This window comes from Vibrio sp. 5S239 (assembly GCF_041439575.1).
Taxonomy (GTDB): Bacteria; Pseudomonadota; Gammaproteobacteria; order Enterobacterales; family Vibrionaceae; genus Vibrio; species Vibrio kanaloae.
On sequence record NZ_JBGOOM010000011.1, the window covers coordinates 1 to 57,671 of the forward strand.

General features: G+C 43.9%; 54 protein-coding genes, 1 pseudogene, 1 riboswitch and 1 other annotated feature (1 of these 57 running past the window's edge). Of the genes and pseudogenes, 16 read left to right on the forward strand and 39 right to left on the reverse strand.

Annotated elements, in window-relative coordinates; all coding sequences use genetic code 11:
* Both ACED48_RS10625 and ACED48_RS10630 read left to right on the forward strand, forming a co-directional pair.
* Window positions 1–532 (forward strand): annotated as a pseudogene (locus ACED48_RS10625) (SDR family NAD(P)-dependent oxidoreductase); the annotation flags it as partial.
* Window positions 525–1,190, forward strand: a complete 666-nt coding sequence (locus ACED48_RS10630; RefSeq protein ID WP_017057079.1) for a YdcF family protein — start codon at window positions 525–527, stop codon at window positions 1,188–1,190. The pseudogene ACED48_RS10625 and the gene ACED48_RS10630, both read left to right, overlap by 8 nt.
* A 182-nt stretch (window positions 1,191–1,372) precedes the next feature.
* On the opposite strand, the gene ACED48_RS10635 is transcribed toward ACED48_RS10630, so the two are convergent.
* Together ACED48_RS10635 and cysS are read right to left on the reverse strand one after the other, a co-directional pair.
* Window positions 1,373–1,951 (reverse strand): thymidine kinase, encoded by a 579-nt coding sequence (locus ACED48_RS10635; protein ID WP_017057078.1) that lies wholly within the window; start codon window positions 1,949–1,951, stop codon window positions 1,373–1,375.
* Window positions 1,952–2,036: 85 nt separating this feature from the next.
* Window positions 2,037–3,422: a cysteine--tRNA ligase gene (gene cysS, locus ACED48_RS10640; RefSeq protein WP_017057077.1), complete on the reverse strand. Its 1,386-nt coding sequence runs from the start codon at window positions 3,420–3,422 to the stop codon at window positions 2,037–2,039.
* Window positions 3,423–3,613: 191 nt separating this feature from the next.
* Between cysS and ACED48_RS10645 the strand changes: the two genes are divergently transcribed.
* From ACED48_RS10645 to ACED48_RS10660, 4 genes are all read left to right on the forward strand, one after another.
* Window positions 3,614–4,108 (forward strand): peptidylprolyl isomerase, encoded by a 495-nt coding sequence (locus ACED48_RS10645; RefSeq protein ID WP_017057076.1) that lies wholly within the window; start codon window positions 3,614–3,616, stop codon window positions 4,106–4,108.
* Window positions 4,109–4,242: 134 nt separating this feature from the next.
* Window positions 4,243–4,989 carry a UDP-2,3-diacylglucosamine diphosphatase gene (gene lpxH / locus ACED48_RS10650; RefSeq protein ID WP_017057075.1) on the forward strand — a complete coding sequence of 249 codons (747 nt, stop codon included), beginning with the start codon at window positions 4,243–4,245 and terminating at the stop codon, window positions 4,987–4,989.
* Window positions 4,990–5,100: 111 nt separating this feature from the next.
* On the forward strand, window positions 5,101–6,318 hold the full coding sequence (locus tag ACED48_RS10655; protein WP_029627081.1) for an EAL and HDOD domain-containing protein: 1,218 nt from the start codon (window positions 5,101–5,103) through the stop codon (window positions 6,316–6,318).
* Between the two features lie 115 nt (window positions 6,319–6,433).
* The gene (locus tag ACED48_RS10660; protein ID WP_017057073.1) at window positions 6,434–6,946 is read left to right on the forward strand and encodes a YchJ family protein; all 513 of its coding nucleotides are present in this window, start codon (window positions 6,434–6,436) and stop codon (window positions 6,944–6,946) included.
* A 147-nt stretch (window positions 6,947–7,093) separates the two neighbouring features.
* Here the strand turns inward: ACED48_RS10660 and hisIE are convergent, their stop codons facing one another.
* From hisIE to ACED48_RS10705, 9 genes are all read right to left on the reverse strand, one after another.
* Window positions 7,094–7,744 (reverse strand): bifunctional phosphoribosyl-AMP cyclohydrolase/phosphoribosyl-ATP diphosphatase HisIE, encoded by a 651-nt coding sequence (gene hisIE / locus ACED48_RS10665; protein WP_017057072.1) that lies wholly within the window; start codon window positions 7,742–7,744, stop codon window positions 7,094–7,096.
* Entirely contained in the window at window positions 7,741–8,514 is a 774-nt protein-coding gene (hisF, locus tag ACED48_RS10670) for an imidazole glycerol phosphate synthase subunit HisF (RefSeq protein ID WP_017057071.1), read from the reverse strand. Before hisF ends, hisIE begins: the two co-directional genes overlap by 4 nt.
* Complete coding sequence (hisA, locus tag ACED48_RS10675; RefSeq protein ID WP_017057070.1) at window positions 8,496–9,233, reverse strand: 1-(5-phosphoribosyl)-5-[(5-phosphoribosylamino)methylideneamino]imidazole-4-carboxamide isomerase; 738 nt, start codon at window positions 9,231–9,233, stop codon at window positions 8,496–8,498. Before hisA ends, hisF begins: the two co-directional genes overlap by 19 nt.
* A 43-nt stretch (window positions 9,234–9,276) precedes the next feature.
* Entirely contained in the window at window positions 9,277–9,891 is a 615-nt protein-coding gene (hisH, locus tag ACED48_RS10680) for an imidazole glycerol phosphate synthase subunit HisH (protein WP_017057069.1), read from the reverse strand.
* Between the two features lie 24 nt (window positions 9,892–9,915).
* Complete coding sequence (gene hisB / locus ACED48_RS10685; RefSeq protein ID WP_017057068.1) at window positions 9,916–11,004, reverse strand: bifunctional histidinol-phosphatase/imidazoleglycerol-phosphate dehydratase HisB; 1,089 nt, start codon at window positions 11,002–11,004, stop codon at window positions 9,916–9,918.
* A 127-nt stretch (window positions 11,005–11,131) separates the two neighbouring features.
* Window positions 11,132–12,172, reverse strand: a complete 1,041-nt coding sequence (hisC, locus tag ACED48_RS10690; RefSeq protein ID WP_017057067.1) for a histidinol-phosphate transaminase — start codon at window positions 12,170–12,172, stop codon at window positions 11,132–11,134.
* Between the two features lie 9 nt (window positions 12,173–12,181).
* Window positions 12,182–13,483: a histidinol dehydrogenase gene (hisD, locus tag ACED48_RS10695; protein WP_029627080.1), complete on the reverse strand. Its 1,302-nt coding sequence runs from the start codon at window positions 13,481–13,483 to the stop codon at window positions 12,182–12,184.
* Window positions 13,483–14,379: an ATP phosphoribosyltransferase gene (gene hisG / locus ACED48_RS10700; protein ID WP_017057065.1), complete on the reverse strand. Its 897-nt coding sequence runs from the start codon at window positions 14,377–14,379 to the stop codon at window positions 13,483–13,485. Before hisG ends, hisD begins: the two co-directional genes overlap by 1 nt.
* Before the next feature lie 52 nt (window positions 14,380–14,431).
* Window positions 14,432–14,567 (reverse strand) — a sequence feature (His leader region).
* 189 nt (window positions 14,568–14,756) lie between these two features.
* On the reverse strand, window positions 14,757–16,349 hold the full coding sequence (locus tag ACED48_RS10705) for a Na+/H+ antiporter NhaC family protein (protein WP_017057064.1): 1,593 nt from the start codon (window positions 16,347–16,349) through the stop codon (window positions 14,757–14,759).
* Between the two features lie 112 nt (window positions 16,350–16,461).
* Window positions 16,462–16,639, reverse strand: a riboswitch (Lysine riboswitch).
* A gap of 362 nt (window positions 16,640–17,001) precedes the next feature.
* Between ACED48_RS10705 and ACED48_RS10710 the strand changes: the two genes are divergently transcribed.
* Complete coding sequence (locus ACED48_RS10710; protein ID WP_017057063.1) at window positions 17,002–17,412, forward strand: H-NS family nucleoid-associated regulatory protein; 411 nt, start codon at window positions 17,002–17,004, stop codon at window positions 17,410–17,412.
* Between the two features lie 171 nt (window positions 17,413–17,583).
* Here ACED48_RS10710 and ACED48_RS10715 read toward each other — a convergent pair whose 3' ends face one another.
* Both ACED48_RS10715 and ACED48_RS10720 read right to left on the reverse strand, forming a co-directional pair.
* Window positions 17,584–18,888: an inosine/guanosine kinase gene (locus ACED48_RS10715; RefSeq protein WP_017057062.1), complete on the reverse strand. Its 1,305-nt coding sequence runs from the start codon at window positions 18,886–18,888 to the stop codon at window positions 17,584–17,586.
* A 102-nt stretch (window positions 18,889–18,990) separates the two neighbouring features.
* The gene (locus tag ACED48_RS10720; RefSeq protein ID WP_010439986.1) at window positions 18,991–19,260 is read right to left on the reverse strand and encodes a hypothetical protein; all 270 of its coding nucleotides are present in this window, start codon (window positions 19,258–19,260) and stop codon (window positions 18,991–18,993) included.
* Window positions 19,261–19,464: 204 nt separating this feature from the next.
* Here ACED48_RS10720 and mnmA point away from each other — a divergent pair, with 204 nt between their 5' ends.
* The 3 genes from mnmA to purB all read left to right on the forward strand — a co-directional run bounded on the left by mnmA (window position 19,465) and on the right by purB (window position 22,776).
* Window positions 19,465–20,601, forward strand: coding sequence for a tRNA 2-thiouridine(34) synthase MnmA (mnmA, locus tag ACED48_RS10725; RefSeq protein ID WP_017057061.1), 1,137 nt, complete (start codon window positions 19,465–19,467; stop codon window positions 20,599–20,601).
* 43 nt (window positions 20,602–20,644) lie between these two features.
* Complete coding sequence (gene hflD / locus ACED48_RS10730) at window positions 20,645–21,262, forward strand: high frequency lysogenization protein HflD (protein ID WP_017057060.1); 618 nt, start codon at window positions 20,645–20,647, stop codon at window positions 21,260–21,262.
* A 143-nt stretch (window positions 21,263–21,405) separates the two neighbouring features.
* On the forward strand, window positions 21,406–22,776 hold the full coding sequence (purB, locus tag ACED48_RS10735) for an adenylosuccinate lyase (protein ID WP_017057059.1): 1,371 nt from the start codon (window positions 21,406–21,408) through the stop codon (window positions 22,774–22,776).
* A 331-nt stretch (window positions 22,777–23,107) separates the two neighbouring features.
* On the opposite strand, the gene htpX is transcribed toward purB, so the two are convergent.
* Window positions 23,108–23,971, reverse strand: a complete 864-nt coding sequence (gene htpX, locus ACED48_RS10740; protein ID WP_029627079.1) for a protease HtpX — start codon at window positions 23,969–23,971, stop codon at window positions 23,108–23,110.
* 278 nt (window positions 23,972–24,249) lie between these two features.
* Here htpX and ACED48_RS10745 point away from each other — a divergent pair, with 278 nt between their 5' ends.
* A complete protein-coding gene (locus ACED48_RS10745; protein ID WP_017057057.1) occupies window positions 24,250–24,417 on the forward strand; it encodes a hypothetical protein in 168 nt (55 codons plus the stop codon).
* A gap of 84 nt (window positions 24,418–24,501) precedes the next feature.
* Here the strand turns inward: ACED48_RS10745 and bioD are convergent, their stop codons facing one another.
* Genes bioD through bioB form a run of 4 tightly spaced genes read right to left on the reverse strand, consistent with a single transcriptional unit; the run spans window position 24,502 to window position 28,236 of the window.
* Window positions 24,502–25,185, reverse strand: coding sequence for a dethiobiotin synthase (bioD, locus tag ACED48_RS10750; RefSeq protein WP_017057056.1), 684 nt, complete (start codon window positions 25,183–25,185; stop codon window positions 24,502–24,504).
* Window positions 25,182–25,985: a malonyl-ACP O-methyltransferase BioC gene (gene bioC, locus ACED48_RS10755; RefSeq protein ID WP_017057055.1), complete on the reverse strand. Its 804-nt coding sequence runs from the start codon at window positions 25,983–25,985 to the stop codon at window positions 25,182–25,184. Before bioC ends, bioD begins: the two co-directional genes overlap by 4 nt.
* Window positions 25,986–27,197, reverse strand: a complete 1,212-nt coding sequence (gene bioF / locus ACED48_RS10760; protein WP_017057054.1) for an 8-amino-7-oxononanoate synthase — start codon at window positions 27,195–27,197, stop codon at window positions 25,986–25,988. It lies immediately after the preceding gene.
* Complete coding sequence (gene bioB, locus ACED48_RS10765) at window positions 27,184–28,236, reverse strand: biotin synthase BioB (protein WP_016792500.1); 1,053 nt, start codon at window positions 28,234–28,236, stop codon at window positions 27,184–27,186. The genes bioF and bioB overlap by 14 nt, the downstream gene beginning before the upstream one ends.
* Window positions 28,237–28,395: 159 nt before the next feature.
* On the opposite strand from bioB, the gene bioA reads away from it, so the two are divergent.
* The gene (gene bioA, locus ACED48_RS10770; protein WP_017057053.1) at window positions 28,396–29,673 is read left to right on the forward strand and encodes an adenosylmethionine--8-amino-7-oxononanoate transaminase; all 1,278 of its coding nucleotides are present in this window, start codon (window positions 28,396–28,398) and stop codon (window positions 29,671–29,673) included.
* 101 nt (window positions 29,674–29,774) lie between these two features.
* Here bioA and serS read toward each other — a convergent pair whose 3' ends face one another.
* From serS to lrp, 5 genes are all read right to left on the reverse strand, one after another.
* Window positions 29,775–31,082 (reverse strand): serine--tRNA ligase, encoded by a 1,308-nt coding sequence (gene serS, locus ACED48_RS10775; protein WP_017057052.1) that lies wholly within the window; start codon window positions 31,080–31,082, stop codon window positions 29,775–29,777.
* A 142-nt stretch (window positions 31,083–31,224) separates the two neighbouring features.
* Window positions 31,225–32,580, reverse strand: a complete 1,356-nt coding sequence (locus ACED48_RS10780) for a replication-associated recombination protein A (protein ID WP_029627077.1) — start codon at window positions 32,578–32,580, stop codon at window positions 31,225–31,227.
* Between the two features lie 63 nt (window positions 32,581–32,643).
* Window positions 32,644–33,240 carry an outer membrane lipoprotein chaperone LolA gene (lolA, locus tag ACED48_RS10785; RefSeq protein WP_017057050.1) on the reverse strand — a complete coding sequence of 199 codons (597 nt, stop codon included), beginning with the start codon at window positions 33,238–33,240 and terminating at the stop codon, window positions 32,644–32,646.
* Window positions 33,241–33,315: 75 nt separating this feature from the next.
* Window positions 33,316–36,375, reverse strand: coding sequence for a DNA translocase FtsK (locus ACED48_RS10790; RefSeq protein WP_017057049.1), 3,060 nt, complete (start codon window positions 36,373–36,375; stop codon window positions 33,316–33,318).
* A gap of 163 nt (window positions 36,376–36,538) precedes the next feature.
* Entirely contained in the window at window positions 36,539–37,033 is a 495-nt protein-coding gene (gene lrp, locus ACED48_RS10795; RefSeq protein WP_017057048.1) for a leucine-responsive transcriptional regulator Lrp, read from the reverse strand.
* Window positions 37,034–37,189: 156 nt separating this feature from the next.
* Here lrp and ald point away from each other — a divergent pair, with 156 nt between their 5' ends.
* The gene (gene ald, locus ACED48_RS10800; protein ID WP_017057047.1) at window positions 37,190–38,314 is read left to right on the forward strand and encodes an alanine dehydrogenase; all 1,125 of its coding nucleotides are present in this window, start codon (window positions 37,190–37,192) and stop codon (window positions 38,312–38,314) included.
* A gap of 157 nt (window positions 38,315–38,471) precedes the next feature.
* Here ald and ACED48_RS10805 read toward each other — a convergent pair whose 3' ends face one another.
* Entirely contained in the window at window positions 38,472–39,674 is a 1,203-nt protein-coding gene (locus ACED48_RS10805; RefSeq protein ID WP_017057046.1) for a methyltransferase, read from the reverse strand.
* A gap of 149 nt (window positions 39,675–39,823) precedes the next feature.
* Window positions 39,824–40,798 (reverse strand): HTH-type transcriptional regulator CysB, encoded by a 975-nt coding sequence (cysB, locus tag ACED48_RS10810; protein WP_017057044.1) that lies wholly within the window; start codon window positions 40,796–40,798, stop codon window positions 39,824–39,826.
* 322 nt (window positions 40,799–41,120) lie between these two features.
* Here cysB and ACED48_RS10815 point away from each other — a divergent pair, with 322 nt between their 5' ends.
* Entirely contained in the window at window positions 41,121–41,885 is a 765-nt protein-coding gene (locus ACED48_RS10815) for a hypothetical protein (protein WP_017057043.1), read from the forward strand.
* 143 nt (window positions 41,886–42,028) lie between these two features.
* Complete coding sequence (locus tag ACED48_RS10820) at window positions 42,029–42,784, forward strand: tRNA-(ms[2]io[6]A)-hydroxylase (protein ID WP_017057042.1); 756 nt, start codon at window positions 42,029–42,031, stop codon at window positions 42,782–42,784.
* Window positions 42,785–42,891: 107 nt separating this feature from the next.
* Here ACED48_RS10820 and pyrF read toward each other — a convergent pair whose 3' ends face one another.
* From pyrF to ACED48_RS10875, 11 genes are all read right to left on the reverse strand, one after another.
* Window positions 42,892–43,587, reverse strand: a complete 696-nt coding sequence (gene pyrF / locus ACED48_RS10825; RefSeq protein ID WP_017057041.1) for an orotidine-5'-phosphate decarboxylase — start codon at window positions 43,585–43,587, stop codon at window positions 42,892–42,894.
* Between the two features lie 130 nt (window positions 43,588–43,717).
* Window positions 43,718–44,893, reverse strand: a complete 1,176-nt coding sequence (gene lapB, locus ACED48_RS10830) for a lipopolysaccharide assembly protein LapB (RefSeq protein WP_017057040.1) — start codon at window positions 44,891–44,893, stop codon at window positions 43,718–43,720.
* 11 nt (window positions 44,894–44,904) lie between these two features.
* Window positions 44,905–45,177, reverse strand: coding sequence for a LapA family protein (locus ACED48_RS10835; RefSeq protein ID WP_017057039.1), 273 nt, complete (start codon window positions 45,175–45,177; stop codon window positions 44,905–44,907).
* Window positions 45,178–45,306: 129 nt separating this feature from the next.
* A complete protein-coding gene (ihfB, locus tag ACED48_RS10840; RefSeq protein WP_010439923.1) occupies window positions 45,307–45,591 on the reverse strand; it encodes an integration host factor subunit beta in 285 nt (94 codons plus the stop codon).
* A gap of 121 nt (window positions 45,592–45,712) precedes the next feature.
* The gene (gene rpsA / locus ACED48_RS10845) at window positions 45,713–47,383 is read right to left on the reverse strand and encodes a 30S ribosomal protein S1 (RefSeq protein ID WP_017057038.1); all 1,671 of its coding nucleotides are present in this window, start codon (window positions 47,381–47,383) and stop codon (window positions 45,713–45,715) included.
* 106 nt (window positions 47,384–47,489) lie between these two features.
* Window positions 47,490–48,170: a (d)CMP kinase gene (cmk, locus tag ACED48_RS10850; RefSeq protein WP_017057037.1), complete on the reverse strand. Its 681-nt coding sequence runs from the start codon at window positions 48,168–48,170 to the stop codon at window positions 47,490–47,492.
* A 275-nt stretch (window positions 48,171–48,445) separates the two neighbouring features.
* Window positions 48,446–49,192 (reverse strand): 3-deoxy-manno-octulosonate cytidylyltransferase, encoded by a 747-nt coding sequence (kdsB, locus tag ACED48_RS10855; protein ID WP_017057036.1) that lies wholly within the window; start codon window positions 49,190–49,192, stop codon window positions 48,446–48,448.
* A complete protein-coding gene (locus ACED48_RS10860; RefSeq protein WP_004736429.1) occupies window positions 49,192–49,371 on the reverse strand; it encodes a Trm112 family protein in 180 nt (59 codons plus the stop codon). The genes kdsB and ACED48_RS10860 overlap by 1 nt, the downstream gene beginning before the upstream one ends.
* Window positions 49,352–50,359: a tetraacyldisaccharide 4'-kinase gene (gene lpxK, locus ACED48_RS10865; protein WP_017057035.1), complete on the reverse strand. Its 1,008-nt coding sequence runs from the start codon at window positions 50,357–50,359 to the stop codon at window positions 49,352–49,354. The genes ACED48_RS10860 and lpxK overlap by 20 nt, the downstream gene beginning before the upstream one ends.
* A gap of 15 nt (window positions 50,360–50,374) precedes the next feature.
* Window positions 50,375–52,123, reverse strand: a complete 1,749-nt coding sequence (gene msbA / locus ACED48_RS10870) for a lipid A ABC transporter ATP-binding protein/permease MsbA (RefSeq protein ID WP_017057034.1) — start codon at window positions 52,121–52,123, stop codon at window positions 50,375–50,377.
* Window positions 52,124–52,154: 31 nt separating this feature from the next.
* On the reverse strand, window positions 52,155–54,269 hold the full coding sequence (locus ACED48_RS10875; RefSeq protein WP_017057033.1) for a DNA internalization-related competence protein ComEC/Rec2: 2,115 nt from the start codon (window positions 54,267–54,269) through the stop codon (window positions 52,155–52,157).
* 215 nt (window positions 54,270–54,484) lie between these two features.
* Here ACED48_RS10875 and ACED48_RS10880 point away from each other — a divergent pair, with 215 nt between their 5' ends.
* Window positions 54,485–54,997, forward strand: a complete 513-nt coding sequence (locus ACED48_RS10880; protein ID WP_029627076.1) for a DUF2062 domain-containing protein — start codon at window positions 54,485–54,487, stop codon at window positions 54,995–54,997.
* Between the two features lie 190 nt (window positions 54,998–55,187).
* Here the strand turns inward: ACED48_RS10880 and lolE are convergent, their stop codons facing one another.
* The 3 genes in view from lolE to lolC are tightly spaced (each overlapping or abutting the next) and all read right to left on the reverse strand, a layout consistent with a single transcriptional unit that may run on beyond the window.
* Window positions 55,188–56,432, reverse strand: a complete 1,245-nt coding sequence (gene lolE / locus ACED48_RS10885) for a lipoprotein-releasing ABC transporter permease subunit LolE (protein WP_017057030.1) — start codon at window positions 56,430–56,432, stop codon at window positions 55,188–55,190.
* Complete coding sequence (gene lolD / locus ACED48_RS10890) at window positions 56,433–57,125, reverse strand: lipoprotein-releasing ABC transporter ATP-binding protein LolD (protein ID WP_017057029.1); 693 nt, start codon at window positions 57,123–57,125, stop codon at window positions 56,433–56,435.
* Window positions 57,118–57,671, reverse strand: partial view of a lipoprotein-releasing ABC transporter permease subunit LolC gene (lolC, locus tag ACED48_RS10895; protein WP_017057028.1) — the end only. It continues 655 nt past the right edge of the window; the window shows 554 of its 1,209 coding nt (coding positions 656–1,209); its start codon lies beyond the right edge, outside the window; the stop codon is at window positions 57,118–57,120. The genes lolD and lolC overlap by 8 nt, the downstream gene beginning before the upstream one ends.

Here is a 57,671-nt window from a genome sequence, read left to right on the forward strand (position 1 = left end):
GCACGCTGGGTTCTTAGGGAGACGGCACTTGGTAACAAGTGTCGTCCACCCGACATTAAAAGAGGAAGATGCCTCACTCACCCTTGCCATTTCAGACGACGAACAAACGTATTCGTTTTCCGATAACGCACGAGTTATGCTGCAAGCGGAACAATTGGTGATAGATTCCAGGATCGACTACACCATTTTACGTTTTAGTGGGTTGATTGGGCCTAGTCGTCATCCATCAAGGTTTGCAAGTAAACTGAAACAGGTCAGTACCCAAGCCCCAGCCAATATGCTTCACCTTGACGATGCTATCGGTGCTATCGACTTCGCCATTAACCACCTACACAATGAAGTTGTTAATGTGACCACCCCAAATACTGTAAGTAAGGCGGAGTTTTATGCCGCGGCACTGAAAAGCGCCAACAGCAGCGAGCCTCTACCACCAGTTGTCGATACACCCGACAAGCTGATCTCATCGAAAAAGATTCTCGACTTAGGTTATTCGTTTAAATTCGAATCCACATTGGACGCACTTCATGACTGAACTATCTACAGCGAAGAAAGATCCCAGCATTAAACTACACCGCGCGATCGACACCCTTTGGAATTTTATGTCTATGGGTCACAAGGTAAAGCCTTCTGACTGTATTTTTGTTTTGTGCAGTAATGATACTCGTGTGGCTGAATACGCATCTGAGCTTTATCACAAAAAAATAGCACCTTATATCGTTTTTTCTGGTGGTGTGGGACGCTTTACCGAAGAGGTTTTTGATCTCTCAGAAGCCGAAACATTTGCGGCTATCGCAAGAGATTGTGGCGTACCCGACTCAGATATTATTATTGAAAAGTACGCAACCAATACGGGTGAGAATGTACGCTTTACTTACGAGTTGCTCAAACAACGCGGGCTATCACCGAAGCGACTTACCTTGGTACAGAAACCCTTTATGGAGAAACGTACTTACGCTACTTTCAGTAAACAATGGCCTGACGAAGCTTCGGAACTCACTGTGACTTCACAATGGAGAAATTGGGACGATTATTATAATGAAGAGCTGCCATTAGATATGGTGTTAGGCGCGTTAATTGCCGATTTTGAGAGAATAAAATTATACCCAATCCAGGGATTTCAGATTGAGATGCCTATTCCCAACGATGTTGACCACGCCTATCAAGCATTGAAGAAATTGGGCTTCGAATAATACCAATCACACTAAGTGATCATAAATAGCGCAGGAGCAAAGCTGACATTTTCGAGTGTTTAGCAAGCTAGAGTGACCAGTTATTTACGACGATTGATATAAAGCAGAATTAGTAGTTCAATAAGTAAAACGGTGGCTCTTGGCCACCGTTTTTAGTTTTAACCACACCGATTAAAGAGCCGCTATTTTCCTAACGCTTCTTTATAATGCTGACGGCAAGCAGAAACATATTGGTCATTACCACCAATGGAAACTTGGTCACCTTCAGCAATAGCCACCCCGTGCTCATCAGTACGAATCACCATGTTCGCTTTACGGCCACAGTGGCAAATCGTTTTTAGTTCTACGAGTTTATCGGCCCAAGATAATAAGTAACGGCTACCTTCAAATAACTCCCCCAGAAAGTCAGTACGTAAACCGTAGCAAAGCACTGGGATATGCAGTTTATCGACCACTTCAGTTAATTGGTACACCTGCTCTTTCGATAAAAACTGACACTCATCGATCAATACACAGTGGCGTTTTTCTATTTCGTTTAGCTCTTGAACCGCATTAAACAAATTCGTGTCATTCATAAAAAGTTGAGCTTCAGATTGCAGACCAATTCGCGAGCTCACTTTACCAATGCCATAGCGGTCATCTAACGCTGCAGTAAAGATCACAGGCGTCATACCGCGCTCTTGATAGTTGAATGAAGATTGAAGAAGCGTTGTTGATTTACCCGCATTCATTGCCGAGTAATAAAAATACATCTGAGCCACAGAAATATTCCTGTTAGATAAAGGAGAAATAAAAGAGTTTTTGCTTAAAAAAAAGGGCTGACAATCAGCCCTCTCTATATAGAATTTACTTACGACGCCATGTCGTCCCTTCTGGACCATCTTCCAGAACAATACCCAACTCGTTCAATTTATCACGTGCAAGGTCGGCGTTCGCCCAATCCTTGGAAGCACGGGAATCATTACGCAGTTTGATTAATGCTTCGATTTCAGCGACTTCCTCATCATTATCCACTGCATTACCTTTTAGGAAAGCTTCTGGGTCTTGGTGAAGAATACCAATGATGTCCGCTAATTCACGCATCAACGCACCAAGAGCGCTGGCTTTCTCGATACTTTCAGTCTTAATACGGTTAATGTCGCGAGCCATTTCGAACAATACTGAATACGCTTCAGGAGTGTTGAAATCATCGTTCATCGCTGTCGAGAAGCGAGTTACATACTCTTCACCACCAGCAGGAGCAGCCGTTAAATCTAAGCCACGAAGTGACGTATATAAACGCTCTAGTGAAGCTCGCGCTTGGTTCAGATTATCTTCACTGTAGTTGAGTTGGCTACGATAGTGACCAGACATTAAGAAGTAACGGACCGTTTCAGCATCGTAATGTGCCAATACATCACGAATAGTGAAGAAGTTACCTAACGACTTAGACATCTTTTCTTTGTCTACCATCACCATACCACTGTGCATCCAAGTATTTACATACTGAGTGCCATGCGCACAGCAAGATTGCGCGATTTCATTTTCGTGGTGAGGAAATTGTAAATCTGAACCACCGCCGTGGATATCAAAATGATTACCAAGTATAGAAGAGTTCATTGCTGAACATTCAATGTGCCAACCTGGACGACCAGGCCCCCATGGAGATTCCCATGTAGGTTCACCTGGCTTAGACATTTTCCAAAGCACAAAGTCTAATGGGCTACGTTTTGCAGAATCAACGTCTACACGAGCACCGGCTTGAAGCTGCTCAAGATCTTGCTTAGACAATTTGCCGTACTCGTCAAACTTCTTCACTTCAAACATCACATCACCGTTGCTTGCTACATAAGCAAAACCACGTTGAATTAGTTTTTCTACTAGCTCGACAATTTCAGTGATAAATTCTGTGGCACGAGGCTCAACATCTGGGCGTTTCATGTTCAGAGCATCAAAATCGGCATACATTTCATTGATCAGACGCTCAGTAAGAGAATCACAAGACTCACCGTTCTCGTTAGCACGCTTGATGATTTTGTCATCGATATCTGTGATGTTACGAACAAAGTTCAAATCGTAACCAAGGTAACGCAGGTAACGAGTTACGACGTCAAAAGAGACGAACGTACGGCCATGACCAATGTGACAGAGATCGTAGATGGTTACCCCACAGACATACATGCCGACTTTACCAGCTGTAATTGGTTTGAATTCCTCTTTCTGTCTTGTGAGTGTGTTATAAATTTTCAGCATGATCTCTATCTATATTTGTGTATTAATCAAAATAAGACAGTAAGTATATCAATTCATGCGTAATTAGGTAATCCCCCAAAGCAGTAATTAGCTTAAACAACCCCGTTAAGTGAATAATTTGGTGATTTGAAAGTCAGCCAACATGCGCTAGAATTCGAACTTCATATTAAAAAGACAGTAAGGTAACAATCATGATCATCCTTCACACAAATTTTGGTGACATCAAAGTTCAACTTAACGAAGAAAAAGCACCAGAAACAAGCGCAAACTTCCTACAGTATTGCCGTGACGGTTTCTACGACAACACACTATTCCACCGTGTTATCGATGGTTTCATGATTCAAGGCGGCGGTATGACTTCTGGCCTTAAAGAAAAAGCGACTCGCGCAACAATCAAGAACGAAGCAAACAATGGCCTAACTAACAAAGTAGGTACACTTGCAATGGCTCGTACTATGGAACCGCATTCAGCGAGCTCTCAGTTCTTTATCAACGTGAACGACAACTCTTTCCTTAACTTCCGTAGCGAAAGCTTAGACGGCTGGGGCTACTGTGTATTTGCTGAAGTTGTTGAAGGCATGGACATCGTAAACAAGATTAAAGGTGTGAGCACTGGCTCTATGGGCATGCACCAAGATGTACCTCTAGAAGAAGTGATCATCACTGGTACTACAATCGAAGCTTAATTCATCGCTTTCAGTTAGAGCGTGTTGATCTCCAATGAAATATGACCGAGAAAGCTCAACACGCCCTAATATTAATAATTGATGAGCCGATAAAATCAGGATATAGGGAGCGAATTGCTCCCTTTTTTGGACCTATGAAAACATATTTTATTTCAGATCTGCACCTTACTCCGTCAAGACAAGACATCACTGACTGCTTCCTAACATTTATGAAGAACGAAGCGATAGAAGCAGATGCTCTCTACGTCTTAGGTGACCTTTTCGAGTTCTGGATTGGTGACGACGACAAAAGTGAGTTCGCGACTTCCATACGCCAAGCGTTTATTGACCTAGTAAAAACGGGGGTACCTTGCTACTTCACTCAAGGTAACCGTGATTTCCTCGTCGGCAAAAAATTTGCCAAACAAACAGGCGTGCAACTTCTAAACGAAGTATCGACGATCGATATCTACGGACAAAAAGCAGTTGTGTTGCATGGTGATACCTTATGTACCGAAGATGTAAAGTATCTCGCCTTTAGAGAAAAAGTTCATCAACCTTGGTTACAATGGATCTTCAATAAAATTCCGTTTTTTATTAAAAAGAAGATCGTCTCTAAAGTTCAATCTGATATCAAAGATGACAAACAGACTAAATCTTTAGACATCATGGATGTGACGCAACAAGAAGTTGAAAGTGTGATGGAGCAAAACCACGTAAATTTAATGATACACGGACATACTCACCGCCCCGACATCCACACCTTTAATGCCAATAGCTGCACTAAAACACGTATAGTACTTGGTGATTGGTACACGCAAGGCTCAGTTTTAGTCTTCACTCCAAAAGGTTTTGAACTACAGAATCGAGAGTTTGGCAATAGCTTTCAACATTACTCTTAAACTTTTACTTTGATTATAATTATCGATCAGACTTTCTAAGATTGTAGATGGTAATTTCTACCGAATTAGCTATCATTTCTCTATCAGAAATAAACCGAACACAGTACCAAGTTGAAATATTCATATGTAGCACGTCAACCAATACTCGACACAGACAAAAAAACCATAGGTTACGAGTTGCTATTCAGGGATGGTCCTAAGAACACTTTCCCTGAAGTAGAACCGGAGCTCGCTACTAGTCGTTTACTTTCAGATCACTTCTTGTCAACTCACTACAATACACTGGGTGATAGGCTTGGGTTCGTTAACTTTCCTTATGCAAGCTTGATTAACTTAGTTCCTACTTTGTTCCCCAAAGAAAGCCTCGTTGTAGAGGTGCTTGAAGACTGCGAACCAACAGACGAATTACTTGAAGCAATCAAGACTATCTATGATGCGGGCTACACCATCGCATTAGATGATTTTGTGCCAAGCAAAGCTTGGAAGCGTTTCTTACCCTACATATCGATTATCAAATTTGATATCCGCCAGATCTCAATTGAGAAAGCTTCGATGTTCATGACCTCGTTAAAAGGGTTGAATATCAAGTTTCTTGCTGAAAAAGTCGAGACTTACGATGAGTATCAAGAGGCGAATCAAGCAGGCTTTACCTATTTTCAAGGTTATTTCTTTAGTAAACCAGAAATGATTCAAACTCGAGCTCTAAATCCTGCCTTTTTAACTATCGTTCAGTTGTTAAAAGAAATAGCTCATGATCCCATTGATTTTAGTGAAGTAGAACGCTTGATAACCTTGGATGTGACACTTTCTTATAAGCTACTCACCTACGTGAACTCCGCCGGCGGTTCAGCAACGATGATTCGTTCATTCCGACAAGCGCTTATTTTTCTTGGAGAACAAAAGCTGCGGAAGTTTGTCTCACTTGTGGCGATTGCATCAGCGAAAGAAGATAAACCAGACTCACTTTATGGTTTAGCAGTACTGCGTGCTCGTCAGTGTGAACTATTGGTAGAAAAGATGAATGTAAAAGTCGAACCCGGACAAGCCTTTTTGACTGGTATGTTCTCCCTACTCGATTCACTATTTGACCAACCGTTGAAGCACGTTTTGGACTCAGTCCCCATTGATGAAGAGATCAAGCAGGCTTTGATACAAAGAAAAGGCGTGTTAGGAGCGATCATGGCAATGGTCATCGCTTATGAGCAGGCTGAGTGGGACGAAGCAACGCGTATTCGAAAACTGCTTAACTTAAGTGAAACTCAACTCGGCCAAGCTTATGATGAAGCCACAACTTGGGCTCAAGAACTGTTATCACCTCCATTAAAATAGTCGCCTCACAACTGCTTCGATAGAAACTAAACTTTGGTGAGTAGTCATTTCTTGTTAAACTTCAACGCATTCATTTATGGCCTCTTACTAGAGGCCATTTTTACAGGACCAGACTATGTCTTTATGCCCATGCGGTAGCCAAAACACTTACCAACAGTGCTGTGAATCGGCACACCTTGACCACAAAAATATTGAAACACCCGAGCAACTAATGCGCTCTCGTTATTCAGCGCACGTGTTGGGTTTGGTTGATTATGTCGTTGCTACCTACCACCCTAGCTGTAATGCAGAAGCACAAAGAGAAGGCATTGCCGAATCTATCAACAGTGGTTGGGCGGGCTTAGAAGTCATCAATACTGCTGCAGGTTCACACGAGAACGAAGGTTTCGTTGAGTTTAAAGCTTACTTCAACGACGGCGATTCACAATTTTGTATGCAAGAGCGATCACGTTTCGTTCGTGAAGGCGGTCTTTGGTACTACATTGATGGCACCTTCCCCGAACAGGAAGAAACCACGCAGCCGGAGGTAGATCCTCGCTTAAATCAAACGGTGGAGAGCTTTAAGATCGGTCGCAATGACCCTTGTATCTGTGGCAGTGGAAAAAAGTATAAAAAGTGCTGCGGGTAAGACCAACGTTTAAGGTAACAAAGCACTGAATGAGATCCTTTAAGTCACTAAGGCTCCTCGGAAAGGCCAGCTAAAAAGCCCCGTAAACATGGCTGTCTACGGGGCTTTTGTCTGCCTTCTAGGCAGTTCTATGACTCTAAAGAGAGCTTACTTATGGCGCTCTTTCAGCTTGTTGATAACGTCATCCATAGATAGACCTTGGTCTTGTAGCAATACAAGCAGGTGGTAAATCAAATCTGCTGATTCACACACTAATTCCGCCTTATCGCCCGACGTCGCCGCAAGCGCGACTTCAACGCCTTCTTCACCCACTTTTTGCGAAATACGCTTGGTGCCACGGGCATATAGACTGGCAGTATAAGAAGACTCAGGGTCTGCGTCCTTGCGGGCAGCCAGTAGCTGCTCAAGCTGATGAAGCCACACCATCTGAGATTCTTCTTGTTTATCTACATCCCAACATGTTGTTGTACCAGTATGACACGTTGGGCCAATGGGATTAACCTTGACCAGCAAGGTGTCATTGTCACAGTCCAAGGCAATATTTTGCAGCTTTAACACGTTGCCAGACGTTTCGCCTTTGGTCCACAAACGCTCTTTAGTACGAGAGAAGAAAGTAACGTGTCCCGTTTCACCGGTTTTCTCCAGTGCTGCTGGGTTCATGTATCCCATCATTAACACTTGGCTAGATTGGTAATCTTGAACAATGGCTGGCACTAAGCCATCGACTTTTTCCCAGTTAATACGCTCTGACAATGCGCCTACTGTTGTTTTTGATAAGCTTGCGGTTTCAAAACTCATAGTCGCACCTCTACATCTTGTTGTTTTAAGTATTGTTTAAGTTCACCAATATTGATGACTTGTTTGTGGAATACCGAAGCCGCTAGCGCCCCGTCCACGTTTGTCTTCTTGTAGGCTTCAGCAAAGTGTTCCATCGCACCCGCACCACCAGACGCAATCAAAGGTACATTACACACTTCGCGTACCATGTTTAACTGATCAATATCGTAGCCATTACGAACACCATCTTGGTTCATCATGTTTAACACAATCTCACCTGCGCCACGCTTTTGTACTTCCTTCACCCAATCTTTGGTTTCCCACTTGGTTGCTTTAGTACGCGCTTCATCGCCAGTAAATTGGTAAACCTGATATTTACCGGTCTCTTTGTCGAAGTATGAGTCGATACCAACAACGATGCACTGCACGCCGAACTTATCAGCAAGGTCAGTGATCAACTGAGGGTTAGCTAGTGCAGGAGAGTTGATCGATACTTTATCAGCACCAAACTCAAGAATGCGCGCTGCATCTTCCGCTGATTTAATACCACCAGCCACACAGAAAGGAATATCGATCACTTCAGCTACGCGTTTTACCCAGCTCTTATCAACCACGCGACCGTCACTTGATGCGGTGATGTCATAAAATACCAGTTCATCAGCGCCCTCTTCCGCATAGCGCTGTGCTAACGGAACGATGTCGCCAATGATTTCGTGGTTACGGAACTGAACGCCCTTCACCACTTGTCCGTCACGGACATCCAAACAAGGGATTATTCGCTTTGCCAACATGCAAATGCCTCCTCTGCGGTAAACTTGCCATCAAGTAGCGCACGACCCACAATCACACCCGCAACGCCGCTGCCTTTAAGCGCTTCGATATCAGCTAGGCTGCCAATGCCGCCCGATGATTGGAACTGAACTTGTGGGTACTGCTTACAAAGATCAACGTAAAGCTCTACGTTTGATCCTTCTAGCGTGCCATCACGTGAAATGTCGGTACACAGAACGTGTTTAAGACCAACCGTGAGGTAGTCTTCAATTAGCGCTTCAATGGTCACGCCTGAATCTTCTTGCCAACCTGAAATCGCCACTTTGCGTGTGCCGCTTTCGTCAATGTTGATGTCCAGAGCAAGCACGATTTTTTCCGCGCCGTACTTCTCCATCCAACCTTTCACCAACTCTGGTTGCTTAACTGCTGTAGAGCCAACCACAACGCGCTGTGCGCCAGCTTCTAGCAGATCAACGACATCTTGTTCGTTACGCACGCCACCACCAATCTGGATGTTCGCAGGCGTACTAGCCAGTAGCTTAGCAATCAAGTCTAACTGACGAGCCGTTGTGTCTTTTGCGCCCGTTAAGTCAACAAGGTGCAGCCAACCAGCCCCAGCTTGGTGATACAGATTAAACTGCTCTACTGGGTCTACTTTGTATTCTGTTACTTGCCCGTAGTCTCCTTGGAATAAGCGAACTACTTGGCCTTCAATTAAATCTAACGCGGGAATAATCATTTACATTCCTTATAGGGCAACGTTAGCCGCTGCCTAATCCTTATTACAATTCCAAGAAGTTCTGAATCAGCTTAGAGCCAGCTTTCGAAGATCGTTCTGGGTGGAACTGAACACCATAATAATTGCCACTTTGAACCGCCGCAGTGAACGGATTACCGTAATCACATTGTGCGATTGTGTAGTCGCCCACAGGCATTGCGAAGCTATGAACAAAGTAGAAGTATTCGCCTTCTTCAATGTCTTTAAATAGAGGGTGATTAGGTGCTGCGGTGACGGTGTTCCAACCCATGTGTGGTAATGGCAAGTCGCCCGTTTCAAGTAAACGAACTTCACCATCACACAAGCCTAAACATTCAACTATTTCGTCGGCTTTTTGGCCTTTTTCTTGAGATAATTTGCCTAACAGCTGCATACCTAAACAGATACCTAGTAGAGGCTTCTCCACTTGCTTCACAAGAGAAACAAGGTCGCGCTCTTGTAGGTTCTTCATTGCCTCACTTGCAGTTCCGACTCCGGGTAGGAATAGCTTGTCGGCGGCAAGTACCACTTCTGGTTCTTTTGAAATTTCAACTGTATAGCCTAAACGCTCAATGGCAAATTTCACCGAAGAAACGTTGGCACAACCAGTATCAATAATGACAATTTTTTGATCTTTCATTGTTTTTCCTTGCTAACGTTAGCCTTACAGAACGCCTTTGCTGCTTGGCAACTCGTTACCTTCAACTTTAATTGCTTGGCGAAGAGTACGACCAAACGCTTTAAATAGGCTCTCAATTATGTGGTGATCATTATTGCCACTAGAAGAAAGGTGTAACGTACAAGCCAGTGTATCGGTTAGAGAACGGAAGAAGTGAACCACCATCTCAGTTGAAAGATCACCCACTTGCTCGCGGCTAAACTTAGCATCAAATTTTAGGTACGGACGACCAGATAGGTCTAACGCACACTGAGCCAAACATTCATCCATTGGTAGGCTGAAACCGAAACGGCCAATGCCACGCTTTTCACCTAACGCATCTTTAAGTGCTTGGCCTAATGCAAGTGCGGTGTCTTCCACAGTGTGGTGATCATCAATATGTAGGTCACCCTTCACAGTTAGGTTCATTTGGAAACCGCCATGGGTAGCGATTTGATCAAGCATGTGATCAAAAAAGCCCATGCCCGTATCGATCTTGTTGCCACCAGTTTCATCAAGGTTTACTGCCACCTTGATATCGGTTTCTTTAGTGGTACGAACTACTTCAGCAACACGAGCGTTAACCGTTAGATCTTTAACGATTTGTGGCCAGTTAAGCGTGCCTTCCGTTTCTGCATCCGGGCCATATTGAATACCGCGAATTGCCATGTTCTCAGCAAGTTGAAGATCTGTCACTCGGTCACCAATCACGGCTGACTTTTGGAAGTCTACTTTACCGCCCTGTAGGTACTCTTTAACCATACCCAACTTAGGCTTGCGGCAAGAACAGTTGTCTTCATCAAAGTGAGGGCAAATAAGAACATCGTCAAACTTAACGCCTTGAGATTCGAAGAACTCCATCATCATATTGTGTGGTGCATCGAAATCTTCTTGTGGGTAGCTATCGGTACCTAGACCATCTTGGTTAGTGACCATCACTAAGCGGTAGCCTGCATCTTGCAATGCTAACAAGCTAGGAATCACGAGCGGTTCGAATTTTAGTTTGTCTAAACGGTCTACTTGAAAATCGACTGGCGGCTCAACAATTAAGGTGCCATCACGGTCTATAAAAAGTATTTTCTGTTGTTTACTCACTTGAACTTCCTTTTAATTTTAAATCTGGTGGCCTAGCTAAAATCAACCGCTAACCCAAATGTCTGATTCATTTGCCAGTCATGTTGATTAAACACAACTGACCAATGTGATTACTGGTAAGCGTTCGTTACTGAAAAAAGTTACGAATGAATCCGAGTGTCTTTTCGCACTCTTCGCGGTTACCAATACTAATGCGAACACAATCTTCGATTGGCGAGTTACGTAAGATAATGCCAGTGTCCCAAGCCGCTTTGAATAGCTCATCGCCATTCGGGAATTTAACCAATAAGTAGTTACCCCAACCATCAAAGACCGTCACTTGAGGTATACCCAATAAACCCGCTTGCAAATACGCTCGGTTAGCACTTAGATCCAAAACTTGGTACTTCGCTCTTGCAAGCCCATGTTCCGAAAGTGCTTGAACAGCAATATCAGCAACAGGGATTGGCACAGGGTATGGCGCAATCACTTTCAATAGAACATCGATCAGTTCTTGATTTGCTAAAGTAAAGCCACAGCGTAAACCGGCTAATGCGAAAGCTTTAGAAAGAGTACGTAGAATCGCAAGGTTCGGGTATTGTTCAAGTAAATCGACGGTTGACGCTTCCGGGCAAAAGTCGATATACGCTTCATCCATTACAACAATCGCTTTGTCTTGCGTCATTTCAAGCAGCTTTATGATGTCTTTTCGATTAACCAAATTGCCGGTTGGGTTATTTGGACTGCAAACAAACACGACTTTTACGTTGTCTAGTTGCGCTTCAATAGCAGGAAGATCCAATTGCCATTCAGACGTCAAAGGCGCGATTTTACGTTCAACACCAATGGTTTCCGCACTCACTGCGTACATGCCGTAAGTCGGAGGACAGTAAAGGATCGCATCTTCGTTCGGCTCACAGAAAGCTCGAATCAAAAGTTCAATACCTTCGTCAGCACCACGTGTTGTCAGTGTTTGCTCCGGCGTTACACCTGCATATTGAGCGTAAGCATCAATCAACTCTTTTGGCTGACATTCGCTGTAGCGGTTAAGACGAGATAGGTTTATGTTGTACTCGTTATCAAATGGAGATTCGTTGGCATTCAACCATATATCTCCGCTGCCACCAATTCGTCTTGCAGACAAGTAAGGTGTAAGAGCCTGAACTGTTTTTCTTGCTAACTTTTCCATGCCCTGCCCTTAATTCTCTTTATTTAATTTTTCAACTCGGATAGTCACAGCACGCTTGTGAGCATCCAAACCTTCGGCTTCAGCCATCGTCACGACTGTTGGTGCTAAGCCTTTCAAGCCATCGGCTGTTAGTTCTTGTACTGTCATACGTTTAGAGAAATCCGCTAAACCTAAGCTCGAATACGTTTTGGTGTAACCGTAAGTCGGTAGTACGTGGTTTGTGCCAGATGCATAATCACCTGCAGATTCCGGAGACCAGTCACCCAGGAAGATAGAACCCGCGTTATCCAACAATGGCAGCAATTCACGTGGGTTCTTGGTCTGAACAATCAAGTGCTCAGGCCCGTAGAAGTTCGAAATTGCGATAGCTTGAGTGATTGATTCTGAGATGATAATCAAGCTAGATGCCAAGGCTTGCTGAGCGATATTAGCGCGAGACAACTCTTTCAGTTGTTTCTGCACCGCATCCGTTACTTGGTCTGCAACCACTGGAGATGGTGTTACCAGGACAACCTGAGAATCAGGACCATGTTCCGCTTGGCTCAATAGATCCGCAGCAATAAAGTCTGCATCAGCGGTTTCATCGGCAATCACTAACACTTCTGATGGACCGGCAGGCATATCAATCGCCGCACCACGAAAATCATTACTCACTTGACGCTTCGCTTCCGTTACGTAGGCATTACCTGGGCCGAAAATCTTATCAACTTTAGCAACACTCTCAGTACCGTAAGCCATTGCAGCAACGGCTTGACCACCACCGACATTGTAAACTTCGTCGATTTTACAAAGCTTAGCAACGTACAATATTTCATCAGCGATTGGCGGAGGCGAACAAAGTACAACTTTGCGGCAACCTGCAATTTGAGCGGGTACACCTAGCATAAGAACCGTTGAAGGAAGTGGTGCACTGCCACCTGGAATATAAAGGCCAACAGTATTAATCGCACGCGTCACCTGCTCACATACAACACCAGGCTGTGTCTCAACCTTAATAGGCTGTGGCTTTTGAGCTTCGTGGAACTTCGCAATATTGCTATAAGCTTGTTCTAGCGCTTGCTTCATCTCTGGTGTTAGACGAGCACACGCCTCTTCGATCTCACCCGAGCTGACTCGAATCGATTCTGGAGTCACACCATCAAACTTCTCAGTCAGTTCTTTAAGCGCAGCATCGCCTTCATTTCGTACTTTTGCAATCACATCAGAAACTGTCACTGTGATGTTTGCACCTTCAGTAATGGCTGGACGCTCTAATACCGAGTCTTGCTGTGATTCACTTAAAGATTGCCAAACAACGGTTCTCATCATCACTACCCCATCATTTTTTCGATTGGTAATACTAGAATCGAGCTTGCACCCAACTCTTTAAGCTGTTCCATAGTTTCCCAGAACAAGTTCTCAGTACTGACTAGGTGAACGGCAACTTTGTCTTTGTCTGTAGATAGAGGAAGAACTGTAGGATCTTCAGCCCCAGGCAATAGCGCTTTAATTTGCTCTAGTTGAGACGTTGGCGCGTGGAGCATGATGTACTTCGACTCTTTCGCTTGTTGAACACCCTGCATACGAGTCAGTAGTTTTTCAATCAGTGCGGTTTTGTCTACGTCGAAGTCACCAACACGTTGAATCAGCGTTGCTTTAGATTGGAAGATAGCCTCTGCTTCTTTTAGGCCATTCGCTTCTAGCGTTGCGCCAGTAGAAACTAAATCGGCGATAGCGTCAGCTAAACCTGCGCGAGGAGCAACTTCAACCGAGCCTGTTAGCATACAAGTGCTGAATTCAACACCCTGATCGTCCATGTAGGCTTTAAGCAGGTGTGGGTAAGTGGTCGCAATACGCTTGCCCGCGAGATCTTGTGGGCCGTTGTATTCTTCGTCTTTATTGATAGCGATAGAAAGACGGCAATCACCGAAATCTAAACGACGTAGTGTGCGAAACTCTGATGGCTCTTTTAGAGCAACACGGTCTAGACGAACTTCTTCTAGTTCGTTTTCACCAATGAAGCCTAAATCAACCACACCGTCCATGATAAGACCCGGTATGTCGTCATCACGAACAAGCAACAAGTCGATTGGCATATTTAGTGAGTGAACCACTAGGCGCTCACCCATGATGTTAAATTTAACACCACATTTTTTTAGTAGCTCTTGGCACTCTTTACTTAAGCGACCTTTCTTTTGTATTGCGATTCTTAGGCGTTGTGTCTGCATTGCTGTATCCCTGTGCAAATATTTGAATTTATTGATTATTTAAAGCGCTAAAACTAAAAAACCCTCGGAAGACTTTGTCGTCCCGAGGGTTTAAATCTAAATTTTCTGACTTAACCTCCGGGAGAATTCTTGCTCCCGGGTATACGTAAATCTCCCCGAAAGACTAGATAGGGTGATGATGGTGATGAATGTTCATTACTAATTTACGCATACTTAATCGGCTCTTAGGTTGTTTGCTGACTTGTATCCACACTAACTAAGCTGACATCCTTTTTCAACTATTAATTTTAACTTTTTTCACTAAATTTAAAATTCATTCAGCAGGCACAAAAAAGGGAAACCACAGTCTCCCTTTTCATTATTAAATCAAGTGCAGATTAGCTTTTGCACTTCGCCATTTTACTACGAGAGAAATAAGCTAATACAAAACATACAGAAACAAATGCTAGAGATGCAGAGCTAAATGCAATAGCAATCGATGCAGTCATACCTAGGGTAATGAAACCGATACACGACACGAATGCCACAGACAATGCGTAAGGAAGCTGAGTTGCAACGTGATCAATATGGTTACAACGAGCCCCTGTCGAAGAAAGAATCGTTGTATCTGAGATAGGAGAACAATGGTCACCAAATACAGAACCAGCCAGAACCGCACTGAGCATCGGCAAAATTAGCGCGATATCAGATGCTGCAGACATATCACCCGCGATAGGTAACATGATACCGAACGTACCCCAAGAGGTACCTGTTGAGAATGCCATCAGGCCAGCAAGAAGAAACAAAATAACAGGTAGCCAGTGGTAGTCGATGTTGCCCGTCGCTAGAGATGATAAGTACGAACCTGTTTTCATGTCGCCGATTACAGAACCGATTGTCCATGCAAACACAAGAATCAAGATAGCGCCAAACATTGAGCTTGCACCAATCCACATCGTTCTTGCAATGTCAGACATCGATAGCTTCTGCTTGAACACGGTTGCTAACGCAAACAACAGGCCAATAATACCACCATAAACAAGAGACTTACCTACATCAGTGTTTTCGAATGCACCTAGAAGGTTGAATGCTTGGCCATCAGCAGCCAGCGATTGGCCGCCTGTGTACAGCATTGCAGCAACGGTCGCTACAATTAACGATACGATTGGCATCACTAGATCAGATACAGAACCATTATCGCTTTCTTTAATATCTAGCTCTTCGTTTAGATCGTGAGCTTGCTTTTGATCGTTGTCTCCGTCAAAACCGCGGCCTTGAGATGCTTCAATTTCATGTTCACGCATTTTACCTACGTCTAAGCCGAACCATGCAACGGCAAACACCATAAGAAGTGCAAATACCGCATAGAAGTTCATTGGAATAAGACGAACGTAAGCACCCAGCGCAGAATACTCTGTCACACCGTGTGTTACTAAGATGCCACCAATAATAGTAATGATGTACGCACCCCAGCTAGAAGCTGGCATGATCACACACATTGGAGCCGCAGTAGAATCAAGAATATAAGCAAGCTTAGCGCGCGATACGTAGAAACGGTCTGTGACAGGGCGAGAGATAGCACCTACCGCTAAGCTATTGAAGTAATCATCAACAAAGATGAATACACCTAGGAAAGCAGCAAGTAGTTTTGAACCACGTTTGCTCTTAACACGGGATTGAGCCCACTCAGCGAATGCACGAGTACCGCCAGACAGTGTTAACAGTGCAGTTGTCATTCCAAGAATAATTAGGAATGCAATAATGCTCATGTTCCATGTATTAATACCACCATCTTCTATGATAACTCCTGAAGCTTTGGTAAACACGTAGCTAGCTGCGTTTCCTACTGAATAGTCAGCAAGTAAAATAGCCCCCATAGCGATACCAACCCCCAAAGAAACCAATACACGACGGGTAACAATAGCAAGACTTAAAGCCACAAGTGGAGGAAGCAAAGATAAAGGTGATGTTGCGAAATCTATTAAATTCATGATCTTCAAGAACCAGTTTTTTATTTGGCTAGAGATCTACTGCAGATAAACTTGATACGATTTATCAAGCTCATGTTGAACTAAGCGAAAGGGAAGTGAACACTTCACCCAACCCTACAGTAGCGCTCCATAGTTTAAAATTAAGACTATGGCAGTGTTGTACCTATTGAGCACAACCCCAGCAAATTGCTTAGATATACAATTTACTTCGGCAATTACACCTTTCATTCTCGTTCATTGGCATCACCCCAACGATAACTACTCTTCATAATTGCACCTCTACGTGCGATAACATCATTAACCATTGAAACCAGAGTTTAACAATAAATTAACTGAAGCATCGCATCAGGTAGCCGCAATTGTACCCATCAAAAGCAACAATGCAACATATCATTCCGAGAAAAATAGGGGTTTGTTAGTGACGTAATACCAGAAAATAATCAACATAAGGTTGCTGCTCTACAAGTCACATATCTATTTTTAGATACTCTAATGATTATTAGAAATTCAATAGAGGAATGTATCTCTTCATTTTCAACTATTCATCTCACTTTTATATTTAAATAACCTTTACTAGAAATACTATTTGTTTTATTCCTGTGCTCTGTTTATTATTAGCAGGATTATTTGGTTTACCTTGATGGGAAATATCATGTCTGAATTAACAAAAACTTTATTAAATATCCGCAGCCTTCGCGCATTCTCACGTGAATTAACTCTTGAGCAACTTGAAGAAGCGCTAGACAAGCTAACTATTGTTGTACAAGAGCGTCAAGAATCTGAAGCTGAAGAACGTGCTGCTAAAGCAGAACAAGAAGCTAAGCTTTCTGCTATCGCTGAACAAATTGCAAAAGACGGAATTGATGTTGCCGATCTTATTGCAGCTCTTTCTGGTGAAGCAAAATCTAAAACAACTAAAGCTAAACGCGCTCCTCGCCCAGCGAAATACAAATACGTAGACGCAAACGGCAACGAGAAAACTTGGACAGGTCAAGGCCGTACGCCTTCAGCTATCCAAGAGCAACTAGATGCTGGTAAATCTCTAGAAGAGTTTGCAATCTAGCTAAACCTTCACTGGGTGACTCACCACACACTCAGCAATTGAATTAATATTACAGTCGACCAAAGTATTATTTACGGCTTCAATATATTCAGAAATAAAAAAGGCTTCTTTCGAAGCCTTTTTTTATATTTAAAATTCATCACTAGAAATGGATTTGATAAGTAAAGCGTATTATCTTTCCCAGTAAGCTTCTTCTAGACTATCTTCTCTTTCAGGAAGACCACGAGATAAACGTGGTGAGTGTTGAACTAACACTTCATAACTAGCACGGTTTGAATATTTACAAACTTGTGAGAAAGAAGAGTACGTCAAGAATGAATGTTGGTGCTTACTCGAATTTGGTACATTTTCTTTATGGTATTTATTTGCCGCCATATCATGTAATAGAGCAGACAACGCCGCATCACCAGCACCATTGGTATTTTTGATCGTTTCTGGGCCACCCATGTAAGGGGCAATATGAGAATAGATCTTAGTCGGGTTCTCACATAAATCTTTATGCGCAGGACGGCTAAATTCAAAACGGTTGAATTCTGCAATTGAACCAGGAAGTAAAGGCAGTGATGTTTCACGCTTTGCTGCATCTTCAGTGTAACCCGCCATGAATAGGCCAACAGGGCCAGCCGTACAGAGAACTAAGTCCACCCACTCTAGCGCTTTGTCTGAGGCAGCAAGCGGATCACTTTCACCGGTTAGGGCTTCTGCTTCATCTTCGTTCATTGCAACAACCGTTACGTGTTGCTCTAAGAAGTCTTTCCAAAATTCAGGATCATCTTGAATAACGAACTTTGTACCTAACGTTAAAACAACGGGCACATCATATTTTTTCGCATATTCAATAGCTTTCATTGTTGCTTCAGGCATAGGATCGCCTGGCTTACAACGAACTAAATATGCCGTTAATACTAAAGCAGAAGCACTTTTGAAAATTTTCTCTGGAATACTTTCTGGATTTAATTGGTTCATCTGACCTTCGCTGATTGCGAAAGTACGTTCACCATCTTCTGTAATTAATGCAAAGCAGCGACCAATTGCGCCATCTACCCCTTGTAAGTGGTTCAGATCCATTCTGCTTGATGTATTACATAAATAACGGTAACCATAGCTACCAATCTTAATATCTTGACTCATTACACCAAGCAGTGTTGAGCGATCATCCGCCAGTACGGAATAATTGTGTAATGTATTACCAATTGTGCCACCAGCGTACTCATTGGTAATTAGGCAATGCTCTTTTAATTCTTGATATAAAGACTCAGCGGCTTCGTCACCGATAACCAATGAATGCCCTTTACTTAAACCATACTTCTCAATAAGTTCGGAACTCACTTTTGCTTCAATATCCACCAAAGTTTGGTCAATACCGATAATATGAGTGCGTGACATTCTTTTACTACTTTGAGCTTGGCTCACTAGAGGGTCACGTGCGTGAACCGGAAAGTAATGCTTTGATTTACGTTGTCCAGGGAATTTCATAGGGCTAGTCTAAGTCAAGGGGAAATAGGTGGCGGATTCTACCGCGCTATATTTAACGCGGCAATCTTTCAAACTATAGCAAACGTTTGCCGAACTATTTTTTTATTCGCCTTCCATAAAGCTTAGATCAGGCAGCATTCCTAAATGCTCGGCATAACGCTTTTGATTAAACTCTGCACCGTTCTTCATTACATCAAACACTTCAATAGCCAATGCACATGCCATCGCCGCAATCGCCTCTTCACGAGGAGTGCCTGTCATCATTAAACGCATTAGCGTCTCTTTTACTTTTACAGGTTCGCCATCTTCAAGCTGATTTTCAATAATCTCAATCAACTCTTCTTCTTGCATAAATTCATTTTGTTCAGACATTTTTTATCTCAGGTCTTGGATTTCGAGCGACTATGCCACATATACTTCTGACATCCTAGCGACTCACCTCGCTCTCATGCAATTCTCTAACAAAGTCAGCGCACTATTTTGTGCAAATGAAACTGTGATTCCGGTCTCGGATCTGTCACGGCGTTTCTCTTTCTGTTAGAATCTGCGACCAAGTAATAGTAACGGTGTTTAGACATGTCAGATATCAGCTCTGGAAACAGCGAAAAGAAAGTAATTGTCGGTATGTCCGGCGGTGTAGATTCGTCAGTATCGGCGTATCTTCTTCAGCAACAAGGCTATCAGGTAGAAGGCCTTTTCATGAAAAACTGGGAAGAAGATGATAACGAAGAGTACTGCACGGCAGCTGAAGATCTTGCTGATGCTCAAGCGGTATGTGACAAATTAGGTATCCACCTTCACACTATCAACTTTGCTGCAGAATATTGGGACAACGTATTCGAATACTTCCTTGAAGAATACAAAGCAGGTCGTACTCCTAACCCTGATATCCTTTGTAACAAAGAAATCAAATTCAAAGCATTCTTAGAGTTTGCGGATGAAGTGCTAGACGCAGATTATATAGCGATGGGTCACTACGTTCGTCGTACTTTCCCTACTCAAGAAGAGCTAGATGCTGGCATTAAGCCAGCAATGCTACGTGGCCTAGACAGCAACAAAGACCAAAGCTATTTCCTATATACGCTTAGTTCAGATCAAGTAGCACGCAGCCTATTCCCTGTTGGTGAATTAGAGAAGCCTGAAGTGCGACGCATTGCGGAAGAACAAGACTTGATCACCGCGAAGAAGAAAGATTCAACAGGTATCTGCTTTATTGGTGAACGTAAGTTTACAGAGTTCCTTGGCAAATACCTACCAGCACAACCGGGTAACATAGAAACACCAGAAGGCCAAGTGATTGGTCAACACCAAGGCTTGATGTACCACACGCTAGGTCAGCGTAAAGGCCTACATATCGGCGGCACCAAAGGTGGTGGCGGTAATGAAGAACCATGGTTTGTTGGTGAAAAAGACCTTAAGCGTAATGTACTGATCGCAGTACAAGGCAAAGACCACCCGCTTCTGAAATCAGAAGGTTTGATCGCATCTCAGCTTCATTGGGTAAATCGCACACCAATTACTGAAGTTATGACATGCACGGTAAAAACACGTTACCGTCAAACCGATATTCCTTGTACAATCATCCCAATTGATGATGAGAACATTAAGGTTATCTTTGATGAGCCACAAATTGCTGTGACCCCAGGCCAATCAGCGGTATTCTACCAAAGCGAAGTATGTCTTGGTGGTGGTATCATCGAAAAGCGCATCTAATCAATCAAACGACAAACGATAGAAGACAACTAGGAGTTACTACGTGGCTAATACACTTTATGACCGTACTATTGCTTTCGCCGGAATTTGCCAAGCTGTGGCTTTGGTTCAACAAGTAGCGAAAGACGGCCATTGTGATAAAGATGCCTTCGAAGCTTCACTCAGTGCCATTGTAAATACCAACCCAGCGAATACCGTGGGTGTGTTTGGCCGAGAAGCTAACCTAAAGCTTGGCCTAGAGTGCTTAGTTAAAGGTATCGATAGTACTCCAGCGGGTAGCGATATCACTCGTTACATCATCAGCTTAATGGCGCTTGAGCGTAAGCTATCTTCTCGCAACGATTCTATGTCTCAGCTTGGTGATCGCATTCAAACTGCAGAACGTCAAACTGAGCACTTTGATCTATTTGACGAGCAAATGATCAGCAACCTTGCGAGCATCTACCTAGATGTAGTGAGCCCAATCGGCCCGCGCATTCAGGTTTCTGGTACGCCGGCTGTACTTCAACAGACGTCGAGCCAACATAAGGTTCGTGCGCTGCTTCTATCAGGAATTCGAAGCGCTGTTCTTTGGCGCCAGGTTGGTGGTAAACGCCGCCATCTTATCTTCGGTCGCAAGAAGATGATCGAGCAGGCTCAAATCCTACTAGCTCGAATGTAATTTATTAGCTCGCGCCTCGTCGCGAGCTTGTTTTTTATATCAACACAACTCTCACGCAAACGATTGCGCAATGTGCGTGACAATTGAGATTGTTACTGGTATAAACCTCTCAAAATTTAGAAAACTCAATTCAGGAGAACACCATGGAACTGTCAGCATTGACTGCTGTTTCACCAGTAGACGGCCGTTACGGAAGTAAGACTATTGCATTACGCAGCATCTTTAGTGAGTTTGGACTACTAAAGTACCGCTCTATCGTTGAAATTCGTTGGTTACAAAAGCTTGCAGCAACTGATGCAATCAAAGAAGTACCAGCGTTCAGTGCAGAAGCTAACCAGTTTCTTGATGAACTAGCCGCTAACTTCAGCGAAGAAGACGCTCTGCGTATCAAAGAAATTGAGCGCACGACAAACCACGACGTTAAAGCGGTTGAATACTTCTTGAAAGAGAAAGTTGCTGGCGTTCCTGAGCTTCACGCAGTTAACGAATTCATTCACTTTGCATGTACTTCTGAAGACATCAACAACACATCTCACGCGCTCATGCTTAAAGAAGCTCGTGACACAGTGATTCTTCCAGAAATCCGTAACGTAATTGATGCTATCAAAGCACTTGCGAACGAGTACCGTGATATTCCATTACTGTCTCGTACACACGGTCAGCCTGCTTCTCCTTCTACTATGGGTAAAGAGATGGCTAACGTTGCGTACCGTATGGAACGTCAATACAAGCAAATCGAAAGCGTTGAGATCCTAGCGAAAATCAACGGCGCGGTAGGTAACTACAACGCACACCTTTCTGCATACCCTGAAGTTGAATGGCACCAGTTCAGCGAAGAGTTCATCACTGAATCTCTTGGCGTAACTTGGAACCCGTACACAACTCAAATCGAACCTCACGATTACATCGCTGAGCTATTCGACGCTGTTGCTCGTTTCAACACGATCCTTCTAGACTTCGACCGTGACGTTTGGGGCTACATCGCTCTTGGTCACTTCAAGCAGAAGACTATTGCTGGCGAAATCGGTTCTTCTACAATGCCGCATAAAGTTAACCCAATTGACTTCGAAAACTCTGAAGGCAACCTTGGTCTAGCTAACGCAGTATTTAGCCACCTTGCACAAAAGCTTCCAGTTTCTCGCTGGCAACGTGACCTAACTGACTCTACGGTTCTTCGTAACCTAGGTGTTGGTGTTGGCTACGCAATCATTGCATACACTTCAACTCTGAAAGGTATTAGCAAGCTAGAAGTTAATCGTGAAGCGCTACTTGCTGAACTAGATAAGAACTGGGAAGTACTGGCTGAACCAGTACAAACAGTAATGCGTCGTTACGGTATCGAGAAGCCATACGAGAAGCTAAAAGAGCTAACTCGTGGTAAGCGTGTAGATGGCGAAGGCATGCGTGCATTCATCGACGGTCTTGAAATCCCTGCAGACGAGAAAGTTCGCCTGAAAGAGATGACACCAGCGAACTACATCGGTCAAGCAATCGAGCTAACTGACAAGCTGTAAGATTCGAATTTCGAATTTCGAATTTCGAATTACAGAATAGACTAAGGCTTCCCATGTGGAAGCCTTTTTGTTGAGCGAAACAAAGTGTACTGAGCAAGAGCTGCAATCAAAAAACACAAACCCCCCCCCCCCCCTTCTAATCACCCTACTTATATCAGTTCATGAGGTATCACCCATTAATTATCGTAGCCCTCAGTCACCAGTACCCCTCAATTACCAAACACATACCCCTCGGATACTTACTGTCTTAAACATCAAGATCAAAAAAGGCCTCCCGAGGGAAGCCTTTCAAAGGTATCTTATCGACTAGCGACGACAGAATACCTAGCGACTACATGTTACGTAGAGACGCAATACGCTTATCTAGTGGTGGATGGCTCATTAGAAGCTCTGTTAGAGACTTTTTACCGTTGATACCAAATGCCATCATAGAACCTTCTAGTTGTGGCTCGTGGCTCACCTTTAGACGCTCTAGCGCTGCAATCATCTTCTCTTTACCCACTAGGTTTGCTGCACCTGCATCAGCATGGAATTCACGATGACGGCTGTACCACATCGTAATGAAGCTTGCTAAGAAACCAAATACCAACTCCAGCACCATAGATACACCGAAGTACACCATCATATTGCTGCCACCCTCTTCTTCGCTGTCATTTGACGCAACAATGTTGGCGATGAAACGAGATAAGAAGATAACGAACGTGTTCACAACCCCCTGCATTAACGTCATGGTCACCATATCGCCGTTCGCGATGTGGCTAACTTCATGCGCTAATACCGCTTCAGCTTCATCACGCGTCATGTTGTGTAGCAAGCCTGTTGATACCGCTACCAATGAATCGTCACGCTTAGCACCTGTCGCGAATGCGTTGATGTCTGGTGAGTCGTAGATCGCCACTGTTGGCATACCAATACCAACTTGTTGAGCTTGACGGCTTACCGTCTCCATCAACCAATGTTCTGTTTCATTACGCGGACTTTCAATGACCATGCCGCCTACAGAGCGCAGCGCCATTTTCTTTGACATCATTAATGAAATGAATGAGCCGCCAAAACCAAATACCGCAGCCATCACCAATAAGCCTGAGAGACTTCCTGGTTGCATACCTGTGACTGCGTATACAATATTAAGAACAACACTTAGTACCAATACAACCGCAAGGTTGGTTGCAAGGAACAACATTACTCGCTTCATTACTTATCTCCGCATCAAAGCTATTTTTGTAAACTTATTGTTATAGATACAAGGCAGAGAGCAATATATTCCAACCTTGAAGACTTATACTTACTTATACATATAGTCTTAGATTAAGAAAACAAGGTTAAGCATTAAATTGCAACATTTGATTACGAAGCTGCATTCGGATTACTCGCATTCTATTAGACCTAAGTCGTATGGTATCGATATAACAATCCGTTTACAGTGGCTTCAGATGATTTATTGGCTTGTCCATGTACAACAAGGGAACAATCATGGTTGAAGGTACTAACACTCAAATGGCTATTGATTTACTGTGCTGTCACCTAGGGATTACTGAAGAAGAAGCAAAGAAACAGATCGGTATTCTTACGCCACAAGCAGCGCAGACCAATATAACAGAGACACAACAAGCACTAATGGGACTGACAAAAGAGCATTAATCCCAAGCTTAACTCTACACAGGCTTAAAATAGCAAAAGGGCTGCAATCGCAGCCCTTTTCTTGTTTCACGTATAACTTGAGAATTAAAGTTCAAGCAATGGCTGTACATTAATGTACTTACCAATATTCTTAGACTTCGCTTTTGGTACGTAAGGGATCTCACCTAACTTTGGCGCACCAAGCTTATCTTCAAGCATCGCAATAATATCTGCGTAGTGTTCAGTGCCTGGGTTAATGCGGTTTGCTACCCAACCGACTAGATTTAGACCATCTGCACGAATCGCTTCTGCGGTTAATAGAGCGTGGCTCAAACAACCCAGCTTAATACCTACCGTCAATACAACTGGAAGCTGCTCTTTCTTAATCCAGCTAGACAAGTATTCGTCATCTGAAACCGGTACACGCCAACCACCAGCACCTTCAACTAAAACGATGTCAGAGTTCTGCTTATGCTGTTCTAGCTTCGCTGATAATACCGCTTCATCAATCACGACACCGTCATGCTTCGAGGCGATGTGAGGCGATGATGGCAGTAGCAACGCGTACGGATTAACGTCCTCGTAAGCAATATATTGCGTCGCTGCTTCTTGAAGATGCAGCGCATCACTGTTACGTAACCCTTCAGGGGATCGTTCACATCCTGCAGCAACTGGCTTGTAGCCAATTGTTGATAAATCTTGTGCGGCCAAAGCTTGAAGAATCGCTTTTGAAACCACAGTTTTTCCCACTTCGGTATCCGTACCTGCAATGAATAATGCATCAATCATAATTGAATAACCCCTAAACAAACTTGATATGTTGCTGGTAAGAAACCTTGATGATTTTTGAACTCTCGATATTCCCGTTCAACAAGCTGCAACATACGACGACTTGTTAAACCTTGTGAGCGACCACTTATGTGATTAGCGCCGATGCCTTTAAGGTCGCGCATCAGTTCAAACGCAGTGTCGTACCAAACAGTGATGGTGGGCAAGTCTAGTTGATGAGCTGTACAGCTAGATTGCGCTAACGCAATTTTTACCTGATTGATCGTAATAAAATGGTTAACGTGTTGATGTGCGTCAATTTTGGACCATGACTTTTCCAGTTCAAACAGTGACCCATCAAGCAAAGTTGAGAAAATAACACGCCCACCAGCCGCTGTAACACGCTTCATCTCTCTCAAAGGCGACGACAAGTCGTCACACCATTGCAACGCAAGGCTAGAGAAAACGATATCAAAACACCCATCTTCAAACGGCAATTGTTCGGCATCGGCTTGTTGGTATAAAGAGACAGATGCACCACAGCGCTTCTCTGCTGTTGCTAACATTCCAACAGAAAGATCAGCGCAAACCACTTCAGCGCCTCGTTTTACAAGTTGCTCTGAGAAATAGCCAGTACCACAACCTAGATCCAGCACCTTGAAACCTGACAGATCGCTGGGTAGTTTATCCAGCAGTCTGTGGCCGACATCTCGCTGGAATTCAGCGTGTTTGTCATAGGTTGTTGCTGCTTTACCAAAGGCTTCGGCAATCGCACTCTTATCTTGGCCAACGTAATTATGCACTACTGCTTCTTGTGACATTTACTGAGCCTCTTTATTTGATTCAAAGCTTGGATGGATACCCGATTTAATGCCTGAGTCGATATTTCGCTCAATGGCTTGATGCAACGACCTGGTTAGCTGGAGAATCTGTTCATGGCTATGATTTGCCGTTAACGTGATTCGTAATCGAGCGGTTCCAACAGGAACAGTTGGCGGCCTTATTGCGGTCACCCAAACTTGGTTTTGCTTTAACTCTTCAGCAATAGATAGTGCAGATTGGGCTTCGCCGATTAAAAACGGCTTGATCGGCGTCTGAGTATCCACAAAGCCTTTCAAACCATTTACCTGCTCTGTATAGAGAGCCCCTAACTCAGTCAGCTTTTCTCGGCGCCACTCTTGCGTCTGAATCATCTGACACGCATGAGACAAAGCCACCGCTTGTGAAGGTGGCATCGCCGTCGAATACACATGATGACGCGCAAACTGCGTTAAGTAATCCCCCACTTCTGACGAACAAAGAATCGCAGCACCAGAAAGGCCAAATGCTTTACCAAAGGTCACCACCAAGATATCAGGTGAGATTTGTGCGGCGTTGCAGCTTCCTGCCCCTTTATCACCTAATACGCCAATACCGTGGGCATCATCAATCGCCAACCAACTGTCGTATTGATTAGCCAGGCTAGAGATATATTCGAGAGGCGCTTGGTCACCATCCATGCTGAATACGCCTTCAGTGACGACTAACGATTGTGGAGACCGACCTAATAACGACTCTAGATGTTGTGTATCGTTGTGCTTAAAGCGTTTCATTGTTGCAGGACAAAGCATCCCCGCTTCCATCAAAGAGGCGTGGTTAAATTTGTCTTGCAACAGAGAGTCGCCTTTTTCGAGCAGAGAAAACAACAAGGCTTGATTGGCACTGAAACCAGAACTAAAGAGAATGGCACGTTCAAAGCCCAACCATTCGCACAGCTGAGCTTCTAAGTTTCGATGAGCAGGACTAAAACCCGTGACCAATGGCGATGCCGCACTGCCAGCACCATAAAGGGAAAGCCCAGCTTGCCACGCCTCCACCAATTCAGGGTCGTTCGCCAAGCCTAGGTAATCATTACTCGAAAAATTGATGAAGCGAGAACCTTCGCAAGTAAGCAAAGGACCATTACTGCTTTCGAGTACCTTGAGTTGACGAGTTAGCCCCTGTTCGCGGCGTTGAACAAGGGCATCTTTGATACGAGATTTAAACAGTGGCATCGTAGAACATGTCATCTTTCGTTGGACGAGCAGCTACGCGCTCCACCACTTGATCTAACAGTTCGTTTTCTTGAATTTCATCAGGTTTCTGAGCCACTTGTTGGCTGTTGATACCTAACTTCTTAAACAGCTGCATATCCGTGTCTTCATCTGGGTTTGGTGTAGTCAGTAGCTTACAACCGTAGAAGATCGAGTTCGCGCCAGCCATGAAACACATCGCTTGCATCTGTTCGTTCATATTCTCGCGACCTGCAGATAGACGAACCGCAGACATTGGCATCATGATACGAGCAATCGCAATCAACTTAATGAAGTCAAAAGATTCAACATCATCGACGTTTTCCATCGGTGTGCCTTTCACTTTCACGAGCATGTTGATTGGCACACTCTCAGGGTGTACCGGAAGGTTCGCTAGCTCTACCAGCAGACCTGCACGGTCATTGGTACTTTCGCCCATACCAATAATGCCACCAGAACAGATCTTCATACCGGCATCACGTACGTGAGATAGCGTATCTAAACGATCTTGGTAAGTACGAGTGGTGATGATGCTGCCGTAAAACTCAGGAGACGTATCAAGGTTATGGTTGTAGTAATCCAAACCTGCGTCTGCTAACTCGCCAGCTTGATCTGGTGTAAGCATACCCAGTGTCATACAAGTTTCTAGGCCCATACCTTTCACACCTTTGATCATATCAGTCAGGTGAGGCATATCGCGCTCTTTCGGGTTTTTCCATGCCGCGCCCATACAGAAACGAGTCGAGCCTGCGTTCTTGGCTTTTTGCGCCGCATCCAAAACACGCTCGACTTCCATTAAGCGTTCTTTGTCGACATCCGTTCGGTAGTGAGCACTTTGAGGACAGTACTTACAGTCTTCAGGACAAGCACCGGTCTTAATCGATAGAAGCGTACTCACCTGCACGTGGTTGTGCTCTTGGTACTGTCTATGGACCACTTGAGCTTCAAACATTAAATCCATAAACGGTTTTTCAAGCAGCGCTGTTACTTCAGCAACTGTCCAGTCATGACGAACTTCCACGTGTCGATCCTTTTTTATTATTTGATGTTTCATCTCTATCAATAGAGATTGCATTTATGCTTGGCTAGTCTACCGACAAGCTTTAGACTGTCAATACATTGATAATATCAAAAGTTTACATCTGATTATCTTTTAATCACACCAGGAATGGAAGTTACTATGGATCTCGCCTTTGATCGCCAGCATATCTGGCATCCCTACACATCAACGTTAACACCTCTGACCTGCTATCCAGTCACCAACGCAGACGGTGTTTACCTAGAATTAGAAGGCGGAAAACGAATTATTGATGGTATGTCATCTTGGTGGTCAACCATCCACGGCTACAATCACCCTGAGCTAAATGCTGCAGCTCACAGCCAAATCGATAAGGTTTCACACGTTATGTTTGGTGGCATCACCCACCAACCCGCTATCGATCTATGTAAGAAGCTTTTGAATCTCGCGCCAAGTAATCTTGAGCATGTATTTTTGGCCGATTCAGGTTCAGTAGCCGTAGAAGTGAGCCTCAAGATGGCACTGCAATATTGGCACGCTAAAGGACAACCTCGCTCAAAGTTCCTAACACTAAGAGATGGTTACCACGGGGATACCTTTGCGGCGATGTCAGTGACCGACCCTGACAACTCGATGCACAGCCTCTACAAAGGCTTTTTACCGGAGCACATTTTCGCTGACTCGCCAAAAACAGGCTTTTGGGATCAATGGGACGCGAACGACATCAACAGCTTTCGAGAAAAGCTGGCAACACACCATCAAGAAGTCGCAGCCGTGATCTTAGAGCCTATCGTTCAAGGGGCTGGCGGCATGCGCATCTACCACCCTGAGTTCCTAAAACAGGTTCGCTTACTGTGTGATGAATTCAATGTATTGCTGATCTTGGATGAGATTGCGACCGGATTTGGCCGCACAGGGAAACTGTTCGCTTGTGAGCATGCCGATGTTCAACCGGACATCTTATGCGTAGGCAAGGCTTTAACTGGTGGTTATATGACATTGTCAGCAACGCTTGCGAGTAAAGAAGTTGCTGACACAGTATGTGGCGGTGAAGCGGGCTGCTTTATGCACGGACCAACCTTTATGGGCAACCCATTGGCTTGCGCAGTCGGTGCGGCAAGTTTATCCATCATCGAGCAAGGCCATTGGAAAAATCAGACTCAACAGATTGAACAGCTTTTCTCTGAGTTGCTACCACCGTTACGAGGGCATGATCTCGTCAAAAACGTTCGCTGGTTGGGCGCTATTGGCGTCGTTGAAACCCACACGCCTGTCGATATGGAAACCATTCAAGCGCACTTTGTAGAGCAAGGCGTTTGGATCCGCCCATTTGGTAAGTTGATTTATATGATGCCTCCTTTCATTAGCAAGCCTGAGCACATCGAACAACTTGTTTGCGCCATTGATAGCGCATTAAAAGATAGCCACTGCTTTACTTAACTCATGCAGGTCGCGTCTTATACGTCTACCTTTATCTTATCGCAAATAAAAAACCCAGCCGAATGGCTGGGTTACAGAATTAATAGGGCTCTAGGAGCTAACTAACCAATGTGCGTTACGCCGCCCATGTATGGCTGAAGTACTGCTGGGATAGCAATACGGCCGTCAGCTTCTTGGTTGTTCTCAAGAATAGCAACCATAGTACGACCTACAGCAAGACCAGAACCGTTTAGTGTGTGCACAAGTTCAGGTTTCTTCTCACCTTTACGACGGAAACGAGCTTGCATACGACGCGCTTGGAAATCCCACATGTTTGAACAAGAAGAAATCTCACGGTAAGTCTCTTGTGCTGGAACCCATACTTCTAAGTCGTAAGTTTTCGCAGAACCGAAGCCCATGTCGCCCGTACATAGAATCACTTTACGGTAAGGAAGTTCTAGAAGTTGAAGTACTTTCTCAGCGTGACCTGTTAGCTCTTCAAGCGCTGCCATTGAGTCTTCTGGCTTGGTGATTTGTACTAATTCAACTTTGTCGAATTGGTGCATACGGATAAGGCCACGAGTGTCACGACCGTAAGAACCCGCTTCAGAACGGAAACATGGTGTGTGAGCTGTCATCTTAAGTGGCAGTTCAGCTTCGTCAGTAATCGTGTCACGAACCATGTTCGTTACCGGTACTTCCGCAGTAGGGATAAGCGATAGAGTCTTAAGAGGAACATCACTCACTTGTTCAGTCAGCGGACTTGTGTGGAATAAGTCTTCGCCGAACTTAGGAAGTTGGCCAGTACCGTATAGGCTATCGTGGTTCACTAGGTACGGTACGTACATTTCTGTGTAGCCGTGCTCGTCAGTGTGAAGATCCAGCATGAACTGGGCAATCGCACGGTGTAGACGTGCAAATTTGCCTTTCATCACGATGAAACGAGAACCTGAGATTTTAACTGCGCTAGCAAAATCAAGACCGCCAGACATTTCGCCTAGATCTACGTGATCTTTCACTTCGAAATCGTAAGTCTTAGGTTGACCCCAACGAGAAACTTCTACGTTGCCATCTTCGTCTTTACCATCTGGCACTTCTGCGTCAGGAAGGTTAGGAATAGACATGGTGATCGTTTCTAGCTCAGATTGAAGGTCAGCCAATGCGACTTTAGCTTGGTCTAGCTCTGCGCCTAAGTTGCCTACTTCTGCAAGGATACGCTCAGCTTCTTCATGGTCGCCTTTTGCTTTCGCTTGACCAATGGACTTCGATCGAGAGTTACGTAACGCTTGTAGCTCTTCAGTTTTCATCTGAAGGGACTTACGTTTTTCTTCAAGTTCACGAATTGTCTCTACATCAAGGGTGAAGCCTCGACGTGCTAATTTTGCCGCTGTTTCATCCAGCTCAGCTCGAAGTAATTTAGAATCCAGCATTGCTAATCCTATGCTTTAGTTATTTGAATATTCAGTAGTTTGCTACTGAATCACTGCTAAACCCCTAAAACTGGTGCTATTTCGACCAATTTATAACGATTTAATTGAAATTTTATGACTAGCTAACGATATCCAAAAAAGACTACTTTTCATAGCGTTTTTGTGGGCTTTTTGCGTCCAAATCCGCCAGATAATCTAGCTTCTCGCCAATTTTGGTCTCTAAGCCTCGTTTTGTTGGGAAATAGTATTGCTTCTCTCCGATTTCAGGAGGCAAATACTTTTCGCCAGCGGCGTAGGCTCCCGGTTCGTCATGAGCATAACGATATTCTTGCCCATAGCCCATGTCCTTCATTAAAGTTGTCGGTGCATTTCGTAAATGATGAGGCACTTCATATTCAGGAAGGTTGTGCGCATCGGTTAACGCTTGTTTCCAAGCTGTGTAAACGGCGTTACTCTTTGGTGCACACGCTAAATAGACAACCGCTTGAGCAATCGCACGTTCCCCTTCCGCAGGACCAATGCGAGTAAAGCAGTCCCAAGCTGACATCGCTACCTGCATGGCACGAGGGTCAGCGTTACCGATATCTTCAGAAGCAATCGCCAGCAAACGTCTTACGATATACAAAGGGTCACAACCTGCCGCAATCATTCGTGCCGACCAATACAAGGCCGCATCAGGGTTGGAACCGCGAATTGACTTATGAACCGCAGATATTAGGTCGTACCAAATATCGCCCTTATTATCGAAACGAGCGACTTTCTCACCAGCCACTTCAGCCAATAACTGCAAGGTTATCGCTTTCTCGCCTTTATCGTTGTCTTCTGCCATGTCATACAGCAGCTCAAGATAATTGAGCGACATACGTGCGTCACCGTTGACCAGTTCAGCAAGGCGATCTAAGACGTTATCGGCAAAATTGGCAGACACATCACCCAACCCACGCTGTTTATCTTCGATAGCTTGGCGAATAACGAGGGAGATATCCTCAGTATTGAGAGAAGTCAGTTTGTAGACTCGCGCACGCGACAACAAAGCGTTGTTCAGCTCAAAGGATGGATTTTCTGTTGTCGCACCAATAAAGGTCACGGTGCCATCTTCGATATGAGGCAGAAAAGCATCTTGCTGACTTTTGTTAAAGCGATGGACTTCGTCCACAAACAGGATGGTTCTGCGCCCTGCTTGCTTGTTCTCACGCGCTTTTTCAATCGCAATACGAATATCTTTTACGCCCGACGTTACCGCTGATACGCGTTCAACCTCTGCGCTCGCATAGTTCGCAGCCACTTCGGCTAACGTCGTTTTACCGGTGCCCGGAGGCCCCCACAAAATCATCGAGTGTATATGGCCGGCTTCCAATGCTCTGCGAAGTGGTTTACCTGGGCCTAATATATGCTGCTGGCCGATGTACTGTTCGACAGTTTCCGGTCTCATACGAGCAGCAAGGGGACGAAAATCTTCGTCCCCCGCAAAATCTAAGCTGTAATTACTCAATTGCAATCTCTTGATTCGTTGATGGCATTAATGCCTATCGACGTACTACCAAACGATCTGCTTTTTAGATCAGTTTCTTTGGTCGTCGACCTCGACACCTTGCGGCGCCACAAAAGTAAAGCGGTCTGCTGCTGGCTTACCCAAGTCAACATTGCTAAAGGTAAACTCACCTTTTTGACCGTCTTGTTCAATCACATTAAAGCCCTGAACAATGCCCTTCTGGGTGATATTAATCTGGAAATCACCCTGATTAGAATCCACAGCCGTTGGCGTTAGCGTAAATTGATTACCGGTTTGCACGACGCTGTAGTTATCCCAATCACTCTCTTGGTTGCGTGTCAGCAGTACAAAGGGCGTTTGTGAGGTTGCTTGTTCTTGCCAGTAAATGCTCACTTGCTCAATGAACGGGCTGTAATACCACAAGCTTTGACCATCAGATACCAGCAGGTTTTCATCAGGGAAAGTGGTTTCCCAACGGAATAAACTAGGGCGTGCAATCTCTACCGTACCCTCACCTTCCATAACCACGTCACCATCAGGGCTAGTGACGACTTGTTTAAAGTCAGCACTAAAGCCAGCGTTCAATGCCAAGCGGCTACTCAACTCTTCTTTCGGAGAAGCAAACACTGAGAAGCTCATAAATAAAAGTGCGAATACTTTTTTCATCAATAATCCTGTTAAAACATAAGTCTGTCATATTTTCGATTTGACCGACTTAATGGGTATGAGTTCCTAGTGGAACTAATTTTTTGGTGGTGCTGGCGCTAAGACCTCTCGATTACCATTATGACCTGGAGCACTTACAATACCTTGTGCTTCAAGTTGCTCGACAATACGTGCGGCACGGTTATAGCCGATCTTGAATCGACGCTGAACACCCGAAACGGAACCTCGACGTGAATGAACCACGTGCTCGACAACTTGATCAAACAAAGGGTCAACTTCTTCATCGCCTTCCATTTTTTCACCCGGTAATAGTGCTTCTGGGGTTTGGTCGCCGTTAGTAATCTCTTCAATATAATTCGGCTTGCCACGTGCTTTCCAGTTATTCACAACCGCATGCACATCATCATCTGATGCAAAGGCACCATGTACACGAATGGTATGACTAGAACCTGGTGGTAAGTAAAGCATATCACCCATACCAAGTAGCGACTCCGCACCACCTTGGTCAAGAATGGTTCTAGAATCCGTTTTAGTCGATACGGTAAAAGCAACACGTGTTGGTATATTGGCTTTGATAAGACCTGTAATTACGTCTACAGATGGACGTTGAGTTGCAAGAATCAAATGGACACCGGCTGCTCGCGCTTTTTGTGCCAAACGAGCAATCAGCTCTTCTACTTTCTTGCCCACGACCATGATTAGATCAGCAAATTCATCAACGATCACCACAATGTAGGGCAGCTTTTCAAGCAATGGTGCTTCAGGGTCCATGCTGTCCCCCGGCTTCCATAATGGATCATGAATTGGGTGACCCGCATCAGCAGCCATCTTAAGCTTATCGTTGTAGCCTTTAATGTTACGAACACCAAGCGCCGACATAAGCTTGTAGCGACGTTCCATTTCGCCGACACACCAACGAAGGGCGTTAGACGCATCTTTCATGTCAGTCACAACTTCAGACAATAGATGTGGAATACCTTCATATATAGACAATTCCAACATTTTTGGGTCAATCATGATGAAACGAACGTCTTCAGGTGATGCCTTGTAAAGCATACTCAAGATCATCACGTTCACACCTACAGACTTACCAGAACCAGTAGTACCCGCAACAAGAACGTGTGGCATTTTCGATAGGTCAGCAATCACCGCTTCACCTGCGATATCTTGCCCGAGGACTACGGTCGTTGGTGATTTCGCTTCTTGGAACTGAGTACTGCTCACCACATCTGAGAAGAATACCGTTTGACGACTCATGTTCGGTAATTCCAAGCCTACATAAGGCTTACCCGGAATAACCTCCACGACACGTACTGCCAATGCAGACAGCGAACGTGCTAAGTCCATTGAAAGTCCTGAGATACGGCTTACTTTCACACCGGGAGCCAAGTCTAGCTCAAATCGAGTAATCACTGGACCAGGGAAAATATCAACTACATCAGCTTTGATCTTGTAGTCCGCTAGTTTCGATTCAACCAGACGAGCAATCGCTTCTAGAGCGTCGCGGTCGATAAAGGTTTCACGTTTTTCAGGGTGGAACAACAATTCAAGTGTTGGCAACGGCTCTGCTGGCTTTGGCAAGTTCACATCTTGCTGAACTAAAAACGGATTTTGGGCCGCTGCCATATTAGCCTGTGCTTTAGACACTTTGCTTTGAAACGCAGCAACATCTTGGTCTTCATGTAAAGGCTCTTCTTCTGTCACTTCTTCCCAAGGAAGATCAACGATAGGATCTTGCCTTTGCTCTATTGAACTCGTAAGTTCAGACTGCTCTTGTCCATTAGACAAAGACTCAGATTGTTCTGTGTTTTCGTCTTCTGCTCGTTCAACATCAAACTTTGAATTCTGTTCAAAGAACGGATTTTCAGTCATATCAATAGGTGGCTCTTGCGCTGAAAACGCTTGTGACATTTCTCTTTTCTCATCCGCTGATGTCGCATTATCGACGTCAATATCACTAGCAGCACTAACTTGTGACTGATCACTCTGCGCATATTCTTGGTATGAGATTTGAGATTCGAGTGCATCCACCTGATCATGTTCAGCAAGATCATCTTCATACATAGCGGCACTTTCTAACTGTTCTATAGTCGCATTCAACTGTTTTGAACGCTCTACGCCCTCTTCCAATAACTCATTTGTATCTTGATAGACGGGGGGAACAAGGGGCTGCTCTACAGGGACTCTCTCATTGTGAGCTGATGTTTTTTGTTCATTTGAGGAGGCAACCGTCTTATTAGGAGCCTCTACAGGCATGTGGATATTGTAATGGCGCCTCGGCGATGCAGTATCGTCTAACGTGCTTGTAGCAGTCTCTGAAGGCTCAGTTGTCGCAGGGAAACTCATTGCAGGATCAAAAGCGGTTTGATCTGCGTCTTTCGCGTCTTCAGTAAAAGATATATCCCGGTAAGTAGGCTCTTGATGACGCATTTCAAACCGATCTCGGTCTGCCGACTCCTTCAACTCAGGTTCTAGCAGTTCTTGATCTTGTCCGCGTGCTCGATTGACTGCAGACGTAAAAAGTTTGAGCGCGCCTTCGCCTAGCCATTCAACAATACTTAGCCAAGAAATACCCGTTAATAGAGTAAAGCCAGCCCCCCATAAGAACAGGAGAACAAGTGTGCTACCAAGAATATTCAGAGTTGGAAGTGCAAGGCTACTTAGTACATCACCAACCACACCACCTGATGAAAAATACCAAATGTCGTCAAAATTGATATCCGCTAGACCACAACTAGTAAGAATCAGCACAGTGAGCCCAAGTAAGCGAGATCCCCATAACATGAAGTCTATCTGTTCATCTTCATTACGTTTTCGGAACAGCACCCATGCAGTAACCGTTACCAATATAGGTATCGGGTAGGCCAGAGAGCCAAATATAAAGAAAAGTGTATCCGCCAACCATGCACCTAGATAGCCACCCGCATTTTGAATGTCACCACCCCATGCCGTTTGTGACCATGATGGGTCTGCAGGACTAAAAGTTAATAACGCCACGGCAAGTAGAATAGAGAAAAGAACACCCAGTATGAGGCTGCACTCTTTTAGACGTTGAGAACCACTTAAACGAGGAGACTGAGGCTCTTCACTCGTTTTAATGATTGTTTCTACTTTATTACTGCTCTGCTTGAACATAAACCAACTTAATAATTGAACGAGATAAAAACACAGCGAGCGGACCAAGCCGCTCGTTTCAATGAAACTACTGTTGATTTAACCATATCAAACCAAAAAACCCAATTCCAGAAAGCAAGAAAGCGGAACAAAAGTCCGCTTTCTTTCATTTCATCAATTATGATTAACGAGTCTTAATCACAAGTTGATTAGTTTGTTTCACTTCTTCCATTACCACGTAAGTTCTAGTGTCGTTTACGCCTGGTAGACGCAGTAACGTATCACCTAATAACTTACGGTAAGCACCCATATCGGATACTCGAGTTTTTAGAAGGTAGTCAAAATCACCCGACACTAAATGACACTCTTGGATATCATCAAGTTTCTGAACAGCGGTGTTGAATTGCTCGAACACATCTGGAGCACCACGGTTCAACGTAATTTCAACAAACACTAAAAGTGAAGCATCGAGGTACTGTGGGTTCAGCAACGCTGTGTACCCATTAATGTAACCTTGACGTTCTAAACGGCGAACTCGCTCAAGACATGGAGTTGGAGAAAGTCCTACTCTTTTCGAGAGTTCAACGTTTGAGATACGACCGTCTTTTTGCAACTCATTAAGAATGTTGCGGTCAATACGATCTAGTTCCTTGGACGGCTTCTTATAATTGTCTGCCATTTTTTATTCCACCTTATTACTTCCTTGCAAAAAAATATACTACAACTTTTTAATATTCAGTATCAAATTTTATTTAAACCCATCTATACTAGCTATTAATTCGACAGAATTACCCTACACATAGATAAAACAACCAAAATAAAATAAGGAATCAGGATGATCATTGGCGTACCTAAGGAAATCAAAAACCACGAATACCGCGTTGGTATGACCCCAGCTAGCGTGAGAGAACTCATTTCACACGGCCACCAAGTTTTTGTAGAAACCAATGCCGGTAATGGTATCGGTTTTTCAGACGATGATTACATCGCTGTAGGCGCATCCATTCTTCCTACTGCTGCTGACGTTTTCGCGAAAGCAGAGATGATTATAAAGGTTAAAGAACCTCAAGCTGTCGAGCGAGCTATGCTTCGCGAGGGGCAAATATTATTTACCTATTTACACCTTGCACCAGATTTTCCACAAACTGAAGAGCTTATCAAGAGCAAAGCTGTCTGTGTAGCCTATGAGACTGTAACAGATAATATGGGTCGCTTGCCACTATTAGCACCAATGTCTGAAGTTGCTGGTCGCATGTCTATTCAAGCGGGTGCACAAACATTAGAGAAATCTAATGGTGGTTGTGGCCTTCTTCTTGGTGGCGTTCCGGGTGTTGAGCCCGCGAAAGTTGTTGTTGTTGGCGGTGGTGTTGTTGGTGCTAACGCAGCACGTATGGCTGTTGGCCTTCGCGCTGATGTTACAATCCTTGACCGTAACCTAGATACACTTCGTCGCCTGGATGAAGAATTTCAAGGCCGCGCAAAAGTGGTTTATTCTACTGAAGACGCTATCGAGAAGCATGTTCTAGAAGCTGACCTAGTGATTGGTGCTGTACTGATCCCAGGCGCAGCGGCCCCTAAACTGGTTACTAAAGAGCATATCGCTAAGATGAAGCCAGGTTCAGCAGTTGTTGACGTTGCAATAGACCAAGGTGGTTGTTTCGAGACTTCTCACGCAACCACTCACGCAGACCCAACTTACATCGTTGATGACGTAGTTCACTACTGTGTTGCAAACATGCCTGGTGCCGTTGCTCGTACTTCTACTTCCGCGCTAAACAATGCAACACTTCCTTACATTGTTAAACTAGCAAACAAAGGCTACCGCGAAGCACTTCTGTCTGATGAAGGTTTCTTAGAAGGACTAAACGTCATTCACGGTAAAGTGACTTGTAAAGAAGTTGCGGAGAGCTTTGACCTAGAATACGTAGACCCAGCAGAAGCTATCGCAATGTTTAACTAATGATGCAGTGACTAACTGAGCGTAAATTTTCTCGTTGAAGAGTTCAGTTAATCCACATATTAAAAGCCAGTCCGACATTTCTCGAACTGGCTTTTTTGTATCTGTAACACTATTTTTCAACAGCGATGATAAACGCCCTGTCTGAAACTCGTGTGATTTATCGGTCGCTCTTAACACCATGAATCAACAAGTTTCGAGGCGTGACACTGCGTTCGCAAAACTCTTCGAGAGTTACTTCATAGCCTTGCTCTTGCAAGTAAATAGCTCGATCCAAAGCTAACCATACCTCCAATGGTCGCCTAAAAACTTGTTGAACTAAGCTCAGTTTCTCCATTTCCCAGAAAAGCGTCTCGCCTTGAACCAGATACGATTCAAAGTCGATACCTGAACAAAGTGAGATATTTTTCACTTCGGCCGCCCATAGGCAAAATGACTCAAACCCCTCGGATAACTCTGATTTTTTAATACTCGGTACCGGAATGTATTCATTGATACTACGTTCAGCCTTGAGCAGTTGGCTAAAACCCAAACGATAACTCATCTCTAACTGACGGTGCCTCTTTACCCTTTCTCCACCTGTAACGGTTTCTTGAAGTGGGATTCGTAAATCACTCTTGCTCAATGTCAAATCAGAACTTTTCGCAACCGACGACATCGCTTGGTAGTTTTCATTACGAATAAGATGGTAGCAACAAGGGGAGATAGTGACGGCTGGTAGCCCATGTGACACAGATTTTTTCACTAACTCAACATGCAGGTCGCCACAGGCATGCAGTGCTACAGCGTGTTGGTCTGTATTAAAGACATCATCTGCACTTTCAGAAAGCGCATCACCTTGAACAAAGGTCATGTCTAGGCGTTGTGCATCTGCAATCTTTTGTCCGCTTTCACACAGCGATTGCTGCCACTCGAAACTGGTGACTTTTTGCTTCGATTGTTGAGATAAGATTCGACCGAGAAAACCCTTTCCAGAACACCACTCCAACCATTCTTTGCCATGATGGTGTTCAAGCAAAGCTTCCCCCATCGAAACAATCTGTTGTAGCTTTCTTCCCGGAATGCCATCTTCGGAACCTCGTGGAAGCGTTAGCCCTTTATGTGCTGTGAAAGTGAACTGAATATTTTGATTCGCTTCCTCTAATTCGGGAAGAAAACCAATAAGCTCTTCAACCAAAGCTTGAGGCTGCTCTTTAAGAATCTGAATATTCTCGATACTCAAGCTATTCAGCCAATCAACAAGCGGCCGATTCACATCAACCCAAGGTCGTTGCTGGGTTTGGCATAGGTGGAAGGGTTCTGAACGCCAGTAAACTTGGTGCTCTAACAAGAATGAGTCGAGTATTTTAAATCGTGAATGCATGCTTCCCCCTATGGTGCGAGGATTGTAGGGGTAAGAAACAGAAATGGAAAGGGTCGATATAAAAGAGAACAGCAAAGAAAGATCGAAATCAGAAAGAAAAACGGCCTGTATCTACAGGCCGAATAAGAATCTAGATTTGCACCATGAGATTAACGAACAGGTAGCTCGATATCTTTAAACATCTCTTCAATCTCTTCATTCGATTTCAAAGAAATTGCCTGCTCTACCACAGGGCGAGTTAAGTGCGGTGCAAAACGCTCCATGAAATCAAACATGTAAGAACGCAGAAAGGTACCTTTTCTAAAGCCGATGCTTGTGGTGCTTGCACCAAACAGATGGCTGGCATCAATGGCAACCAAATCAGTATCTTGTTCTTGGTCGATGGCCATACTTGCAATAACACCAACACCAATCCCCATTCGAACATAAGTCTTAATCACATCAGCATCAGTGGCTGTAAATACCACTCGAGGTGTTAAGCCAACTTTATTGAATGCTGTATCAAGCTCAGAACGACCAGTAAAACCAAATACATAGGTAACCAGAGAGTAAGCAGCAAGATCTTCGATAGTGATATTTCGTTTTTTCGCCAGAGGATGATCTTTAGTAACAACTATTGAACGGTTCCAATGGTAACAAGGCAGCATAATCGCATCTTGGTAAAGATGAAGCGCTTCCGTTGCAATTGCAAAATTAGCCGTCCCCTTAGCAACCGCTTCCGACATTTGGCTAGGCGTACCTTGGTGCATGTGAAGTGATACTTTTGGGTAACGCGCTGTGAAGCCCTTAATTACATCAGGCAGAGCATAACGAGCTTGAGTATGTGTTGTTGAAATATTCAATGTCCCCATCTCAGGATGAGTGTGTTCACCTGCAACGGATTTAATACTTTCAACACGGGCTAAGATCTCTTGAGAGATACGAATAATATCTTCACCAGCTTGGGTAACCTGCGTTAAATGTTTACCGCTACGTTCAAAGATCTGAATCCCTAACTCATCTTCCAATAATCTAACTTGTTTACTAATACCCGGTTGAGATGTGTACAAACTCTCTGCTGTCGCAGAAACATTTAGGTTATGGTTTACAACCTCAACAATGTACTTCAGTTGCTGTAACTTCATATTTAACCCCGTAATCCTTTACTCATTTCTGTGATAACTTATTTGTAAAGGGAGCGTTATAGTCTCGTGTAATATAATTAATAGTTATAACGCCTCAAGCCCTAAAATGACAGAAATATTGAGTTTTTATAGGTTAAAAAACAATAATACCAATAACGCTTTGCAACCTACTCCTCATTCTCATACATTAGTTAGTAAGTTTTGATTGCCGATTACGCTCAACAAGAGATAATGATAAATTGCAATTTACGAGTGCCGATACGCCATGGAATCGTGTATCCTTTCTAGTTAGCTATAAAAAACAACAAGCAGACACAAATATATGAATATTGGTTTAATCATTGCCTTAGTAGCCGTTCTTTTGGTGTTAGTTTTAGGCTACAACATCATGCTTCAATATAAAGTTAAGGTAGAAACAGCAAAGAAGCAGGAAGCTTCTCGTTATCTAACCATTATTGACGGAACAGAAGAGTTGATTGGCAATGCTCATCACATGCCTTTTAGCCAAGATCTTCTTGTATGCTTAAATAATCGAATTCTTGATGCGTTGGAAAACATGTATCAACTCGACCCAAAAAATAAGCAACTTGCTCAACGCATCGAAAGCATAAAACAACAAATCACTCAGCTCAAAGAGAACTATCAAGGTGGCGAGAGCACTACTTTTCGAGTTCCAAGCAGTGACAAGCAGGCGATCATGATGCTTAAATTAGTTAAGCGCCTTCGTGATACGGTGCGTAACGAGCACAATAAAGGCCGCTTCGAGACTCAGGCTTATGTAGTAGAAAACGCCCGTCTAGAAACGATTCAAATTCGAATCAACATCGAGAACGTTATTAAACGTGCAAATGACTCTATCTCTCGTGGACAACCAGGAACGGCAATACAGTTACTACGTAAAGGTATAGATGCACTAGCGACCAAAAACGATTCATATTCTAATCAAGCAAAAGAAAAGCTTCAGCAGATGCTGAACGACCTTGATCAGAAGCGCCTAGATAAAAGCGCACAAGATTTACAACAAATAGAATCTAAAGAGCGTGATGACGATATGGATGCCCTCTTCGGTCAGAAGAAAAAGTGGTAAGAGTTTAACTAAAATGCTTAAAGGCCACTTTATTTCTAGTAAATAGATGGCCTTTTTTGTGCCTATCGAATTTCTTTTCCCCGTATAGGGAGATCTCTTCAGCTGTGATAGGATCGCGTATTATCAACAAACTTTACTAGACCATGTATCAAGAATTATTAGCTCCAATTCACTCTTTTCTTAAAGCTGAAACACCAGATTCATGGATCGATGAAGCCAAGAAGCCTGAAAATCTTCATATCATTTTACGCGATCACATGCTTTGTGAACTAAAAGCAGCACAAAGTGCTTTGTTCCTTATCCGTAAATACGCTGTTGATAAAGAAAGTGCAAAGCAACTGAATGAATGGATCTTGCCATACGAGCAATTTGCTTACCGTCGTATCGGAAACTTAGAGTCTCTACATGGTAAAAGCAACGTATCAAAACAAATCACAGCGAAAGATGGCTGCAATTATGGTGCAGACCTGATCGATAAAATGGTATTACTGATCAAAGAAGAGCTGCATCATTTCTACCAAGTTATGGAATTGATGGTAAAGAAAGGCTTCACTTACCAACCGATTGAAGCGGGTCGTTACGCTAAGGGCTTGATCAAACAGGTTAAGACTTATGAGCCTGATGCTCTGGTTGACAAGCTTATCATCGGCGCGTTTATTGAAGCTCGCTCTTGTGAACGATTCGCTAAATTGGCTCCTTTCTTGGAAGAAGACATGGAGAAGTTTTACGTGTCTCTACTTCGTTCAGAAGCCCGCCACTACCAAGACTACCTTGAGCTAGCAGAGCAGATCGCAGGCAAAGATATCTCCGAGCGTATTGCTCACTTCGCGCAAGTAGAAGCTAACCTTATTACTTCAGAAGACAGTGACTTTAAGTTTCATAGTGGTGCGCCGATATAAGTTAAGCCAAGCCAATCTAACCCAAACGAATTCTGCTTCTCGAAGACAAACAAGAAGGCCAGCAATCGCTGGTCTTCTTTATTCGTATCGCTAGCTATAAGAGAAACTTAAGCTAGGGTACCGTTAATCTCAGCAAGAACCGCTGCAGGGTCTGCAGCTTGAGTAATTGGGCGGCCGATAACAAGATAGTCAGAACCTGATTCAATCGCCTTCGAAGGTGTCATGATACGCTTCTGGTCCCCAATATCGGCACCTACAGGACGAATACCAGGAGTCACTAGCTTAAACTCCTGACCAAGAGCACCTTTCAGCAAAGAAGCCTCTTGTGCTGAACATACAACACCGTCTAGGCCAGAGTTTTTAGTAAGAGAAGCCAATCGCATTACTTGCTGTTGTGGTTCTAGGTCTAAACCGATACCCGCTAGATCAGACTGCTCCATGCTGGTTAGTACCGTCACACCGATTAACAACGGACGATCTTTACCATATGGTTCTAAAATTTCACGCGAAGCCGTCATCATACGCTCACCGCCACTTGCGTGTACATTCACCATCCAAACGCCTAATTCAGCGGCAGCACGCACTGCTTTTGAACATGTGTTAGGGATGTCGTGGAATTTGAGGTCTAAGAATACTGAGAAACCACGCTTATGTAATTCACGAACAAACTCAGGGCCAAACAAGGTAAACATCTCTTTGCCGACTTTTAAGCGGCAAGATGCTGGGTCAATACGATCAACAAAGGTTAACGCATCCGCTTGGTTGTCATAATCCAAGGCTACAATGATTTTTTGGTCGTTCATTTCATCTCCTAACGCAGTTAACTTTCTACAAAATATTTACTCACCTACACATAGCGGGTAATAAATAACAGTCATAAAAATGCAGCCCGAAAGCTGCAATTAAAAATTTGGTCTTAAAATGACCACAAATCTATTCACCATCAAGTCCACGAATAGGCTTGATCGTCCCCCACCCTTTACATGAAGGGCAGTGCCAGTACATTGAGTGCGTTGAGAAGCCACACTGATGGCAACGATAATGCGGCTTAAGCTTCAATTGTTCACCCACCATAGACTGTAGAGTAGTTAAGCTTTCTTTCGCTCGGCCTTCTTCTGCTTCTGCTAGGTGGTAATCGATTAATCGATAAAAACCTTTCATTGTTGGGTTTTTGACAAGTTGCTTAGTCAGTAGTTCTTGGGCTGACCCAACATCTTCATGGTGAGCAACCAACTGAGCAAGCATCAGTTCAGCGGATACTCCAGCTTTCTTCTGAATACAAGCTTTAAGGAACTCGACCAATTGAGCTTCCCGTCCAAGCTTGTGGTAACACTCTGCAAGGGTTGGCAATACCTCACTAATAAAGTCGATATCTTGCTCGAGAACCGACTCCAGACAAGTAATTGTCTTTTGATAATCTTCGTTTGCTAAATGGAATTTACCTAAAGCAATGCTAGCACGAACACATTTAGGATCTTCAGATAGAGCCTTCTTAAAGTGTTGAAGTACCTTAGCGCGATTACCATCAGCTTGTTCTTGCATAGCAAGCTCACACCAAAAATGCGCAACGGTCGCACGCATCTTCATTTTCTTCTTACCGAGTTTCACTAAGATATTTCCGTAATGGATAGCTTTGTGCCATTCTCGTGTTTGCTGATAAATAGCAACCAATTGCTGTAGAGCACCCTCTTTATGATCGGGTTCTTCGACAAGCTGTTCAAAGATCTTCTCGGCGCGGTCGAGAAAACCAGAGACCATATAGTCTTTAGCTAACTGTTGTAGTGCGAGGTTTTTCTGATCGAGAGTAAGCCCCGAACGAGAGATAAGATTTTGGTGAATACGAATAGCACGATCAACTTCCCCCCTTGAACGGAACAAATTGCCCAAGGCCAAGTGCGTATCGATGGTTTCATTGTCTACTTGAAGTAGCTCGATAAAGTGATCTACTGCTTTGTCAGATTGGTCCGACAACAGTAGATTCAAACCCGTCACATACTGACGGGAGATCTGGTGTGATTGTTTCTGTTTTTCTTGCTGAGCATTACGATTACCCATATACCAACCATAAGCAGCGGCAATTGGTAAAAGTAAGAACAGTAACTCTAACATCAAATATAGCCTTAAGCTTTAGTGGCAGCAGCTACCTGCTTTGATTGCTTATTAAGCTGTTTTTTCAAGCGATGAATTTTCAGCTGAGATCGCATGTGCATATTACCAAAGACTAACCAAGCAAGGCCAAAGCCTGAAACGAAGACCACACCTAATAAGCTGGATAAGTGGAAGTCACCTTGTGCTAGCAGATAATTGAAGTTCACAGTGGTTTGGTTCTGAGAGCCTAAAGCCAGTGCAATTAGGAAAAGTGCGATAACGGCGACTATTTTTATAATTTTCATAGTTCATCACTCATTGGTTGGTTAGCTGTACGATTATGCAGGAAAATTGCTAATCAGACCACCATATTATGGTCATAAAAAAGCGGCATACATTGTAGTATGCCGCTTTTCTTAATTCCGATAAATGGACTACAATCCTGAATTTACTCTTTCACGTAGCTCTTTACCCGGTTTAAAGTGAGGAACGTATTTACCTTCCAATTCTACCTTGTCGCCAGTCTTTGGATTACGTCCAACACGAGGTTCACGGTAGTGAAGAGAAAAGCTACCAAAACCGCGAATTTCGATTCGATCACCACTTTCTAATGTTGAAGCCATATGCTCTAAAATGTCTTTTACAGCGTCTTCAATTTCTTTAGCAGAAAGGTGCGTTTGCTCAGCGCACAGTCTTTCAATCAATTCAGACTTAGTCATAGTTACCCTCGTTGGTTTTCTTTTTAGAAATTATAGACCTATCGGAAAAATAAGCAAAAAAAAAGGAGCCTTACGGCTCCTTTCTTAGCTATATAGCTATAATTCTCTTAATGAGAAGCTATTATTCGCCTTTAGCAGCTTTGAATGCGTCTGCCATTGCGTTACCGAACGCGCCTTCATCAGACTTGTTCAGTGAAGCCATTGCTTCTTGCTCATCAGCTTCATCTTTAGCTTTGATAGATAGGTTGATTACGCGGTTCTTACGGTCTACACCAGTGAACTTCGCTTCAACGCTATCCCCAACGCTTAGGATTAGAGATGCATCTTCGATACGGTCACGAGAAACTTCAGAAGCACGTAGGTAGCCTTCAACGCCTTCGATTAGCTCGATAGTAGCGCCTTTAGCGTCAACTGCAGTTACAGTACCGTTTACAAGAACACCTTTCTTGTTGTCAGCAACGTATGCGTTGAACGGGTCGTTTTCCATTTGCTTAACGCCAAGAGAAATACGCTCACGCTCTGCATCTACTGCTAGAACAACAGCAGAGATTTCGTCGCCTTTCTTGTATTCACGTACAGCTTCTTCGCCTGCAGCGTTCCAAGAAATATCAGATAGGTGTACTAGACCGTCGATACCGCCTTCTAGACCGATGAAGATACCAAAGTCAGTGATAGACTTGATCTTACCAGTAACTTTGTCGCCCTTAGCTTGCATTTCTGCAAATGACTGCCATGGGTTAGCTTTACACTGTTTCAGACCTAGAGAGATACGACGACGTTCTTCGTCGATATCAAGAACCATAACCTCAACTTCGTCGCCAACATTAACAACTTTAGAAGGGTGGATGTTCTTGTTAGTCCAATCCATTTCAGAAACGTGTACTAGACCTTCAACGCCTTCTTCGATTTCAACGAAGCAGCCGTAGTCAGTTAGGTTTGTAACACGACCAGAAAGCTTGTGACCTTCTGGGTAACGCTTAGCGATTGCTACCCATGGATCTTCGCCTAGTTGCTTAAGACCTAGAGAAACACGAGTGCGCTCACGATCGAACTTAAGAACTTTAACTAGGATTTCGTCACCAACGTTAACGATCTCTGATGGGTGCTTAACACGCTTCCAAGCCATATCTGTGATATGTAGAAGACCGTCAACACCGCCAAGATCAACGAATGCACCGTAGTCAGTAAGGTTCTTAACGATACCTTTAACTTCAGTACCTTCTTGTAGAGTTTCAAGAAGTTCGTCACGCTCAACACTGTTTTCAGATTCGATAACAGCACGACGAGAAACAACAACGTTGTTACGCTTCTGGTCTAGCTTGATTACTTTGAACTCTAGCTCTTTGTTTTCTAGGTGAGCAGTGTCACGGATAGGACGTACGTCTACTAGAGAACCTGGAAGGAAAGCACGGATACCGTTAAGTTCAACAGTGAAACCGCCTTTAACTTTACCGTTGATGATACCAACAACAGTTTCAGCTTCTTCGCAAGCTTTCTCAAGTACGATCCAAGCTTCGTGGCGCTTAGCTTTCTCACGAGAAAGTTGAGTCTCACCGAAACCATCTTCAACAGCGTCTAGAGCTACGTCTACTTCAGCACCAACTTCAACTTCAAGTTCGCCAGCAGCATTCTTGAATTGTTCAGCAGGGATAGCAGATTCAGACTTAAGACCAGCATCTACAAGAACGAAACCGTTCTCGATAGCTACTACAGTACCTTTAACGATGCTGCCTTGTTGGAATTCAGTTTCAGATAGAAACTCTTCAAAGAGTTGAGCAAAAGATTCAGTCATTATTTAATCTTCAATAATTAAACGTCCATGGGTATCCTACCGCATGGGGTTGATAAATTCGCCGGTCATCATCCTTGCGACCAACGTTCTTACTCGCTCGGTGAAATTACCCAGCCAGCTTCGATTCAATATAGTGTAGTGCTTTTTCTACTACTTGCTCGATGTTCATCGAGGTAGAATCTAGCACAAGCGCATCCTCAGCTGGGCGTAATGGCGCAACTGGGCGATTACGATCTCGATCGTCTCGCTCTTGGATCTCGCTCAAAAGGTCGTCAAATTTAACATCTAACCCCTTCTGTTGCAACTGTTTAAGGCGGCGACTCGCACGCTCTTCAGCACTTGCATCTAAAAATATTTTGGCTTCAGCTTCAGGAAACACGACCGTTCCCATGTCACGTCCATCAGCAACCAGACCTGGTGCTGAGCTGAATGCGCGTTGACGACGAAGTAAAGCTTCACGAACGCGAGGTAAAGCAGCCACTTTTGAAGCCGCCATGCCAGTCTCTTCTTTACGAAGCTCACCAGATACGTCTTCACCTTCTAAGATAACCTTAACCAAATCACCTTCCGCAATAAACTGCACATCTAAGTGAGTTGCAAGCGGTACTAAAGCTTCTTCTGATTCAGTATCGACACCGTGGTGAATTGCAGCTAAAGCCAGTACGCGATAGATCGCACCTGAGTCTAGAAGATGAAAGCCTAGCTTATCTGCTAGTAACATACACAGGGTACCTTTACCTGCACCACTTGGTCCATCAACCGTAATCACTGGGCTTTGAGAAGGCATCTTTTACTCCACGTTTTGTCGTAAATTTTATTCTGTACTAGCGATTCGCTACTACTTTATAGGCGGCATATTATAGAGAAAAATTGGAAGTCGAGCGAGGTAAATCTCATATAATTCAGAGTGGATGATGCATTAGCAAATACAATCGACTCAATATCCGCCAGCTTAGGCGAGTAGACACGTGCACATTTTCTATCGGCATAAAAAAGCCTCGCAATAAGCAAGGCTCATGATTTTGCATTTAGTAGAGCAAAGAAGTAGTGGCTCGAAGAAATTTAACCAATAATAGCGCGAACCGCCTCTAAGTCTTCTAGAGTATCCACCCCTGCAGAAGGCGCTTCCATTGCAACGTCTACGTGAATTTTCTCGCCGTACCACAGTACTCGTAGTTGCTCTAGACACTCAATACGTTCAAGGGTACTTGGTTCCCAATTGATGTAAGTATTGATAAAGCCCGCACGGTAAGCGTAGATACCGATATGACGCAGTAAAGGAGATTCCGCAGCTGTACCATTGTTCGCGTAGGCATCGCGATCCCAAGGAATCGTCGCACGACTAAAATACAGTGCATAACCGTCTTTATCCGTCACCACTTTTACAGCGTTAGGATTAAATACTTCATCAGCGTGAGTAATTTCTACACCTAGTGTTGCCATTGGTGCTGTGCTATTCGCCAGGTTATTTGCAACCTGATTAATAATTGCAGGTGGGATAAGAGGCTCATCACCTTGAACATTTACGATAATATGGTCATCGGGAATGTTCATCACTTCAATCACTTCAGCTAAACGCTCTGTACCCGAGTCATGATTCGGTGATGTCATACAAACAGTGGCACCAAATGCTTTAACCGCTTTTTCAACTCGAGCGTCGTCGGTAGCGATAATAACGTTATCGGCACCCGCTTTCATTGACTGTTCATATACCCATTGAATCATCGGCTTTCCACCAATGTCAGCAAGTGGCTTCCCCGGTAAACGGCTCGATTGATATCTTGCAGGTATGACAACCGTATAAGACATTACTTACCCTCATCCATAGAAACGGTGCGAGCTTCAGGTTCTAAAAGAACAGGAATACCCTCTTTAATTGGGTAAGCAAGGCGATCAATTTTACAAACAAGCTCTTGCTTATCCTTGTCAAAAGTTAGTTTACCTTTACATACAGGACAAGCAACGATCTCAAGCAGACGGTGATCCATAGTATTCCATAACCTCTTTTATTCTTTTTAAAATTTGCTGTTGCGAATCTTCATTAAACTGCGCAGAAACTGGAAGATACCACCAGTTGTCTTGAGCATATTCTTCGCATTTTACAGCGTCTTTTTCTGTCATAATCATATTCATACCTTTCTTTGCTAAGGCATGAAGTTCATCTTTATCAAAATCTTGATGATCGGAGAAGCCTTGAGTGAAAACCACATCACCATCAAGTTCGTCTAATGTTTTAAAAAAGCGTGGCGGATGGCCTATTCCTGCAAAAGCCACCAGCTTTGGTAATTCTGCTACTGACTTTTTCTGTCCAGTCTTTAGATTAACCGCTTCACTAGGCAACAAAGACATTGAGAACTCTCGCCCTTGCGCCTTTCCACCATTGTTAATCAAGAAATCGACATCATCTAAACGTGATACTGGCTCTCGCAATGGACCCAGTGGAATTAGGCTCTCATTACCGAAACGTCTTGCACCGTCAATAACTGAAAACTCAATATCACGTTCAAGCGCATAATGTTGCAGTCCATCATCAGTGATAATGACATTAACACCTTCACTCAGCAAAGCCTTCACTGCATTTGCACGTACAGGGTCAACCGCAACAGGGCAACCGGTTCGCTTACGGATCAAACGAGGCTCGTCACCCGAATGTTCGGCTGACGTATTTTCATCTAGCACGAGTGGATAGTTTGGCGCTTTAGCCCCATAACCTCGAGACACCACACCAGGTTTAAAGCCATTGGCTTGCAGCATCTCAACTAGCCAGATCACAACAGGTGTTTTGCCATTACCGCCAGCGGTTATGTTACCAACAACAATCACTGGTAGAGCTGGTCGATAGGTCTCTTTTTTACCAGATAAGTACGCATCACGACGTTGACCACTGATCATTTTGAACAGCAGGCTCAATGGCCACAACAATGGCCAAAGAAGATATTTCAACGGATGATTGTTAAACCAAATCTTTTCGATCACAACAACGACCTAATCTTATCCGCTGAACTGAATTCGATGCAGCTGCGCGTAAGCACCATCATGTTCAATAAGTTCTGCGTGCGCGCCTCTTTCTACAATTTGGCCATCATCAACCACTAAGATCTCATCGGCTTGCTCGATAGTTGATAGACGGTGAGCAATCACCAAAACAGTCTTATCTTTTTGTAGCTCTTCCAATGCAGACTGGATCGCTCTTTCTGATTCAGTATCCAATGCAGAAGTCGCCTCATCAAGAATCAGCACAGGTGCATCTCTTAATAGAGCACGGGCAATCGCAATACGCTGTCGTTGTCCACCAGAAAGGCTCGCGCCGTTTTCGCCAACAACGGTATCGATGCCATTTTCCATGCCTTCGATAAACTCACTTGCATGAGCAAGCTTAGCTGCATGTTCGATCTGTTCGCGGGAGTATTGCTCTTCTGCCGCATAAGCGATGTTGTTCGCCACCGTGTCGTTAAATAGGTGAACATTTTGAGAAACAAGAGCAAAGTGCTCACGTAGGTTTCTCAATTCGTAATCACGAATATCGTGTCCATCAAGCTCGATAGAGCCCGAATCTACGTCATAGAAACGAGTAAACAGGTTAGCGATGGTACTCTTGCCCGAACCAGACCGGCCAACAAGAGCGACCGTCTTACCTTTCGGAATATTGAAGCTCACCTTATCAAGTGCTGGTTTCTCTGCACCATCATAAGTAAACGTCACTTCTTTTACTGCAACTTCACCGGTTACGGTTTCAGGTTTCAACGTGCCTTTGTTTTGTTCTGTATCTAGATCCATTAAACCAAATAGCGTGGTACTTGCCGCCATACCGCGTTGGAACTCAGACGTTACGTTGGTTAACGCTTTTAACGGACGCATTAAACCAAACATCGCAGAGAACACAACCGTAAACGTACCTGGCGTTAGCTCGGCTTTAATAGAATCGACACTCGCAAGAACAAGAACCACCACAATTGCAACCGAAGCGATCATCTGAATGATTGGGTTGGCTGCTGCTTGAGCCGTTATCAACTTCATGCTTTGTTGGCGCATTTGGTTGCTCACCTTATCAAAGCGATGCTTTTCTAAATCCTGACCACCGTATGTTAGAACAACTTTATGCCCCTTCAGCATTTGTTCTGCTGAAGAAGCAACATGGCCCATGCTGGTCTGCATGTTTTTCGAAATCTTCCGGAATCGCTTCGAGACGATGCCAATCGCCCACGCCACAAGAGGGGCGACAGCAAACAACACTAAAGACAACTGCCAACTATTCCAGAACATCAGTGTCAACAAGCCAATAATACTTGCACCTTCACGAACAATACTAACTAAAGCCTTACTCGTTGCGGCAGACACTTGCTCTGAGTCATAAGTAATTCGAGATAGCAATGCGCCCGTCTGCTCTTTATCGAAGAAAGAAACTGGCATATGCATGAAATGACTAAATATTTTACGACGAATTTCCATAACCACGTTGCCAGAAACCCAGCTCAAGCAATAGGTTGAAACGAAACCGCTGACACCACGAATAAACATCATGGCAAAAACAATGAAAGGAAGTGTACGTAGAAAATCAGACTCAGCGCTGCCAAAGCCTTCATCAAGTAAAGGTTTTAGCAAGGAAATCATATAGGTATCAGAGACGGCATTAATAATAAGCGCGATAACCGCAACACCGAGGCCAGCCTTATATAGTCGAATATAAGTCCAAAGTCTTTTAAACGTGACCCAGGTGGTTTCATCTGTTTGTGTTGACATAAAATCGCTTAATTTTCTCACAATAATCTATCTATTCTACTCCCTTACGAAGCATCTGCCTATACCACTGCCCACCTTGTTGCTCTCTAATCGTATGATATTTCCAACCTTCCTGATTGACAGTGATGGTTATTTGGCCATTTTCTCCTGTATCAAGCCAAGCACTCCCCACATCTCGATAACGTTCAATAACAGATGAATTTGGCATCCCCCACTGATTACCTTTTGCTAAAGAAGCGATTGCCACTTGAGGTGAAACCGCCTCGATAAACCGAGTAATGGAGGACGTGTCGCTACCATGATGCGGAACCAGCATCACATCGCTCTCAAGCCGATCCCCTTCACGAGAAAGTAACCACTCACTAACTAGTTCAATATCACCAGTTAGTAACATAGAGAACCCTGAACTGGGCTCAGATACTCTTACAACACAAGAATGTGGATTGTACGCTCTCTTCACGCGTTCAGGAGGCCAAAGAACTTCAAAAACAACATCTTGCCAACTCCAAACTTGCCCGATAGTACATGCTCGAAGATTAGATTCCGCTGGTGCATTTATGCTTTGACTAGTTCTTATCCACTTGGGATTGTAATAGCCAAGTAACGCCGGATAACCACCTGCGTGATCAGAATCAAAATGACTCACAATCACACCCTCTAGTTCGTTAATCCCCCTTCGATTTAATGTAGGGATAAGCAAAGACTCGACAATCGAGCCGCCAGCCCACACATTACCAAGGTCGTAAACCACGACTTGATTATTCTTTTCCAGAACCAATGATAAACCGTGTCCGACATCCAAAATGTCGATGGTTAATCTATCCTGCTTAAGGCTTGTCGACTCCCACCACAGCACAAACACCGCAATGACGAATATCGATAGAGCCTGTTTAAGGTACTTATTAATGAAACCGAAGAATAAAATGAGAAACACAGACAACGCCATCGTGTGATCATCAACTTGAATCCAAAAACGTTTAGAAAAAGGAAGGCTATAAACCAGAGGCTCAAGCGACAAGTCAACCAACTTCCAAAGTTGATCAGCAAGATCGTTTACCATCAGTGCTACACTGCTTGCCCAAAGTGCTGATTCAGATAATAGGCTGATAAACATTGCCGAGAATAGTAATGGGATCGTCACTATCGAAACCCACGGCAAAAGGAGTAAGTTATAAAAAAAAGAGACTAAACTGACTCCTTTAAAAAACAGTATAGAAAGAGGAGCAATCAGTATCGTCAACATTAGTTGAATCTTAGTAAGGGTTAACCCTCGATTCATCAATGTAAGATTTGAAGATGATGAATTATTATTTAGAGCAATATAAAGAACCACCCCTAGTGCGCCAAAGGATAACCAAAAGCTACTCGACAAAACTGAAAACGGCCATATAAGTAAAACAACGCATAAGCTTAAAGTAACATACCGAATCACGCCTATATTTTGACCCCGCCACAAAAAATAGCTCGCAACAACACACATTACCAAAGCCCTAAGCGTTGGCAACGTAAACCCAGCAAACCAACTGTAGAAATACGCCAACCCAAGCCCTAGTAACATCGGTAACCAAAGAAGCTGAGGTGATAATAATCTAGCGAACTTTCCCAGTTGATAACCGATGCCAAAAGCAATGCCAATATGAAGCCCCGAAATGGCCACTAAGTGGATCAACCCACTGCTTTTCAGTAAATCCCAACGTTCAGGGAGGATAAGTTCTCGATAACCAAAACCTAAAGCCATCATGAGATCCCTATTCTCCAATTGATTTAACCTTTGAAGGCTATTTTCAAACCACTTGGATCGTAAATTCGTACTAGAATAAATTCGATATTTGGTACCCGCTCTGTAAGTTGCATTGGCAACAATACCAGTGCTAAACAGGTATTTTTCTAAATCAAATCCCGCCTCATTGAGTTTGCCCCACACCGGTTTTATTGAAACGGACAAATGGACACTATCTCCAAGCGTCAACTTGAAAGGTGTAAATAACCTCAATTTTATCAATTGAGGGAAGATTAATTTTTCGCCACCAATTGATCTAGCTACTATTACACTTTCAAAACCATGGCTATTTTCACTAAAAAGGCTAACAACCGACGCATTTATGGTAGTATTCTGTCCTGATTGAAATAATCGACCTGTCTGCATTTCAATCGCATTCCCTAGGCAGATAACTAGTATCAATGCTGTTACTGAACCTCTTGCACTCCGGAAAACGCTATACTTTGTTGACGTTATGAGTAATAACATCATCAATGGTGCCCCAACCCAATGTGGCATAACAGGCCAAAAGCTTGCTGACACAGCTGTCGCAGCAAATGAAATCAAGAACCAAGTGTTAAACAAGAGAGTAGCTTCCTCCTATGCCAAGAAAGTTTATCAAACGATTTATGCCTGACCATGAGCTCATCAAGCGTCAGAAAGCATTGAAAGTTTTTGGCAATGTTTTGTACAACCCCAACTTGTGGTGTCTTAATCGTCGCTCTGCGGCTGGTGCGTTCGCTGTTGGGTTATTCATGGCGTTTGTCCCTCTACCAAGTCAAATGATTATGTCTGCAGGCCTTGCTATCGCGTGTGGCGTTAATCTACCATTGGCTGTTGCACTCGTATGGATAAGCAACCCAATCACCATGCCTGTACTCTTCTACTTTGCTTATAAAGTAGGGGCTTTTATTATGCATGTACCACCTCAAGAGTTTCATTTCGAACTGTCGTGGGACTTCATTTTGGCGCAAATGAGTACTATAGGCCCCCCATTCCTATTAGGTTGTCTAATTTGTGGAGTGGTTTCAGCAATGATTGGCTACTTTGGCATTCGTGGCTTGTGGCGCTATTCAGTAGTAAGAAGCTGGAAGAAGCGAAAAGCTAGGTACTAAACCTACCCTTGTATGTACCTTACTTAAAACGTATACAAGCAAAAATCGGATGAACAACTAACCTCTGCAATATTGGTATGTAAGGAAAGTTGTAAGAAATGCAGTTTGAATCCAATAAAAAAGGATCCCATCGGGGGATCCTTTTTTTGCATCTGGAGAAAGAAGATTTATTTGTTATTAGAAGCGAGCATTATTTAGAACTAAGCACCGAGGCCGGATTTAACTTAGCTGCTCGTGATGCTGGGTACCACGTCGCTAGTAGGCTCAGCACAATCGCAGTGCCGGAAACCACAACAACATCCGTCATATCAAGTTGTGATGGCAAGAAGTCGACAAAATAGATATCACCGGACAAGAACTGATGATCGACCAGCTTTTCAAGCCCTTTGATTAGCGTCGTAAGATTAAGCGCCACTAAAACACCTATCGCACTCCCTACTAAACTGCCTAAAACGCCTGAGAACACGCCCTGCCAAACAAAGATGCGCTTCACAAGACCATCTGATGCGCCCATGGTTCTTAAAATCGCGATCTCTGATGCTCTGTCTTTTACAGCCATCATTAAGGTCGAGACGATGTTGAAACAAGCCACACCAATAACCAGTACCATCACCAGATACATGATGGTACGAACGAGTTGAATATCTCGATACAAGAAGCCAAACTTCTGTTGCCAGCTTCGTAGATATACATACACATCAAGCTGGTTACCCACTTCACGCACAATAGAGTTCGCATTCAAAACATCGGTGACTTTCAATGAAACCCCGGTTACCGCCTCACCTAAGTTTGCATAAGCTTGAGCATCGCCAATCGGGATTAGCGCCAAGCTGTGGTCTATTTGGCCATTAAGCGTCAGCAAGCCAACCACTTTCACTCGAACTCGTTTTGGTGCCTGAACTTTGACAGAACCGTTAACCGTTGGAATCATCAAGGTTAGATAGTCACCCACTTTCGCCCCCAACACGTTAGCCACACCAGAACCTAAGATGATTTGTTGTTGCCCTGCTTTAAACTCACTCCAAGCTTGTTTATCAATAAATTTCGATAGACTTGATACCTGTTGTTCAAGTTGTGGGTCAACACCGCGAACTTCAATTGCTTTGAGTTCTTTGCCCTTTTCGGCCAGCGCGGTAATTTTTACATAGGGTGTTGCAGCTACAACTTTATCATTTTTCACCGACTGCTCAATCACGTGCTCCCAGCGAGTCACTGGTTCATTTACACCCTCAAATTCACCATGTGGAATAACGGAAAGTACACGCGACTCAAGCTCTCGCTCAAAGCCATTCATTGCAGACAAACCGATAATGATCACCGCCACACCAACGGCAATACCAATCGTCGAAGACAAAGAGATGAACGACACCATTTTGTCTCGTTGTTTCGCTCGGCTAAATCGGCCACCTATCAATAGAGATAAAGAAGAAAACACTTAGCTCTCCTCTTTTTCTACGTTGACCAATAAACCATCTTGCATGTGAAGCTGGCGATCCATCTTACCTGCAAGTTCACCATCATGAGTTACTACCAAAAAGGCCGTGTCGTACTCGCGGTTGAGTTCACGCATTAAGTCGTAAATAGAAAGTGCGGTGTTATGGTCAAGGTTACCGGTTGGTTCATCCGCCAAGACTAACGCAGGCTTATTCACCAATGCACGAGCAATCGCCACTCGTTGTCTCTCACCACCAGAAAGCTCTGAAGGTCGGTGATCAACACGATGACTCAATCCAACTTTATCCAACAGACGTTGCGCTTCTTGCTTTGCTTTAGCGGGCTTTTCACCACCAATCAACAACGGCATTGCTACGTTTTCTAACGCTGAAAAATCAGATAGAAGATGATGGAACTGATAGACAAAACCAAGATGCTGATTACGAAGTTTGGCTTGCTTATTCGAACTCAGAGACGACAAGTCCTGGCCTAGAAAGCTCACACTGCCAGCTGAAGCATCGTCTAATGCGCCTAAGATATGCAGTAAGGTACTTTTACCTGACCCAGAGGTACCGATGATTGCTACTAGCTCACCCTTTTCGATTTCAAAGCTCACTCCCTTGAGCACCTCAGTATCTAACGAGCCTTCACGGTACGTTTTACGGATATCATTACATTGAAGAAAATTACTCATAACGAAGGGCCTCAGCAGGTTTCACAGACGATGCACGATAAGAAGGGAATACAGTGGCAATCAGGCTAAGTGCAATAGCCAAAACCACAACAACGGCGATTTGAATTGGATCAATCATGACTGGCAGCTGGCCACCAAATGAGAACAGAGCGACACCGAGTGCTTTTAAAATAGTATTGAGGTTCATTGCTAATACAACACCTAACACGCCCCCCGATAACGCACCAATCACCCCACTACTTGCACCTTGAACCATGAATGTCCCCATTACTTGACCGTCGGTCATTCCTTGGGTCTTAAGAATGGCAACTTCAGATTGCTTCTCCATCACCACCATAATCAACGCAGAGATAATATTAAATGCGGCAACACCAATGATCAGCCCAAGCATCAAGCCCATCATATTTTTTTCCATTCTCACGGCTTGGAATAGCTCGCCACGTTGGTCACGCCAGTCACTCCACAACCAGCCTTCCGGTAACGGTTGGTTTGATAACTCTGCCACTTCAAACGGGTCTTCAAAAAACAGTCGCCAGCCTGAAATGG

Excerpts from the sequence above, each read along its gene's own strand:
- ACED48_RS10630 (WP_017057079.1), top strand. The coding sequence starts at position 525 with ATGACTGAACTATCTACAGCGAAGAAAGATCCCAGCATTAAACTACAC.
- cysS (WP_017057077.1), bottom strand. The coding sequence starts at position 3,422 with ATGCTGAAAATTTATAACACACTCACAAGACAGAAAGAGGAATTCAAA.
- ACED48_RS10645 (WP_017057076.1), top strand. The coding sequence starts at position 3,614 with ATGATCATCCTTCACACAAATTTTGGTGACATCAAAGTTCAACTTAAC.
- lpxH (WP_017057075.1), top strand. The coding sequence starts at position 4,243 with ATGAAAACATATTTTATTTCAGATCTGCACCTTACTCCGTCAAGACAA.
- ACED48_RS10660 (WP_017057073.1), top strand. The coding sequence starts at position 6,434 with ATGTCTTTATGCCCATGCGGTAGCCAAAACACTTACCAACAGTGCTGT.
- hisIE (WP_017057072.1), bottom strand. The coding sequence starts at position 7,744 with ATGAGTTTTGAAACCGCAAGCTTATCAAAAACAACAGTAGGCGCATTG.
- hisF (WP_017057071.1), bottom strand. The coding sequence starts at position 8,514 with ATGTTGGCAAAGCGAATAATCCCTTGTTTGGATGTCCGTGACGGACAA.
- hisA (WP_017057070.1), bottom strand. The coding sequence starts at position 9,233 with ATGATTATTCCCGCGTTAGATTTAATTGAAGGCCAAGTAGTTCGCTTA.
- hisH (WP_017057069.1), bottom strand. The coding sequence starts at position 9,891 with ATGAAAGATCAAAAAATTGTCATTATTGATACTGGTTGTGCCAACGTT.
- hisC (WP_017057067.1), bottom strand. The coding sequence starts at position 12,172 with ATGGAAAAGTTAGCAAGAAAAACAGTTCAGGCTCTTACACCTTACTTG.
- hisG (WP_017057065.1), bottom strand. The coding sequence starts at position 14,379 with ATGCAGACACAACGCCTAAGAATCGCAATACAAAAGAAAGGTCGCTTA.
- ACED48_RS10705 (WP_017057064.1), bottom strand. The coding sequence starts at position 16,349 with ATGAATTTAATAGATTTCGCAACATCACCTTTATCTTTGCTTCCTCCA.
- ACED48_RS10710 (WP_017057063.1), top strand. The coding sequence starts at position 17,002 with ATGTCTGAATTAACAAAAACTTTATTAAATATCCGCAGCCTTCGCGCA.
- ACED48_RS10715 (WP_017057062.1), bottom strand. The coding sequence starts at position 18,888 with ATGAAATTCCCTGGACAACGTAAATCAAAGCATTACTTTCCGGTTCAC.
- ACED48_RS10720 (WP_010439986.1), bottom strand. The coding sequence starts at position 19,260 with ATGTCTGAACAAAATGAATTTATGCAAGAAGAAGAGTTGATTGAGATT.
- mnmA (WP_017057061.1), top strand. The coding sequence starts at position 19,465 with ATGTCAGATATCAGCTCTGGAAACAGCGAAAAGAAAGTAATTGTCGGT.
- purB (WP_017057059.1), top strand. The coding sequence starts at position 21,406 with ATGGAACTGTCAGCATTGACTGCTGTTTCACCAGTAGACGGCCGTTAC.
- htpX (WP_029627079.1), bottom strand. The coding sequence starts at position 23,971 with ATGAAGCGAGTAATGTTGTTCCTTGCAACCAACCTTGCGGTTGTATTG.
- ACED48_RS10745 (WP_017057057.1), top strand. The coding sequence starts at position 24,250 with ATGGTTGAAGGTACTAACACTCAAATGGCTATTGATTTACTGTGCTGT.
- bioD (WP_017057056.1), bottom strand. The coding sequence starts at position 25,185 with ATGATTGATGCATTATTCATTGCAGGTACGGATACCGAAGTGGGAAAA.
- bioC (WP_017057055.1), bottom strand. The coding sequence starts at position 25,985 with ATGTCACAAGAAGCAGTAGTGCATAATTACGTTGGCCAAGATAAGAGT.
- bioF (WP_017057054.1), bottom strand. The coding sequence starts at position 27,197 with ATGCCACTGTTTAAATCTCGTATCAAAGATGCCCTTGTTCAACGCCGC.
- bioA (WP_017057053.1), top strand. The coding sequence starts at position 28,396 with ATGGATCTCGCCTTTGATCGCCAGCATATCTGGCATCCCTACACATCA.
- serS (WP_017057052.1), bottom strand. The coding sequence starts at position 31,082 with ATGCTGGATTCTAAATTACTTCGAGCTGAGCTGGATGAAACAGCGGCA.
- lolA (WP_017057050.1), bottom strand. The coding sequence starts at position 33,240 with ATGAAAAAAGTATTCGCACTTTTATTTATGAGCTTCTCAGTGTTTGCT.
- ACED48_RS10790 (WP_017057049.1), bottom strand. The coding sequence starts at position 36,375 with ATGTTCAAGCAGAGCAGTAATAAAGTAGAAACAATCATTAAAACGAGT.
- lrp (WP_017057048.1), bottom strand. The coding sequence starts at position 37,033 with ATGGCAGACAATTATAAGAAGCCGTCCAAGGAACTAGATCGTATTGAC.
- ald (WP_017057047.1), top strand. The coding sequence starts at position 37,190 with ATGATCATTGGCGTACCTAAGGAAATCAAAAACCACGAATACCGCGTT.
- ACED48_RS10805 (WP_017057046.1), bottom strand. The coding sequence starts at position 39,674 with ATGCATTCACGATTTAAAATACTCGACTCATTCTTGTTAGAGCACCAA.
- cysB (WP_017057044.1), bottom strand. The coding sequence starts at position 40,798 with ATGAAGTTACAGCAACTGAAGTACATTGTTGAGGTTGTAAACCATAAC.
- ACED48_RS10815 (WP_017057043.1), top strand. The coding sequence starts at position 41,121 with ATGAATATTGGTTTAATCATTGCCTTAGTAGCCGTTCTTTTGGTGTTA.
- ACED48_RS10820 (WP_017057042.1), top strand. The coding sequence starts at position 42,029 with ATGTATCAAGAATTATTAGCTCCAATTCACTCTTTTCTTAAAGCTGAA.
- pyrF (WP_017057041.1), bottom strand. The coding sequence starts at position 43,587 with ATGAACGACCAAAAAATCATTGTAGCCTTGGATTATGACAACCAAGCG.
- lapB (WP_017057040.1), bottom strand. The coding sequence starts at position 44,893 with ATGTTAGAGTTACTGTTCTTACTTTTACCAATTGCCGCTGCTTATGGT.
- ACED48_RS10835 (WP_017057039.1), bottom strand. The coding sequence starts at position 45,177 with ATGAAAATTATAAAAATAGTCGCCGTTATCGCACTTTTCCTAATTGCA.
- ihfB (WP_010439923.1), bottom strand. The coding sequence starts at position 45,591 with ATGACTAAGTCTGAATTGATTGAAAGACTGTGCGCTGAGCAAACGCAC.
- rpsA (WP_017057038.1), bottom strand. The coding sequence starts at position 47,383 with ATGACTGAATCTTTTGCTCAACTCTTTGAAGAGTTTCTATCTGAAACT.
- cmk (WP_017057037.1), bottom strand. The coding sequence starts at position 48,170 with ATGCCTTCTCAAAGCCCAGTGATTACGGTTGATGGACCAAGTGGTGCA.
- kdsB (WP_017057036.1), bottom strand. The coding sequence starts at position 49,192 with ATGTCTTATACGGTTGTCATACCTGCAAGATATCAATCGAGCCGTTTA.
- ACED48_RS10860 (WP_004736429.1), bottom strand. The coding sequence starts at position 49,371 with ATGGATCACCGTCTGCTTGAGATCGTTGCTTGTCCTGTATGTAAAGGT.
- msbA (WP_017057034.1), bottom strand. The coding sequence starts at position 52,123 with ATGTCAACACAAACAGATGAAACCACCTGGGTCACGTTTAAAAGACTT.
- ACED48_RS10875 (WP_017057033.1), bottom strand. The coding sequence starts at position 54,269 with ATGCAGACAGGTCGATTATTTCAATCAGGACAGAATACTACCATAAAT.
- ACED48_RS10880 (WP_029627076.1), top strand. The coding sequence starts at position 54,485 with ATGCCAAGAAAGTTTATCAAACGATTTATGCCTGACCATGAGCTCATC.
- lolD (WP_017057029.1), bottom strand. The coding sequence starts at position 57,125 with ATGAGTAATTTTCTTCAATGTAATGATATCCGTAAAACGTACCGTGAA.